At 34.4% G+C, this 57671-nt stretch carries 66 protein-coding genes (2 of these 66 only partly in view); 48 read left to right on the top strand and 18 right to left on the bottom strand.

Annotated features, from left to right (window positions below):
- From pyrH to CHHT_RS02775, 9 genes are all read left to right on the top strand, one after another.
- Positions 1-185, top strand: partial view of a UMP kinase gene (gene pyrH, locus CHHT_RS02735; RefSeq protein WP_034962608.1) — the final stretch only. It extends 532 nt beyond the left edge of the window; 185 of the gene's 717 nt are visible here — the last part of the coding sequence; its start codon lies beyond the left edge, outside the window; its stop codon occupies positions 183-185.
- A 12-nt stretch (positions 186-197) separates the two neighbouring features.
- A complete protein-coding gene (locus tag CHHT_RS02740) occupies positions 198-419 on the top strand; it encodes a DNA-directed RNA polymerase subunit omega (RefSeq protein WP_034962609.1) in 222 nt (73 codons plus the stop codon).
- Positions 403-2601 carry a RelA/SpoT family protein gene (locus CHHT_RS02745; protein WP_034962610.1) on the top strand — a complete coding sequence of 733 codons (2199 nt, stop codon included), beginning with the start codon at positions 403-405 and terminating at the stop codon, positions 2599-2601. The genes CHHT_RS02740 and CHHT_RS02745 overlap by 17 nt, the downstream gene beginning before the upstream one ends.
- 3 nt (positions 2602-2604) lie before the next feature.
- Positions 2605-3813 carry a tyrosine--tRNA ligase gene (gene tyrS / locus CHHT_RS02750; protein WP_064019678.1) on the top strand — a complete coding sequence of 403 codons (1209 nt, stop codon included), beginning with the start codon at positions 2605-2607 and terminating at the stop codon, positions 3811-3813.
- Positions 3813-4925 carry a nitronate monooxygenase gene (locus CHHT_RS02755; protein WP_034962611.1) on the top strand — a complete coding sequence of 371 codons (1113 nt, stop codon included), beginning with the start codon at positions 3813-3815 and terminating at the stop codon, positions 4923-4925. Before tyrS ends, CHHT_RS02755 begins: the two co-directional genes overlap by 1 nt.
- Positions 4909-6354 carry an N-acetylmuramoyl-L-alanine amidase gene (locus CHHT_RS02760; RefSeq protein ID WP_034962612.1) on the top strand — a complete coding sequence of 482 codons (1446 nt, stop codon included), beginning with the start codon at positions 4909-4911 and terminating at the stop codon, positions 6352-6354. The genes CHHT_RS02755 and CHHT_RS02760 overlap by 17 nt, the downstream gene beginning before the upstream one ends.
- Entirely contained in the window at positions 6351-8174 is a 1824-nt protein-coding gene (mnmC, locus tag CHHT_RS02765; RefSeq protein WP_034962613.1) for a bifunctional tRNA (5-methylaminomethyl-2-thiouridine)(34)-methyltransferase MnmC2/FAD-dependent 5-carboxymethylaminomethyl-2-thiouridine(34) oxidoreductase MnmC1, read from the top strand. Before CHHT_RS02760 ends, mnmC begins: the two co-directional genes overlap by 4 nt.
- A gap of 64 nt (positions 8175-8238) precedes the next feature.
- On the top strand, positions 8239-8772 hold the full coding sequence (locus CHHT_RS02770; protein ID WP_034962614.1) for a hypothetical protein: 534 nt from the start codon (positions 8239-8241) through the stop codon (positions 8770-8772).
- A gap of 38 nt (positions 8773-8810) precedes the next feature.
- Positions 8811-9266: a GNAT family N-acetyltransferase gene (locus CHHT_RS02775; RefSeq protein WP_034962615.1), complete on the top strand. Its 456-nt coding sequence runs from the start codon at positions 8811-8813 to the stop codon at positions 9264-9266.
- Between the two features lie 43 nt (positions 9267-9309).
- Here the strand turns inward: CHHT_RS02775 and ppa are convergent, their stop codons facing one another.
- Genes ppa through aspS form a run of 3 tightly spaced genes read right to left on the bottom strand, consistent with a single transcriptional unit; the run spans position 9310 to position 12159 of the window.
- On the bottom strand, positions 9310-9828 hold the full coding sequence (gene ppa, locus CHHT_RS02780; protein ID WP_034962616.1) for an inorganic diphosphatase: 519 nt from the start codon (positions 9826-9828) through the stop codon (positions 9310-9312).
- A gap of 4 nt (positions 9829-9832) precedes the next feature.
- Positions 9833-10408 carry an adenylate kinase gene (locus CHHT_RS02785; protein WP_034962617.1) on the bottom strand — a complete coding sequence of 192 codons (576 nt, stop codon included), beginning with the start codon at positions 10406-10408 and terminating at the stop codon, positions 9833-9835.
- Positions 10405-12159: an aspartate--tRNA ligase gene (aspS, locus tag CHHT_RS02790; protein ID WP_034962618.1), complete on the bottom strand. Its 1755-nt coding sequence runs from the start codon at positions 12157-12159 to the stop codon at positions 10405-10407. Before aspS ends, CHHT_RS02785 begins: the two co-directional genes overlap by 4 nt.
- 170 nt (positions 12160-12329) lie before the next feature.
- On the opposite strand from aspS, the gene CHHT_RS02795 reads away from it, so the two are divergent.
- The 14 genes from CHHT_RS02795 to mrdA are packed head-to-tail and all read left to right on the top strand — an operon-like array spanning position 12330 to position 24085.
- The gene (locus CHHT_RS02795) at positions 12330-13193 is read left to right on the top strand and encodes an NAD(+) kinase (RefSeq protein WP_034962619.1); all 864 of its coding nucleotides are present in this window, start codon (positions 12330-12332) and stop codon (positions 13191-13193) included.
- Entirely contained in the window at positions 13183-14706 is a 1524-nt protein-coding gene (locus tag CHHT_RS02800; RefSeq protein WP_034962620.1) for an AAA family ATPase, read from the top strand. Before CHHT_RS02795 ends, CHHT_RS02800 begins: the two co-directional genes overlap by 11 nt.
- Positions 14707-14738: 32 nt before the next feature.
- Positions 14739-15986 carry a GGDEF domain-containing response regulator gene (locus tag CHHT_RS02805; protein WP_034962621.1) on the top strand — a complete coding sequence of 416 codons (1248 nt, stop codon included), beginning with the start codon at positions 14739-14741 and terminating at the stop codon, positions 15984-15986.
- Entirely contained in the window at positions 15983-16747 is a 765-nt protein-coding gene (locus CHHT_RS02810; protein WP_034962622.1) for a TatD family hydrolase, read from the top strand. The genes CHHT_RS02805 and CHHT_RS02810 overlap by 4 nt, the downstream gene beginning before the upstream one ends.
- A gap of 8 nt (positions 16748-16755) precedes the next feature.
- Positions 16756-17964, top strand: coding sequence for a lytic transglycosylase domain-containing protein (locus CHHT_RS02815; RefSeq protein WP_034962623.1), 1209 nt, complete (start codon positions 16756-16758; stop codon positions 17962-17964).
- On the top strand, positions 17948-18724 hold the full coding sequence (locus CHHT_RS02820) for a septal ring lytic transglycosylase RlpA family protein (RefSeq protein ID WP_250209350.1): 777 nt from the start codon (positions 17948-17950) through the stop codon (positions 18722-18724). Before CHHT_RS02815 ends, CHHT_RS02820 begins: the two co-directional genes overlap by 17 nt.
- Before the next feature lie 3 nt (positions 18725-18727).
- Positions 18728-19300: an imidazoleglycerol-phosphate dehydratase HisB gene (hisB, locus tag CHHT_RS02825; protein ID WP_034962624.1), complete on the top strand. Its 573-nt coding sequence runs from the start codon at positions 18728-18730 to the stop codon at positions 19298-19300.
- Positions 19297-19785: a KdsC family phosphatase gene (locus CHHT_RS02830; protein WP_034962625.1), complete on the top strand. Its 489-nt coding sequence runs from the start codon at positions 19297-19299 to the stop codon at positions 19783-19785. Before hisB ends, CHHT_RS02830 begins: the two co-directional genes overlap by 4 nt.
- A 38-nt stretch (positions 19786-19823) precedes the next feature.
- Entirely contained in the window at positions 19824-20309 is a 486-nt protein-coding gene (locus tag CHHT_RS02835; RefSeq protein ID WP_034962839.1) for a hypothetical protein, read from the top strand.
- Entirely contained in the window at positions 20291-20764 is a 474-nt protein-coding gene (gene lptA / locus CHHT_RS02840) for a lipopolysaccharide transport periplasmic protein LptA (protein WP_034962626.1), read from the top strand. Before CHHT_RS02835 ends, lptA begins: the two co-directional genes overlap by 19 nt.
- 8 nt (positions 20765-20772) lie before the next feature.
- On the top strand, positions 20773-21369 hold the full coding sequence (gene yihA / locus CHHT_RS02845; RefSeq protein WP_034962627.1) for a ribosome biogenesis GTP-binding protein YihA/YsxC: 597 nt from the start codon (positions 20773-20775) through the stop codon (positions 21367-21369).
- Entirely contained in the window at positions 21370-21828 is a 459-nt protein-coding gene (locus CHHT_RS02850; RefSeq protein WP_034962628.1) for an N-acetyltransferase, read from the top strand.
- A gap of 5 nt (positions 21829-21833) precedes the next feature.
- Entirely contained in the window at positions 21834-22286 is a 453-nt protein-coding gene (locus CHHT_RS02855) for a hypothetical protein (RefSeq protein ID WP_232051101.1), read from the top strand.
- Entirely contained in the window at positions 22283-24085 is a 1803-nt protein-coding gene (mrdA, locus tag CHHT_RS02860; RefSeq protein ID WP_059434723.1) for a penicillin-binding protein 2, read from the top strand. The genes CHHT_RS02855 and mrdA overlap by 4 nt, the downstream gene beginning before the upstream one ends.
- A gap of 72 nt (positions 24086-24157) precedes the next feature.
- Here mrdA and CHHT_RS02865 read toward each other — a convergent pair whose 3' ends face one another.
- From CHHT_RS02865 to CHHT_RS02895, 7 genes are read right to left on the bottom strand one after another with little or no spacing between them, the layout of a single operon-like run.
- Entirely contained in the window at positions 24158-24418 is a 261-nt protein-coding gene (locus CHHT_RS02865; protein ID WP_034962629.1) for a FlhB-like flagellar biosynthesis protein, read from the bottom strand.
- 1 nt (position 24419) lies between these two features.
- A complete protein-coding gene (locus tag CHHT_RS02870; protein WP_034962630.1) occupies positions 24420-26132 on the bottom strand; it encodes a flagellar hook-length control protein FliK in 1713 nt (570 codons plus the stop codon).
- Entirely contained in the window at positions 26110-27282 is a 1173-nt protein-coding gene (locus tag CHHT_RS02875) for an MFS transporter (RefSeq protein WP_051663754.1), read from the bottom strand. Before CHHT_RS02875 ends, CHHT_RS02870 begins: the two co-directional genes overlap by 23 nt.
- Before the next feature lie 40 nt (positions 27283-27322).
- Positions 27323-27784 carry a hypothetical protein gene (locus tag CHHT_RS02880; protein ID WP_064019686.1) on the bottom strand — a complete coding sequence of 154 codons (462 nt, stop codon included), beginning with the start codon at positions 27782-27784 and terminating at the stop codon, positions 27323-27325.
- A complete protein-coding gene (locus CHHT_RS02885) occupies positions 27771-28070 on the bottom strand; it encodes an AtpZ/AtpI family protein (protein ID WP_034962633.1) in 300 nt (99 codons plus the stop codon). The genes CHHT_RS02880 and CHHT_RS02885 overlap by 14 nt, the downstream gene beginning before the upstream one ends.
- Positions 28067-29338, bottom strand: coding sequence for a glutamate-1-semialdehyde 2,1-aminomutase (gene hemL, locus CHHT_RS02890; RefSeq protein ID WP_034962634.1), 1272 nt, complete (start codon positions 29336-29338; stop codon positions 28067-28069). The genes CHHT_RS02885 and hemL overlap by 4 nt, the downstream gene beginning before the upstream one ends.
- Complete coding sequence (locus tag CHHT_RS02895; RefSeq protein WP_034962635.1) at positions 29338-29691, bottom strand: c-type cytochrome; 354 nt, start codon at positions 29689-29691, stop codon at positions 29338-29340. Before CHHT_RS02895 ends, hemL begins: the two co-directional genes overlap by 1 nt.
- A 77-nt stretch (positions 29692-29768) precedes the next feature.
- On the opposite strand from CHHT_RS02895, the gene folD reads away from it, so the two are divergent.
- The 16 genes from folD (at position 29769) to CHHT_RS02975 (ending at position 43933) form a co-directional block, all read left to right on the top strand.
- A complete protein-coding gene (gene folD / locus CHHT_RS02900; protein ID WP_034962636.1) occupies positions 29769-30620 on the top strand; it encodes a bifunctional methylenetetrahydrofolate dehydrogenase/methenyltetrahydrofolate cyclohydrolase FolD in 852 nt (283 codons plus the stop codon).
- Positions 30617-31480 carry a signal peptidase I gene (gene lepB, locus CHHT_RS02905; protein ID WP_034962637.1) on the top strand — a complete coding sequence of 288 codons (864 nt, stop codon included), beginning with the start codon at positions 30617-30619 and terminating at the stop codon, positions 31478-31480. Before folD ends, lepB begins: the two co-directional genes overlap by 4 nt.
- Entirely contained in the window at positions 31467-32111 is a 645-nt protein-coding gene (locus CHHT_RS02910) for a site-2 protease family protein (RefSeq protein WP_034962638.1), read from the top strand. The genes lepB and CHHT_RS02910 overlap by 14 nt, the downstream gene beginning before the upstream one ends.
- A 53-nt stretch (positions 32112-32164) precedes the next feature.
- Positions 32165-32614, top strand: a complete 450-nt coding sequence (rpiB, locus tag CHHT_RS02915) for a ribose 5-phosphate isomerase B (protein WP_034962639.1) — start codon at positions 32165-32167, stop codon at positions 32612-32614.
- Entirely contained in the window at positions 32608-32940 is a 333-nt protein-coding gene (locus CHHT_RS02920) for a membrane protein (protein ID WP_034962640.1), read from the top strand. Before rpiB ends, CHHT_RS02920 begins: the two co-directional genes overlap by 7 nt.
- Positions 32941-32950: 10 nt before the next feature.
- Positions 32951-33499 carry an adenine phosphoribosyltransferase gene (gene apt / locus CHHT_RS02925; RefSeq protein WP_034962641.1) on the top strand — a complete coding sequence of 183 codons (549 nt, stop codon included), beginning with the start codon at positions 32951-32953 and terminating at the stop codon, positions 33497-33499.
- A 1-nt stretch (position 33500) separates the two neighbouring features.
- Complete coding sequence (locus CHHT_RS02930) at positions 33501-34115, top strand: DedA family protein (RefSeq protein ID WP_034962642.1); 615 nt, start codon at positions 33501-33503, stop codon at positions 34113-34115.
- Positions 34096-35565: a leucyl aminopeptidase gene (locus tag CHHT_RS02935; protein ID WP_034962643.1), complete on the top strand. Its 1470-nt coding sequence runs from the start codon at positions 34096-34098 to the stop codon at positions 35563-35565. Before CHHT_RS02930 ends, CHHT_RS02935 begins: the two co-directional genes overlap by 20 nt.
- Positions 35565-36668: a redox-regulated ATPase YchF gene (gene ychF / locus CHHT_RS02940; RefSeq protein WP_034962644.1), complete on the top strand. Its 1104-nt coding sequence runs from the start codon at positions 35565-35567 to the stop codon at positions 36666-36668. Before CHHT_RS02935 ends, ychF begins: the two co-directional genes overlap by 1 nt.
- 725 nt (positions 36669-37393) lie before the next feature.
- Positions 37394-40174 carry a nitrate reductase catalytic subunit NapA gene (gene napA, locus CHHT_RS02945; protein ID WP_034962645.1) on the top strand — a complete coding sequence of 927 codons (2781 nt, stop codon included), beginning with the start codon at positions 37394-37396 and terminating at the stop codon, positions 40172-40174.
- Position 40175: 1 nt separating this feature from the next.
- Positions 40176-40931, top strand: coding sequence for a ferredoxin-type protein NapG (napG, locus tag CHHT_RS02950; protein ID WP_034962646.1), 756 nt, complete (start codon positions 40176-40178; stop codon positions 40929-40931).
- A complete protein-coding gene (gene napH / locus CHHT_RS02955) occupies positions 40928-41713 on the top strand; it encodes a quinol dehydrogenase ferredoxin subunit NapH (protein ID WP_034962647.1) in 786 nt (261 codons plus the stop codon). Before napG ends, napH begins: the two co-directional genes overlap by 4 nt.
- Positions 41710-42228, top strand: a complete 519-nt coding sequence (locus CHHT_RS02960; RefSeq protein WP_059425182.1) for a nitrate reductase cytochrome c-type subunit — start codon at positions 41710-41712, stop codon at positions 42226-42228. The genes napH and CHHT_RS02960 overlap by 4 nt, the downstream gene beginning before the upstream one ends.
- Positions 42229-42232: 4 nt before the next feature.
- Complete coding sequence (locus tag CHHT_RS02965; protein WP_034962648.1) at positions 42233-42688, top strand: 4Fe-4S dicluster domain-containing protein; 456 nt, start codon at positions 42233-42235, stop codon at positions 42686-42688.
- A 10-nt stretch (positions 42689-42698) separates the two neighbouring features.
- Positions 42699-43601, top strand: a complete 903-nt coding sequence (locus CHHT_RS02970; protein WP_034962649.1) for a WD40 repeat domain-containing protein — start codon at positions 42699-42701, stop codon at positions 43599-43601.
- Positions 43598-43933, top strand: coding sequence for a chaperone NapD (locus CHHT_RS02975; RefSeq protein WP_034962650.1), 336 nt, complete (start codon positions 43598-43600; stop codon positions 43931-43933). Before CHHT_RS02970 ends, CHHT_RS02975 begins: the two co-directional genes overlap by 4 nt.
- On the opposite strand, the gene CHHT_RS02980 is transcribed toward CHHT_RS02975, so the two are convergent.
- From CHHT_RS02980 to CHHT_RS03015, 8 genes are read right to left on the bottom strand one after another with little or no spacing between them, the layout of a single operon-like run.
- Entirely contained in the window at positions 43934-44722 is a 789-nt protein-coding gene (locus CHHT_RS02980) for a phosphatidylserine decarboxylase (protein WP_034962651.1), read from the bottom strand. It lies immediately after the preceding gene.
- A gap of 3 nt (positions 44723-44725) precedes the next feature.
- Positions 44726-45826, bottom strand: a complete 1101-nt coding sequence (locus CHHT_RS02985; RefSeq protein WP_034962652.1) for a metallophosphoesterase — start codon at positions 45824-45826, stop codon at positions 44726-44728.
- On the bottom strand, positions 45823-47124 hold the full coding sequence (gene brnQ / locus CHHT_RS02990) for a branched-chain amino acid transport system II carrier protein (RefSeq protein ID WP_034962653.1): 1302 nt from the start codon (positions 47122-47124) through the stop codon (positions 45823-45825). The genes CHHT_RS02985 and brnQ overlap by 4 nt, the downstream gene beginning before the upstream one ends.
- A gap of 8 nt (positions 47125-47132) precedes the next feature.
- A complete protein-coding gene (gene hisG, locus CHHT_RS02995) occupies positions 47133-47744 on the bottom strand; it encodes an ATP phosphoribosyltransferase (RefSeq protein ID WP_034962654.1) in 612 nt (203 codons plus the stop codon).
- The gene (locus tag CHHT_RS03000; RefSeq protein WP_034962655.1) at positions 47732-48364 is read right to left on the bottom strand and encodes a type III pantothenate kinase; all 633 of its coding nucleotides are present in this window, start codon (positions 48362-48364) and stop codon (positions 47732-47734) included. The genes hisG and CHHT_RS03000 overlap by 13 nt, the downstream gene beginning before the upstream one ends.
- The gene (locus CHHT_RS03005) at positions 48351-48677 is read right to left on the bottom strand and encodes a hypothetical protein (protein ID WP_034962656.1); all 327 of its coding nucleotides are present in this window, start codon (positions 48675-48677) and stop codon (positions 48351-48353) included. Before CHHT_RS03005 ends, CHHT_RS03000 begins: the two co-directional genes overlap by 14 nt.
- Before the next feature lies 1 nt (position 48678).
- A complete protein-coding gene (locus CHHT_RS03010) occupies positions 48679-49677 on the bottom strand; it encodes an L-seryl-tRNA selenium transferase (RefSeq protein WP_034962657.1) in 999 nt (332 codons plus the stop codon).
- Positions 49678-49681: 4 nt separating this feature from the next.
- On the bottom strand, positions 49682-50242 hold the full coding sequence (locus tag CHHT_RS03015) for a hypothetical protein (protein ID WP_034962658.1): 561 nt from the start codon (positions 50240-50242) through the stop codon (positions 49682-49684).
- Between the two features lie 207 nt (positions 50243-50449).
- Between CHHT_RS03015 and gatC the strand changes: the two genes are divergently transcribed.
- The 9 genes in view from gatC to CHHT_RS03060 are tightly spaced (at most 14 nt apart) and all read left to right on the top strand, a layout consistent with a single transcriptional unit that may run on beyond the window.
- Complete coding sequence (gene gatC, locus CHHT_RS03020; RefSeq protein WP_034962659.1) at positions 50450-50737, top strand: Asp-tRNA(Asn)/Glu-tRNA(Gln) amidotransferase subunit GatC; 288 nt, start codon at positions 50450-50452, stop codon at positions 50735-50737.
- 4 nt (positions 50738-50741) lie between these two features.
- A complete protein-coding gene (locus CHHT_RS03025; RefSeq protein ID WP_034962660.1) occupies positions 50742-51809 on the top strand; it encodes a type IV pilus twitching motility protein PilT in 1068 nt (355 codons plus the stop codon).
- Positions 51809-52378, top strand: a complete 570-nt coding sequence (locus CHHT_RS03030) for a CvpA family protein (RefSeq protein WP_230937449.1) — start codon at positions 51809-51811, stop codon at positions 52376-52378. Before CHHT_RS03025 ends, CHHT_RS03030 begins: the two co-directional genes overlap by 1 nt.
- 2 nt (positions 52379-52380) lie before the next feature.
- Positions 52381-52851: a Fur family transcriptional regulator gene (locus CHHT_RS03035; protein ID WP_034962843.1), complete on the top strand. Its 471-nt coding sequence runs from the start codon at positions 52381-52383 to the stop codon at positions 52849-52851.
- Positions 52852-52865: 14 nt separating this feature from the next.
- Positions 52866-54371 carry a lysine--tRNA ligase gene (gene lysS / locus CHHT_RS03040; RefSeq protein ID WP_234945122.1) on the top strand — a complete coding sequence of 502 codons (1506 nt, stop codon included), beginning with the start codon at positions 52866-52868 and terminating at the stop codon, positions 54369-54371.
- 1 nt (position 54372) lies between these two features.
- Entirely contained in the window at positions 54373-55617 is a 1245-nt protein-coding gene (locus CHHT_RS03045; protein ID WP_034962663.1) for a serine hydroxymethyltransferase, read from the top strand.
- Positions 55617-56159, top strand: a complete 543-nt coding sequence (locus CHHT_RS03050; RefSeq protein ID WP_034962664.1) for a DUF1882 domain-containing protein — start codon at positions 55617-55619, stop codon at positions 56157-56159. Before CHHT_RS03045 ends, CHHT_RS03050 begins: the two co-directional genes overlap by 1 nt.
- 10 nt (positions 56160-56169) lie before the next feature.
- Complete coding sequence (locus CHHT_RS03055; protein WP_034962665.1) at positions 56170-56925, top strand: SPOR domain-containing protein; 756 nt, start codon at positions 56170-56172, stop codon at positions 56923-56925.
- Position 56926: 1 nt separating this feature from the next.
- Positions 56927-57671, top strand: partial view of a shikimate dehydrogenase gene (locus tag CHHT_RS03060; protein WP_034962844.1) — the 5' portion only. The gene runs 41 nt beyond the window's last position; the window shows 745 of its 786 coding nt (coding positions 1-745); it begins with the start codon at positions 56927-56929; its stop codon lies beyond the right edge, outside the window.

Genomic DNA, 57671 nt, shown 5'->3' on the forward strand with positions numbered 1-57671 from the left:
TTTTACTAAATGAGATAAGTTATGAAAAAGCTATGGATGATAGTATAAAAGTTATGGATGATACAGCAATAGCGTTAGCAAAAGACAATAAACTTCCGATAGTAGTTTGTAATATGTTTGAAAAAGGGAATTTATTAAAAATTATTAACGGCGATTATTCTAACTGCTCAGTAGTTAAAAATTAATAAGGAGACTAAATGCAAAGAACAGAAGAAATAGCATCAAAAGCATTAAATGCGGTTGATAATGATAGGTATAAATTATCTTTACTTGTAGCAAAAAGAGCCGAAGCATTAGCCGAGGGCGATGCTCCGCTTGTAAAATTAGATAATGCAAAAATGAAATTTACGGATATCGCGCTGCGTGAGATAGCTGAGGGAAAAATCGCATTAGAGGGATTAGTTGAATCAAATAAATAGTGAGCAATTATTAGAACAACTCATAGAAGAGGTTGTCCTTTGTAAAAATATAGAGTCCGCTAAAGATGTTCTGTATTCGGTAGCCAAACCTACTGGTATGCTTCTTAAAGCAGTAGATTATTGCGTGCGTTTGCATGATGGACAGTTTAGAAAAAGCGGTGAGCCTTACGCCATACATCCTATACTTGTGTGCTCATTTGTAGCGCATATGGGCGCGGACGAAAGTATGCTCATAGCTTCGCTTTTGCACGACGTTGTCGAAGATACAGAGTGCAGTGAAGATGAGGTTAAATTTGAGTTTGGGCAAGAGGTTATGAATTTAGTAAGAGGACTTACAAAGATAGTAGCCATAAGAGAAAATGAGCTCGTAAGTTCTAATTCTAATGAAAAACTAGCTGCTTCTGCACTTACTTTTAGAAAAATGCTTTTAGTATCTATAGAAGATGTTAGAGTGCTTGTTATAAAGCTTTGTGATAGACTTCATAATATGCTTACTCTTGGCGCTTTAAGACCAGATAAACAAAAACGTATAGCAGAAGAAACTTTGGTAGTTTATGCCCCTATCGCTCATAGACTAGGTATCTCCTCTCTTAAAAATATACTAGAAGATCTCAGCTTTAAATATGTACTCCCAAATGAATACGCGGTTATTGATTCATATATAAATGAACATAAACAACAACTTCAGCTAAAGATAAACTCTTTTAGCCAAAAAGTTAGTGAAAAGCTGCTCACAAATGGTTTTACGGAAGATAGTTTTGAAATTCAAAAACGTATAAAACATTATTATTCTATCTACTTAAAAATGCAAAGAAAAGGTATTAGTATGGAAGAGGTCTTGGATCTCTTAGCTGTTCGTATTTTAGTACAAAATCCAAAAGATTGTTATTTGGCGCTTGGAATTTTACATATGAACTTCAATCCTTTGATATCTAGATTTAAAGATTACGTCGCTTTGCCAAAACAAAATGGCTATCAAACCATACACACTACTATTTTTGATAATAAAGCTATCATAGAAGCTCAGATCAGAACATTTGATATGCATAAAACCGCAGAGTACGGCGTAGCCGCTCACTGGAAATACAAAAACGGAGGCCTTATCTCTCCAAAACTCGACTGGCTAAGTGATATAAGCTCAGTTGAGAGTGAAGAAAGAAGCATAGAGGATCTTTATGAATATGCTAAAGATAGTTTGTACGTAGAAGATATCGCCGTGTATTCGCCAAAAGGTGGAATTTTCACACTTCCTAGAGGTGCGACGGCACTTGATTATGCTTACGAAATCCACTCAGAAGTCGGACTCCACGCAAAAGAAGCTTATGTAAATAGGGTAAGAGTACCTCTTTTGACTGAGTTAAAAAATGGAGATATAGTTCGCATCGTGACAGGCGATGAAGCTCATTATCGCTGTTCATGGCTTACTAGCGTTAAAACAGGAAAGGCAAGAGCTACGATCAGAAACTTTTGCAGGCAAAAGATCAGAGATATAAATTATCAAGTTGCTGTAGATATTTTAGTCGGTATATTTAATATGCAAGAATCCAAAATATTAGATTGGCTTGAAAAAGAAAATTTAAGTAAAAAAATATCGCGTGCCGCAACCGATTCGGTTTATCTTCAAGATGTTGTAAATGCTCTAAAAAAATATCCTAAAGAAGATAAGCTTTTTGGACTTGGTTTTGCAAATAAATATGAAGTTAAAAAACAAAAATTTGACAATATCGTAGTGTATTCAAATCATAAAATAAATGCTGTTGAGTTTGATTATTGCTGTAATCCAAAAAGAGGAGATGATATCATCGGCTTTAGATCTGGGCACAATGTAGTAGTTCATCATAAGCTTTGCGAAAGAGCGGCTAAATTTATGGAAAATAAAGACGAGATGATATTTGTCAAATGGACAAGAAATGCCCCACATCGCTACAAAGTAATCCTTAGCATAGAAAATAAAAGAGGAAGTTTGGCTGCATTTTTGACATATTTAGCTAAATTAAATGTCGATCTAGTAACGATCACTTTAAATGAAAGCGATGATTCTGTGGCTGGTGATTACTTTGATGTTACGATAGAATTAAATGAAAATTTAGATAGTAATGCTATAAGAGATAGACTAAAAGAGAGATATAAGATAGTTGAGTTTAAATCTCTATCTGATGCTTATCATAATCAAGGAGAGTAAAGTATGGCCGATATAAATGCTATAATGCAAGAGATCAAAAAAGGCGTTGCCGAGATAATAGACTTTGCGCGCATAGAAACTTTGATAAAAAATTATTATGAGAATGGTGCAAATTTTTATATAAAAGCAGGTTTTGATCCGACTGCTCCTGATCTACACTTAGGACATACAGTAGTTTTAAATAAAATGGCACTTTTGCAAAAACACGGCGGTATAGTTCAGTTTTTGATAGGTGATTTTACAGCTAAGATCGGAGATCCTACTGGTAAAAGTGTAACTAGAAAAATTTTAGATGACGAGACTATAGCTAAAAATGCAAAGACGTATAAAGAGCAAGTTTTTAAGATTTTAGATGAGAGCAAAACTGAGGTTATGTTTAACTCGACTTGGCTAAGCACGCTAGGCGCAGATGGACTGATAGCTCTTGCAAGCACCTTTAATGTAGCTAGAATGCTAGAGCGCGACGACTTTACGAAACGCTATAAAAACGAAACTCCTATAGCCATAAGCGAGTTTTTATATCCTCTCTTACAAGGTTATGATAGCGTAGCTATGAAATGCGATATAGAAATGGGCGGAACCGATCAAAAATTTAATCTTTTAATGGGTCGCACTCTTGGACGAACGTACAGTATAGGCAAAGAACAAGCTATTATTATGATGCCGTTACTAGTAGGGCTAGATGGCGTAAATAAAATGAGTAAAAGCCTTGGAAATTATATAGGTGTAACAGAAAATCCAAACGATATCTTTGCTAAAACTCTTAGTATAAGCGATGAACTTATGTGGGTTTGGTATGAGCTTTTAAGCTCAAAAAGTATTGATGAAATATCAAATTTAAAGCTATCTGTAGAAAGAGGCGAGGCTCATCCTAAAAAAGTAAAAGAAGACCTTGCTTTAGAGATAACTGCTAGATTTTACGATGAACAAACAGCAGCTAATGCTAAGAGTGAATTTGATAAAGTTCATGCCAAAAAAGAGCTTCCTAGTGATATGCCTGAGTTTGAAATGAATACAGACGAAGTCTGGATAGTAGAGGCGCTTAGTTATTGTGGGCTTAGTTCTAGTAACGCAGAAGCTCGTCGTCATATAAAAGCAAATGCAGTTAGCGTAGATCAACAAAAAATAGGAGATGAGCAGCTTAAGCTTACCAAAGGTGAGTATATTTTGCAAGTCGGCAAAAGAACGTATGCAAAATTAAAGGTAGTGTAATGGAACTAAAAAGCGTAAAAATAGGAAAATACGAAATAAAATACCCGATTATTCAAGGCGGTATGGGACTTGGTATCAGCTGGGATAAGCTCGCTGGAAACGTTAGCTTAAATGGCGGTCTTGGCGTTATCAGCTCAGTGGGCACCGGATACTACGAAAATAGAAGCCATATCAAAAAAGAGATAAATAATAAACCTTACGATAGCGAAAACTTCTACTCTAAAGAGGGATTTAAAGCTATTATAGATAATGCTAGAAAGATATGCGGTGATAAACCTTTGGCCGCAAATATAATGTGCGCTAGCAATGACTATGCTAGGATAGTAAAAGATGCTTGTGAACACGGTATCAATATCATCATTTCAGGCGCTGGACTTCCTACAAATTTACCAGAACTCACAAAGGGCTTCAAGGATGTTGCGTTAGTACCTATAGTAAGCTCTGCAAAAGCACTTAAAATAATATGCAAAAGATGGCATCTAAGATATGAAAAGCTTCCTGACGCAGTTGTGTTAGAAGGTCCTTTAAGTGGTGGACATCAAGGATTTACTTATGAGCAGTGTGTTGATCCAGAGTTTCAATTAGAAAAACTTATAGAGCCAGTCGTCAAAGAAGCTAGCGAATGGGAAAAGATAGGCGGAAAGCATATCCCTGTTATGGCTGCTGGTGGAATTTGGGATCACGAAGACATAGCAAAAGCTATAAGCTTAGGTGCAAGTGGTGTACAAATGGGGACTAGATTTATCGGAACTTTTGAGTGTGATGCTAGTGATAATTTTAAAAGCGTTCTAATAAATGCTAAAAAAGAAGATATAAAGCTTATAAAAAGTCCTGTCGGATATCCTGCTCGTGGCGTTAGAACAAATTTAATAGAGCTTGTAGAAAAAAGAACCGGACCGAAAATTCAGTGTATAAGCAACTGCGTGAGTCCTTGTTGTCGTGGTAAAGAAGCTAAAGAAGTAGGGTATTGTATAGCTGATCGTCTTTATGACGCTTACGCCGGCAATAAAGATACAGGGTTATTTTTCACCGGAGCAAATGGATATAGATTAAAAGAGATAATTAGCGTGAAAGATCTAATAAAAAAGTTGGTATATGGGGAAAATAGTTAAGCTTTTTTTATTATTTCTTAGTGCGATGTACCTATTTGGCGCTGATATTGATGCAAGCATTAAAGAATTTGACAGCAAATTTAATACTTCTAATAAAGAAGGCAAGCTAAATATTTATCAAAACCTTAGAGGTACATATATACAATCCATAATCAAAGATAATGAAAGCTTAAAACTAGAAACATTGGAGCGTTTAGTAAAAAGTGCAAAAGAGCTAGGTATTGATTATCAAAGCTATGAAAAGGAGCTAAATACTTATAAAAAAACAGTTTCTCAAACTAATACTAAAACAAACAAACCCCAAATAGCTAAAAAACAGCCTGTGGAAACAGAGCAAAAATCGGAAAAAAATAAAACTTTCAAAATAACACAAATTTCAAGCGATCAAAATAAAATTATTTTAAATTTAAACTCACAAATATCAACGAGCGATATCAAATCTTTTAATCTAAGCTCGCAAAATACACATAGAAGAGTTTATGATATACAAGCTATATTGACATCTAAATCAAAAACTATAAAAAATTCATTTTCAGACGAGATCAGAATAAGTCAGTTTGATAAAGATAGCGTAAGAATAGTATTTTCAAATGAAAAGAAACAAGATATCTCTTTTGACATAGAAGAAAATAAAATAATCTTTTTTTTAGACGGCGAAGTAGCCTTAGAAGATACAAACAAAAAAACGCTTAAGCCCAGCAAGAGCGTACAACAAAAGCAAACCGTTGCTCTAAAAAAGAGCTTTAGGCAGACAAAAACTATAGTTTTAGATCCAGGACACGGTGGAAAAGATGCTGGAGCGGTAGGCTCAAGAACATTATATGAAAAAAATATAGTCTTAAATGTGGCTTTAAAAACTGGAAAAATACTAAAAGATATGGGCTATAAGGTTCATTATACTAGAGATAAGGATAAATTTATAGGACTTAGAAATAGAACTAGCTTTGCAAATGAAAAATTAGCTGATCTATTTATATCTATACACGCAAATGCCGCTCCAAATGCAAAAAAAGCAGATAGTATGCAAGGAATAGAAACGTTTTTTCTAAGTCCTACTAGGAGTGAGCGAAGTATGAGAGCAGCGAATTTAGAAAATAAATCAGATACCGATGAGATGAATTATTTTACTAAGCTTAGTTTCTTAAATTTTTTGAATCGCGAGAAGATCATAGCTTCAAATAAACTAGCTATCGATATCCAAACAAATCTTTTAAAGTCCGTTAGGACAAAATACACCGTGAGTGACGGTGGAGTCAGAGAAGCCCCTTTTTGGGTTTTGGTCGGCGCGCTTATGCCGGCTGTTTTGGTAGAAACTGGATACATAACTCATCCAAAAGAAGGAAAACTTCTTGCAAATGACGCTTATGCCACAAAGCTTGCCGAGGGTATAGCTGGTGGGATCGATGATTATTTCTTGAAAAATCAATGATAGAATTTAAGCAAGACGGACTTTACTCAAAGCGCTTTGATGACGTATATTTTAATACTCAAAATCCACTTTTAGAATGTTTTCATACATATAGTAGCGTGGTAGATGCCTTAGAAGGGTCAAATATCACTATCGCCGAAGCCGGATTTGGCGCTGGGCTGAACTTTTTTAGTACGGTTTCAAGTCTTAATGGTAAAAATCTTCATTATATCGCAATTGAGAAATACCCTTTTAATAAAGATGAATTAAGGCAAATTTACCAAAGATTTGAATGTTTTAGCAGATATTTTGACGAATTTATAAAACAATATGAAGTGTTACAAAATGCTTTAATACGTATAAATTTAGGTAAAGATATCATTTTAGATATATATTTCGGTGATATTTTAGAAGGACTTAAAGAGCTAAATTTCAAAGCAGACGCTTGGTATCTTGATGGATTTACGCCTGCTAAGAATCCACAGATGTGGAGCGAAGAGTTATTTGGAGCTATAAAATATTTTTGTAAAAATGGAGCTATCATTAGGACTTTTAGCAGTGCTAGCATTGTAAGGCTTAGGCTTTTAGACGCTGGATTTAGCGTAAAAAAGCTAAAAGGATTTGGTAAAAAACGTGAAATGTTAGAAGCTATTTGTGTTAAAGAGTATCAAAAGCCGCAAAATTGGTACTCTCTTCCTGCTATAGATAAATTTACGAATGTACTTGTGATAGGTGGCGGAGTTGCAGGGCTAGTAAGCGCTACTAAATTTAAAAAAGCCGGCTTTAATGTTGTCGTAGCTGAGAAAATGAATGAGGTCGCGACAAATGGAAGCTCGAATTTAGCAGGTATTTTGATGCCTCTTATCACTTTGCCGACTACGGTGCTAGGGCTTATGCATATGAGTGCGTTTTTAATGGCGAGAAATTTTTATAAAAATAGTGAATTTAGTGATTTTTGTGGTGTGGATGATTACGGCGTAAGTGAACTTCAATTAAAAAGATTTGAAGAATGGGGACAAAATGGTATCTTTGAGCTGACAAAAAACTCGTCTTTGTATCCATCGGCTTTTATAAAAAGTGCGGCTCAGCTTATGCCAAAATCATTATGTAGTGATCTTGCAAAGAGCCTTGATGTAAAATTTGGATATGAATTTGCTGGTTTAAAGAAGAGTGGTGATGGGTATTTAGTAGAGTTTAAAAATCAAAAGCGGGTATCTGCGGATTTAGTTATATTTGCTATGGGGGATAAAAGTAATTATCTTTTTAACGAAGTATTTTATGATAAGTATATGCAGCTTAGCAGCGTAAGAGGGCAAGTTACGCATATCAAAAACGGTATAGATCTAGAGCGTCCATTTAGTGCGAAAGGTTATGCTTGCAAAAGTGTAAATGGGGTTCAAGTTATCGGCGCGACATATGATAGAAATGATTTTACGTCTTGTGCTAGAAGTAAGGATAATGAAAAAAATATAGCTGATATCAGTGAGTTTTTGATAGGTAAAAATGTAGATATCATAGGCTCAAACGTAGGATTTCGCGGATATAGTGGCGATAGATCTCCTTTGATAGGTGCGGTTCATGACGCTTTGAAATTTAAAGAAATATATAAGAGTCTTCTTTGGACAAAAAACCGTGAAAATCACGCTGGGGCTGTTCATCATCAAAACATACTTATAAGCTCAGCTCACGGTTCGCGTGGTCTTTGCACGGCTGTTTTTGGAGCAGAAATCTTACTAGATATGGCTCTTGGTCGTCAGATTTGCACTACAAAAAGTATATTAGATAGTCTAAACCCTGCTAGATTTTTAGTTCGTAAGCTTAAAAAAGGTCTTGTAAAATAAAGATATAAATTATCCTATATTTATTATTTTTTTATATAATCGCTCAAAAAAATAAAGGCTAAAAATGCATTGGTTGGATTGTGAGATAGTCGTAGTAGAGATAGATGGGAGATTTTTTGCGCTTAATGGCTGGGATGGCGAGTGTTACTCAAGATGCTGGGAATGCGGCGAAGAAAAAGACGGTAGGTTTCATAAAATCATCGGAGTAGATACATATAAGATCACACCGCGCTTTAAAGATAAATTTGTGTTAGAAAAAAATCCACTTATTGGAACAAGCGACGATTTAAAAGAACAGATGTTTAAAAGTTTGCTTCCTTATATGGGGCAGGCAAATACTATAAGCGGCGAGATACTTCGCGCAGTGCAGTTTATAGAACAAAGCTTAAGCAAAAAAGCAAATATAAGTGGCGCTCTTAAATTTCTATCTTTAAATTTAAAAGAAAGATCTTGTTTGGATATACTAGGCGAGATAAAAAACGGAGATTTTTCAAATTTTTTAGCATTGAAACAAATGGTTGAAGATATCGTTTTTAAGCAGTATGAGAACAATGATTTAGAGATGAACTCTGATGATTTTGAAGATATGAATGACTAGATTTTCAAATCATCAAAGCTGATAAAAGTAAAAAATAAATGAAAATAGTAGAAATAAAAGATAGAAATCCACTCTTGATAGAACGCCTTGTAAATGTTTGGGAAGATTCACTTAGAAAAACACATCTTTTTTTATCTGATTTAGAAATAGAAAATATAAAAAGATACGTTCCACAAGCACTGCTTGGTGTTTCAAATTTGATTGTTTTAGAAGATGAAAAAGAAGACATCGCAGCATTTATGGGGATAGAAAATCAAAAAATAGAGATGCTGTTCGTCGCATCAAAAAAGCAAAATAAAGGTCTTGGAAAGAAGCTTGTATGTTATGGTATAACCAAATACTCCATTAACGAACTTTGCGTAAATGAGCAAAATCCTCTAGCCAAAGGGTTTTATGAGCATATTGGTTTTCGTGTTTATAAAAGGTCTGATAGCGACGAGCAGGGCAATCCATATCCTATTTTATATATGAAACTAGCGCAAATAAGGGATTAAACTGTAAATTTAAAGGCGCTAAGTAGCGCCGTTTTAAATTTAGTTATTTGTAGTTTTTGATAGCTTTATCTAAAATCTCTTCAGCTGATTTAGCATCTTCAAAGCCTTTTACTTTTACCCATTTTCCAGGTTCTAGTAGTTTGTAAGTCTCAAAGAAGTTTTTTATGCGATTTAGCGTAGCTTCGCTAAGGTCGCTTATAGAGTGTATATCAGCGTATCTTGGATCTATCTTAGTAACAGGAACTGCTAAAAGTTTTTCATCCATTCCAGACTCATCTTCCATAACTAAAACGCCTATCAAACGGCAAGGTATCACGCTACCTGCTTGAAGTGGATATTCGTTTAGCACTAAAATATCTGCTGGATCGCCATCATCAGCCAAGGTATTTGGCACGAAACCGTAGTTTGCAGGATAGAACATAGCTGAGTATAAAACCCTATCTACGACTACGGCACCGCTATCTTTATCGATTTCGTATTTGATATTTGAGCCAAATGGGATTTCTATAACTGCATTTAGTTTGTCTGGGTTGCTTCCGAATTTGATTTTGCTTATATCCATTATTTTATCCTTTGATTAAGTTTTCGATTAAATTTTTCATATCCGCTACTATCGTTTCTATAGTACGTTCGCCATTTATCGTGTGAAGTAGTTTTTTGTCATTATAAAATGCACGTATTTCCTTTATAGGGTCAAGATATACTTTCATTCTATTATTAAATACTTCATTATTATCATCGGCTCCGCGAGCTCTACCTAAAACCCTGTTTCTTGCTACTTCTTCGCTTACATCTACTTCGATGACGCCATCAAGCATAACTTCGCTTTGGGAAGCTAAAACTCTATCAAGCTCTCTCATTTGCTCAAGACTTCTTGGATATCCGTCTATCAAAATATAGTTTTTATCACTTGATCTTATAGCTGAGATGATGGCGTTTACGACTACTTCTAAAGGAACTAAATTTCCTTTAGATATAAAGCTGTCGATAAGCTTTCCTAGTTCACTTCCACTCGCAACTTCGGCTCTTAAAAGATCTCCTGTTGAATAATGCGCAAATTTAGTGTCATTCGCTGCTATCATACTCGCATCAGTTGTTTTGCCACTTCCAGGCGCTCCGATGATTAAAAATAATTTTTTCATTTAGTTTCCTTCCCTTTAAGTCTAAGTCCTAGCTCTCTTAATTGCTCATTTGATACTTCGCTAGGAGCCTTTGTCATAGGGCAGCTTGCGCGCTGAGTTTTAGGAAATGCTATGACATCTCTTATACTGGCTGATTTGGTGACAAGCATGATAAGTCTATCAAGACCTATAGCAAATCCACCGTGTGGAGGCGCACCAAAACTAAGAGCGTCAAGTAAAAATCCAAATTTTTCTCTTTGCTCTGCTTCATCTATTTTTAGTAGTTTAAATACTTTTTGTTGGATATCGTTTTTATGAATTCTAATACTTCCGCCGCCAAGTTCTACGCCGTTTAGAACGACATCATAAGCTATACTTGTTATATCTTCAAGATCTTCTTCATCTGGATTATTTGGCATAGTAAATGGATGATGCATCGCAGAGTAGCTACCGTCGTCATTTTGTTCAAACATAGGGAAATTTACTACCCACAAAAACTCAAGTTTGTTCTCGTCTATGATGCCAAGCTCGTTTGCAAGGAAAACTCTAAATCTTCCCATATAATCAAGCACGGTTTTTTTATCTCCGATACCAAAAAATACGACGTCTCCAGTTTTGAGATCGCATCTTTTGATGAGCTCATCTACTTGCTCTTGTTCGAAGAATTTGGTTAGTGGTCCTTTTAGTCCGTCTTCTTTAACTTGTATAAAAGCTAGTCCTTTTGCTCCAAATTTACGTACGAATTCTTCAAAACGTTGCATTTGGCGTTTGCTAAAGATATTATCTCCGCCTGGGACTTTTATAGCTTTTGCGCGGTTTTTCTTTGGATTTTGTGCAGGAGTGCTGAAAATTTCGTTATTTGATTTTGCAAATATATCTATGACATCGACCATAGGTAGATCAAATCTCAAGTCTGGTTTATCGCTACCGTAAGTCTCCATAGCGTCTTTGTACTCCATTCTTTTAAACGGAGTTACGATGTTATGCCCACAAGCGGCAAATATATCTTTTAGAACCTCTTCGCCGACTTTTATCACTTCTTCTTGCGAGCAAAAGCTCATCTCGACGTCGATTTGTGTAAATTCTGGTTGGCGATCTGCTCTTAGATCTTCATCTCTAAAGCAACGTGCTATTTGAAAGTATTTATCAAATCCAGCACACATCAAAAGTTGTTTGAAAAGCTGCGGACTTTGCGGAAGTGCATAAAAACTTCCCGGATATACGCGGCTAGGTACTAGATAATCCCTTGCTCCCTCAGGAGTAGCGCGAGTCAAAATAGGAGTTTCTACTTCTAAAAATCCTAGTCTATCAAGAGCATTTCTACACGCTATAGAAGCTTTTGATCGTAGTTTAAATTTATCAAAACTTTCAGTGTTTCTAAGATCTAAAAAGCGGTATTTCAAGCGGATATCTTCGCCGACATTGTTATCGCCGATAACAAACGGAAGTGCGGCGCTCTCGTTTTCTATACATAGCTCATCTACTACGACTTCAATCTTGCCTGTTTTGAGCTTTGGATTTACTAGATCTGCTCCTCTTGCTCTTATGGTTCCTGTAGCTTTTAAAACATATTCATCTCTTACTTTTGATCCTATTTCGTGTGCTGATTTGCTATCTTTTGGATCGCATACGAGCTGGATTAATCCGGTTCTATCTCTTAAGTCTATAAAAACGACACCGCCGTGATCGCGGTATGAATTTACCCAGCCGCAAAGCTGGACTTTTTTGCCTATATCGTTGCTGCTAAGGTCGGTGCAATAATGACTCCGCATATTTTGTCCTTTCTTATTTGTAAAAGCTATAATTATAATACAAGTTTTATAAATTTTTTATCAAATAGAATCGTTTTGAGTTTTAATTTGACATATTTAAATTCAGATAATACCTTTTTTGGTGTCATTTTTAAGCATATTTTTTATAAAATATTGGATTAGGAAAAAAAATGACAGAAATTCATAAAAATTTAAAAACTATCGGTATATCTACTAGAAATGCTTTAGAGCAAAAACAAGCAATAGAAATAATAGAAAAAATATTGAATGATTATGGTATAGAAATAGCATTAGAATCCAGAGTCGCAAAAGAGCTCGGCTTAACAGGATATAGCTTTGAAGAATTAGTAAAAAAAGCTCCACTCATAATCTCTATAGGCGGAGATGGAAATTTTATAGGGACTTGTAGAAAATGTGCAAATGCTAGTACTTACGTTTTTGGAGTTCATACCGGACATTTGGGATTTTTGACTGACGTCACTTTGGAAGATTTTAAAGGATTCATAAGCGAGTTTTTAAAAGGAAACTACACGGTAGAGCGTCCTTGTATGCTTGAAGCTAAATTTAAAAAAGATGGCAAAATAACTAAAAAATTTGCTTTTAACGACGTTGTTTTGATGAGACGCAAGATAGACTCGACGTCGCATATAGAGGCGTTTTTAAACGATGAGCATTTTAACTCATACTACGGCGATGGCGTTATAGTAAGCTCTGCGATGGGATCTACGGCTTATAATATGAGCGCAGGAGGAGCCATCATCTATCCGCTTTGTGAGGTTTTTAGTCTTACTCCTGTTTGCTCTCACAGTCTTACTCAACGCCCCTTGATACTTCCAAAAGAGTTTAAAGTAGAGTTTAAAAGCGAAGATGACGTTGTGGTTTTGATAGATGGACAAGACAGAAGTGATCTAAAAAATTATTCGAGCGTTGAGATAGGAATAAGCGATGTTTGGGTAAATTTAGTCAGGCACAAAAGCAGGGATTACTTTGGAGTATTGAAACAAAAATTAAGATGGGGACATAATGATAAGTAGAATTTATATAAAAAACCATCTTAGCTTTAAAGAAGTAGAGCTAGAGTTTGGAAATGGTTTGAGTGTATTTACTGGAGTTAGTGGAGCTGGAAAGTCGATTTTGATGAACGCTATTTTAGCAGTATTTGGCTTTAAAGACAGTGAAGCAAAGCTCATAGAAGCAGATGCTATATATGAGTTTGATATGAGTGAGTTTGGTATAGAAAGTAGTGAAATAAACAGTTTTAAACTTCTAAAAGATAAAAGCACTAGGTATTTTATAAATAATCAATCAGTATCTAAAAAAAATCTTTCGCTTATAGCAAGTAGCCATTTAAAATACCTAAGCGCAAAAGATATAAGCGAGTTTGAAAATAGTCGTTTGCTCGCGGTTTTAGATCATTTAGCATCAAATTTAGATCCGAATTTTACTGAAATTTTAAAACAATATAATGATAAATTCAGTAAATTTAACGAGATCAAAAAAGAGTTAGAAAAGATAAAACTAGAAGAAAAAAAGATAGAAGAACTCAAAGAATTCGCAAGTTTTGAGATACAAAAAATATCAAATATAAACCCGACGATAGGTGAGTTTGAAGAGCTTATTACGGCAAAAAAAAGACTTAGCAAAAAAGATAAGATTGAAGTTGCTTGGCAAAAAGCAGATGCCGTATTTGCTTATGAAAAAGCTGTGCTTGATGCATTGAATTTAAGCGATATCGATAGTAGTTTTTTTAGTGAGGCTTTAAATGAGCTAAAAATCGCAAGAAGTAGCGTAAATTTCGAAGATTTAGAAGATATGGATATAGAGCGTGTTCTTGATAGGATAGAGGATCTAAACGGACTAGTAAAAAGGTATGGTAGTATAGAAGAAGCTATAAATACCTTAAACAATAGAAAGATTGAGCTAGAAAGATATGAGAGAATCGAGTTTGAAAAAAGCGAACTTGAAAATGAGTTTAAAAAGGTAAATGATGAGATCTTAGGTCTAGCTAGTAAGATATCAGATGCTAGAAAAAGTTGTTTGGCTAAATTTAATGACACGTTAAATGGCTATTTGAGCGAGCTTTATATGGATAGCGCGACTCTTGATATAAAGCAAAAAGAACTCGTCGCAAACGGTTTTGATGAAGTTGTTGTAAATTTAAACAGTACGAATTTGAAAAATCTAAGTAGTGGTGAGATAAATAGACTCAGGCTCGCATTTATCGCTAGCGAAGCAAATATCACAGAGTTTGGAAATGGAGTTTTGATCCTAGATGAGATAGATGCGAATTTAAGCGGAAAAGAAGCTATGAGTATAGCAAACGTACTTTTAGAGTTAGCTCGTTTTTATCAAATTTTTGCGATTTCACATTTACCACAACTAAGCTCAAAGGCTCATCATCACTTTTTAGTGGAAAAAAATGGTGATGAAAGCAAAGTAAGAGCGCTTGATAAAGATGGGCGCATACGTGAGCTTTCAAGAATGATAAGTGGTGAGCATATCAGTGATGAAGCGACTATGTTCGCTAAAAAATTATTAAATATTTAAGGAGTTTATTTGAATATTTTTGGATATTTGTTATGAAAGAAAGAATCTTAGTTGTCGATGACAACAAGGCCTTAGCGAAGTTGATAGCTAAAAAAATGGAACAAGATGTTGATATGGATGTTGTCGTTGCGCATAGCTTTAGCGAAGCAAGAGATATCATAGAAGATAACGATGATTTTTTTATAGCTCTTTTAGATCTAAATTTACCAGACGCGCCAAATGGCGAGATAGTTGATTATGTTTTATCGAAAAATATACTCGTGATCGTTCTTACTGGAAGTATGGATAACGCGACAAAAGATATATTTACAAATAAAAACATAGTTGATTACGTCGTCAAAAGCAATATGAATAATATAAATTATATTTTTGATACCATAAATAGGCTTAGTAAAAATAGAGATTATAAAGTAATGATAGTAGATGATAGCACTCCTATGAGAAATAAAATCAAGCAATTTTTACTTTCTCAACAATTTAAGGTCTTTGCCGCAGCGCATGGCGAAGAGGCTATGAGCTATTTAGCTGATAATCCAGATATCAAACTTGTTTTAACTGATTATAATATGCCAGTTATGGACGGTTTTGAGCTTATGGGACACATCAGAGAAAAATATTCCAAAAATGAAATAAGTGTTATAGCCATCACAGGAGACAACTCAGACGTCGATACTGGAGCAAAATTTCTAAAGAACGGTGCAAATGATTTTATCGTCAAGCCTTTTAGCAAAGAAGAGCTAATGTGCCGCGTAAATAATAGTATCGAGTCTATGGAAAATATCAAATTTATGGCAAAATTAGCTAATACGGATTTTTTGAGTGGTGCTTATAACAGAAGATATTTTTATATGAATATGGACGAGTATTACAAGACTTGTTTAGATCAAAGCTTTGCAGTGGCTATGTTTGACATAGATGATTTTAAAAGGATAAACAATAGTTTTGGACACGATATAGGAGATATAGTCATACAAAAACTCTCAAGCTTTTTGATAGGTGGTCTTGATGAAGACGACTTAGTAGCTCGTTTTGGTGGAGAGGAGTTTTGCGTAGTTTTAAAAAATATTAAATTTGATGATGCTGTAAAAAAAATAGTATCCATAAGAGCCAAAATCGCTGCTTGTTTAATAAATATAAAAGGTTTTGATATAAAACTTACAGTTTCTGTCGGCGTTACTAACGGAGACTTTTCTAAAGATATCGACTGGCTTATATCAAAATCCGATGAAGCACTTTATAATGCGAAAACAGCCGGAAAAAATAGGGTAGAAATATTATGATTATAGATACTCATTGTCATTTAGATGATGAAAGATACATTGACGATCTAGATGATTTGATAAAAAATTTACAAAATAATGGCATAAAACAGGTGATAATCCCCGGTGCTGATATCAATGATTTACCAAAAGCGTGTAAAATAGCAAATAGATATGATAATATCTTTTTTGCAGTCGGAGTTCATCCTTATGAGACAGAGGGCTATGACAGAGATACTTTGATCAAATTTGCTAAAGATAGAAAATGCGTAGCCGTAGGAGAGTGTGGACTGGACTATTTCAGGCTTCCGCAAACTGGTGTTTTAGAGTATAAAAATAGACAAAAAGATGTTTTTATAGATCAGATAAAGTTAGCTTCAAAGCTAAAAAAACCTCTTATCGTACATATAAGAGATGCAAACGAAGATAGCTTAAATATACTAAAAGAGTATAAAGATGAACTTGTAGGTGGAGTTTTGCATTGTTTTAATGCAAGTCCTATCTTGCTAGAACTTAGCAATAAGTTTTACTATGGTATCGGTGGAGTTTTGACGTTTAAAAATGCTAAAAAACTAGTCGAAATTCTACCACAAATTCCGCTTGATAAAGTGATAATAGAAACCGATGGTCCGTATCTGACGCCTGAGCCACACCGTGGTGAAAGAAATGAACCTAAATTTACTAATTTTGTAGCACAGAAGATAGCTGATATTTTAAATTTAACAAAAGACGAGGTGGAGGAGATCACGACTAAAAACGCGCAAAGATTATTTAATATTTAAGGAGCCTAATGAAATTTTTTACAACTATTTTACTATGTTTTTTAGCTGCTAGTTCGCTTTTTGGATATATACCTGCAAATAATGATTATAACTCACAACTAAGAGTTTTAAAAGAGCTTGATATAGATCCTAAATACATGAAAGATCCATACTTCTTAGCTATGAAATTTGATGATTCGAGTTCTAGAAAAAAAAGTTTCGTAAATACCATAAAAGAAGAATACAAACACATATCTATGTTAAAAGAGCTTATGGATAAGCACAATATGCCAAAATCATTTTTGTATCTTGCTATAGTTGAGAGCGGACTATCAAATAAAGCGATGTCAAATTCAAAAGCGGCCGGTATGTGGCAGTTTATGGAAGGTACAGCAAAACTTCACGGGTTAAAAGTAGATAAATATGTCGATGAAAGACGTGATCCTATCGCTTCGACTCTTGCAGCGGTAAAATATTTAAAAAATTTAAAAGCGCAATTTGGAAAATGGTATTTGGCTATTATGGCTTATAACTGTGGCGAGGGAAATTTGAAAAAAGCTATCGCAAAAGCTGGTTCTGACGATCTTAGCGTTTTAGTAGATCCAGATAAAAAATACCTTTCTTTAGAAACTAGAATGTTTATAAGAAAGATACTTTTAGTTGCAAATATGGCCGAAGATAGTGATTTTATCATTGCAAACGATTCTTCGATACTAAATAATGCAAATCAAATAAGTATAGCAAGAGTTTCAGTGCCAGGAGGAACCGCTTTGAGCGAAGTCGCAGAAGCCATAGGCCTTAGCACTAAAAAGATGAAAGAGTATAACTCTCATTTAAGATACGGCTTTACTCCGCCAAATTTAAAAGAGTATTATCTTTATATACCTCTTAATAAAAAAGATATTTTTGCAACGAATTTTAAACCTATGGATAGTAAATCATTTAAAATTTATGATGTTAAAAAAGGCGATACTATAGCTAAAATAGCGACTAAATGGAAAGTTAGTCCTAAAGAAATTCAAAAATACAATGACATAACAAAAGTAAAGCCAAACGATAAAATTATTATTTTAACATCAAAGAATAGCCAGGCATTAGCAAATTATATAGTTAAAAAAGGCGACACACTGCTTGGAATTTCTAAAAAATTTGATGTACAAGTAAAAGATATAGTAGAGTTAAATAATCTTAAAAGCTCAAGTTTGGGAATAGGGGATAGTATTGTCATACCTAAATAAAAATTTATATCTAGCTTGTTTCGTGCTTGTATTTACCGGCTGTTCTATAGTAAAAAATATACCGTATTATCCAAGTAAGGATTTTCAAACAAAGAGTATAAATAACTCATCTAGTATGCATAAAGCCACTATGAAACCATATACTATAAATGGCAAAACTTACTATCCTACGGTTGTTGAGGTCGGCGACACGGCTAGTGGAATCGCAAGCTGGTATGGTCCGAATTTTCACGGTAAAAAAACAAGTAACGGTGAAAACTATAATATGAACGCGATGACTGCTGCTCATAAAACTTTACCGATGAATACTATGGTTAAAGTACTCAATTTAAAAAATGGAAAAACTACACTCGTAAGGATAAATGATCGTGGTCCGTTTGTGGCGGGACGCATCATAGATCTATCTAAAGCCGCGGCAAACGAGATATCTATGATAGGTGCTGGAACTGCCCCTGTTAGACTAGAAGTTGTTGGATTTTACGGTAAAGTCGAGACTCCAAGCAATAAATCAGCCACTACTCACACTTATGCTGGTGGAAATTTTATGGTGCAAATCGGTGCATTTAGAAAGAAAACTGGAGCTGACTCGTATAAGAAAGAGTTTGATAAGACAAGTGGATACAGAGTGACTGTTAGAAACTATGTGCTAGATAGCGAGCCTATATATAGAGTGTTCTTAACTGGATTTAGAAGTGAAGATGAAGCTAGAGATTTTATAAGCTCGGGTAAATTTAAAGGCGCATTTATAGTAAGGGATTAAAAAATGATAAAAAAACATAGAGTTACAAAAGAAACAGATATTGAACTAGAACTTGAGATAAACGGTAGTGGAAAAAGCGAAATAAATACGGGTGTAGGGTTTTTTGATCATATGCTCATCTCTCTTGCTAAGCACTCATTGATGGACATAAAGCTTAGTTGTAAAGGTGATCTTTTTATAGATGATCATCATAGCGTAGAAGACTGCGGTATAGTGTTAGGATCTGCTATAAAAGAGAGTATATATCCACTTAAAGGCGTAGAGAGATATGCAAATAGCGTTGTTGTTATGGATGAAGCCGCTGTTGAGTGTGCTATGGATCTTTCAAACAGAGCATATCTTGTTTATGAGAGTAAGATGAATGAAAAAATAGGTACGTTTGATAGTGAACTTATCGAAGAATTTTTTAGGGCTTTGGCTATGAATGCTGGGATTACTTTACACATTATAAAGCTTAGAGGGACAAATTCCCATCATATCGCAGAAGCTAGTTTTAAAGCATTTGCGGTTGCTTTTAGAAGAGCGATGAGCAAAAATGAACGCATAGAAACACCTAGTACAAAGGGTGTTTTATGATAGAGATAATATTTCTCGATGTTGATGGATGTCTTAGCGATGGCGGTATTTATAAAACAAATAGTGGTGATGAGTTTAAACGTTTTGATGTAAAAGACGGTTTTGCTTTGCAGCAGTGGAATAAGCTAGGAAAAATTTCAGCTATCATAACTGGTAAAAAATCCCTTATCGTTGAAAACAGGGCAAAAGAGCTTGGTATAAAATACTGTTTTCAAGATGTAAAAGACAAGATGGCAAAGGCTAGTGAGATACTAAATTTAGAAGGTCTAAGTTTTGATAATGCAGCTGCTATCGGCGATGATCTAAATGATATGAGACTTTTATCTAGTGTTGCTCTTAGTTTTAGTCCAAATGACGCTCATGAATCAGTAAAAACGGATATCAAACTTAGTAAAAATGGTGGTTTTGGCGCTGTTAGAGAAATGATAGATATCATTATCGATAGATCAAATTTAAAAGATAAGTGGTTAAGCTCTTGGTTGTAAAAATATTTTATGTAATTATAGCCTTATTTAGTGTTAGTATGGTTTTTTTAATGACTCAAAGCCCGTATTCTTCACAAAATATAAAAGCCGAGATAAGCATAGCAAATATGCAAGCAAATAACGTAGTAGATTATGAGCTAAACTCTACTTTAGTTTATGGACGCTACGAAACCAAAAGTATCATTAGGTATAAAGAATATGATGAGTTAGATACGTTTAAAGGAACGCTTTTTAGGGGAGATTCGGTGCATTTTTTAGAATCAAAAGATGCCTTGATAAGACAAAATTTGATAACTCTTACAAATGATGCTATCTATAAAAATCAAGACGATTTCAAATACGAATCGCAAAAAATAGTATATGATATGCAAAAAAAAGAGCTCTTTAGCGACGTGCCGTTTAAGATCACGCAGTATAAGCAAAATACTAATGCTGATATCATAACTGGAAATAGCGTTTTATACAAGATAGACGATAAAAAAATATTTGCAAAAAAGGTTCAGGGATGGTTGGAAAGAAAATAAGTTTTATATTTGGGTTATTCTTGGCTATAAATTTAAATGCTGAGCGCATTGAAGTTACTAGCGAAGATTTTTTTGCAGATGAAAAAGCTCTAGTGAGCGATCTAAAAGGAAACGTAGTTATCAAAAAAGGTGATTATGATACATTAAATGCTGATTTCGTAAAGATATTTTTTGATAAAAATAAGCAGCCTATAAAATACGTAGCTACCGGAAATGCTAAATTTAAAGTCATTTTGAATGAAAAAAATTACGATGGGAGCGGAGAAGAACTCACTTACGAGCCATCAAAGCAGCTTTATACGTTAAAACAAAATGCGTATCTTCATGAAATGCAGACCGATAAAAAAATATATGGGGATATCATTACCGTAAATCAGCTTGAAGGTACTTACAAAGTCACTAGCAAAGATAAAAAACCAGTTAAATTTATCTTCCAGATCGAAGATAAAAAATAAGGTTTCAAATGATAAGAATAACAAGCGCGAAGTTTCTTGGCTCATCAACTAGTGTAGATGACGCTGCTGATTTTGGTATGAGCGAAGTCGCATTTTTAGGTCGTAGTAACGTAGGTAAAAGCTCACTCATAAACGCTCTTACAAATCATCAAGGTTTAGCAAAATCCAGCTCAACGCCGGGTAAAACTCAGCTTATTAACTTTTTTGAAGTTATATTTGACAACGAAAATGAGAAGATACCGCTTATTTTTGTTGATCTTCCCGGCTTTGGTTATGCTAAAGTAAGTAAAAGTTTGCAAAATGCTTGGCAAAAAAATCTAGACGAATTTTTAAGAAAAAGACTTAATATAAAAGTTTTTGTTCATCTCATAGACTCACGCCATACTGATTTATCCAAAGATGAAAATTTAGGATTTTATTTAGATGGATTTGTTAGAAACGACCAAAAAATCTTAAATTTATATACAAAGTGCGATAAGCTAAATCAGGCTGGGAGATCAAAAGTACTAAAAACAGATAAAGATGCTCTGCTTGTTTCTAGCTCAAAAAGAAGCGGTATAGATAAAGCGGTGCAAAGCATATATAACGGGGTTTTTGGAATTTAAATGATAATTTACAAAAAAGCAAGGCTCGCAGACATCTCCTCTATGCAATGTCTTGTTAGAAAAGAGGTTGAAAATGGAATCATACTTCCTAGAAGTGATGATGAAATAGCTACAAATATACGTTCATACACGCTTGCTTGTGATGAAAACGATATAGTTGGATATAGCGCTTTGCATATTCATGCATCAAATTTAGCTGAAGTTAGAAGTCTTATCATAAAAGACGGTTTAAGAGGCAAAGGGATCGGTGGCGGTCTTGTTAAAGCGTTGCTTGATGAAGCAAAAAGTCTTGGTATAAAACAAGTTTTTACGCTTACTTATAGGGCTAGTTTTTTTGAGAAGCTCGGTTTTGATCGTATCTCAAAAGAGAAACTTCCAGCTCAAAAAATTTGGGCTGATTGTATCAAATGTAAACATTTTCCAATATGCAACGAAATAGCGTTAATTTATTATCTATAAGATTTGTGATTTTTTGCGTAGGCTTGATAGCTTATGAGATTATGAGTGCTGCAAATCATTTTTTACCACCACTTATCGGGCTATTTTTTGCTTATTTAGTGGTGTTAAAAAACGAGAGCGAAAAGTATATAGGCGATATAGATAAAAGGTGGTATTTGTCTTTTATATTTATTATCTATGCTGAACAGATACATGGATTTGAGCTTTTTTCTACCATTTTGGCATTTATTTTATTTTATAACTTTATAAATGACCAGCTTAAAATCAATATGAAATGTCGTGGATGCTTGCTTGTGATATTTGTATTTAGCGGATATATCGGTACGTTTTTGCTTAGTGATCTTATTTTGTATATTTTAAATCAACCGCTTTTAGGATTTAATTATGAATATTATATGTATTATATCGTAGTAGAGTCTGCTATTTCGGTGATGCTCTTTAAGGAGCGTGTATTATGAGAATGAGGATCGCATACGCCGTACTGATTTTAGTTTGGACGATTTTGCTCGTTAGAATTTACTATCTTAGCATAAAATCTAATGAGTATTATGAAGATATAGCAGAGAAAAATGCTATCAAAACAGAACTTATCGCTCCTATAAGGGGTCAAATTTTAGATATAAAAGGAAGACCATTAGCGGTAAATAAACTCGGATTTTCTATACTTATCAAGCCTCATCTTAGAAATAATGAAAAAGTTTTAGACACCGAGATAAAAGCCATAAGCGATGTATTTACTGATCTAAATGCTACTAAGCTTAAAAGAACGTATTTAAAAGATGATTCTCCATATAATCAAGATTTTGTAGAAGTCGTTGAATTTATAGATTACGATAGTATGATACCGCATTTTGCAATGCTTAGTTTAAGAGACAATATAATTATAAAACCTGCTAGCAAAAGGCATTATCCTTATAGCAGTCTTGCTAGCCATGTTATAGGATATGTAGGGCGCGCAAATCAAAAAGACATTCAAAATGATGAACTTGCTAAGATAACCAACTACACAGGAAGAAGCGGCGTAGAAAACTTTTATAATGAAGTACTTCAAGGAAAAAGCGGCGAGAGAAAGACGAAGGTTACAGCACTAAATCAAGAAGTAGAAGAAGTATCATATACAAGAGCGACTAGCAAGGATATAACTTTAACTTTAGAGCTTGAACTTCAAAAATATATAACTGAGATTTTTGGCAATGACGCTGGAGCTGTTGTGGTTATGAGCCTAAAAGATGGAGCTATTTTAGCTGCTGGAAGCTTTCCTGAGTATGATCTAAATCCGTTTGTTACTGGAATCAGCCAAAAAGAGTGGGACGCTATCATAAATAACTTAGATCATCCATTTACGAATAAACTGGTAAATTCACTATATCCTCCAGGAAGCGTCGTAAAAATGGCTATGGGAATGGCGTTTTTTGATAGTGGTAGGATAACGCCTAGAACAAAGATAATGTGCGATCCTTATTTTGAGCTTGGAGGGCGTAAATTTAGAAATTGGAAGAATTACGGCGCTGAAAATATGACTATAGTAGAGGCTATAAAAGAGAGCTGCGATACGTATTTTTATAGAGGAGCTTATCAGATAGGTATAGATAATATAGCTCCGGTTTTAGAGCGTTTTGGTTTTGGCAAAAAGACCGGCATTGACTTGCCAAACGAATACATAGGCGTCGTCCCTTCTCGTGAATGGAAAAAAGCCAAAACAAATACGCCTTGGTATCACGGCGATACTCTAAATACGTCCATAGGGCAAGGAAATTTTCTTGTGACTCCGGTTCAAGTCGCGAAAGATACGGCGATCTTTGCTACTGGACTTGATATGACTCCTCATTTTTTGTATAGCATAGATGGAAAAAAAGTAGAATGGGAGGTACAAGACAACTTGACAAATAAAGAAAAAGCCGACATAGAGTATATAAGAAAGGGTATGCATGATACGGCAAATATTTTTGGAGGTACTGGTTTTAGAGCTCTTAGCGCAGCTTCTATAAAGCTTGCTGCTAAAACAGGAACGGCTCAAGTAGTCGGCATCTCTCAAACCGATAAAGAAAGAATAAAAGAAAACGATATGAAATACTATGAGCGATCACACGCTTGGATAACGACTTACGGACCTTATGAGGACCCACAGTTTGTAGTAACTGCTATGGTCGAGCACGGCGGGCACGGTGGAAGTGCTGCAGGTCCTATCGTGGCAAAAATTTACAATAAGCTTATAGAACTCGGTTATATAGATAAAAAATATCTAAAGAAAAAGTAAGATCGAATTTTGGCAAATTAAGAGATTATATATAAGATTGAAAAGTGCAAAAGATGCATAAAAAGTTTGAATTTATTTTATCTTAGTAGCTCTATACAAAAAGCTAAAGATCTCTGCGACTGCTTTATAGAGATTTGGCGGAATTTCTTGATTTATATCTACTTTGCTTAAGATCTCGACTAGATCACTATCTTCTTTGATAGGGATCTCGTATTTCCTAGCAGCTTCTATGATTTTTGAAGCAACCTCTCCTTTACCGCTAGCTAGTACTTTTGGAGCGTTATCTTTTTTCTTGTTATAGCCTAGAGCTACAGCCTTTTTTATCTTTGCCATTTTACGCTTTCACACTAAAACCAAGATCAAATGGCTTTTGCTCATTGTACGGCTCAAATTTAGCTTTATGAGTTAGTGAAAAACTACTTATGATGAGTCCTAAATTTGTTATAGCAGTTTTTAGCTCTTTACTGGAGTTTAAAATGATATCTTTAAAATCCTCTTTCCCAGTAGAGATCATAATATCTATAAATTTACCATCAAATAGTCCTAAGATCACGCTAACAGAACCGTATTTGATGAAATTTAGGTCAATTTTGGCGTAGAATTTACTTTTGCCTTGTTTAAATGCTACGCTGCTACTATCTAGCCCGTCCCAAACATAAGGCAGATATGTTTGGATAGAGTTTCCCGCGAAGCTCATTAGCTGGTGCATTTCTATTTGAGTTAGGAGGCGATTTACATTTTGATTTATGTTATTAAGATTAGCTCCATTTTGCGTAGCTTCTTTGAGATTTAAAAGCGTAGCTTTAACATCATTTGAAAGAGCTTTTAAACTCTCATCTATATTGTTCGGTGTGATGTTTGGTATATCAAGAGTAGCCTTCTTTGTGAGCTTACTGAGGTGGTTTATCTGTACTAAATTTTGCTTAGCTTCATTTGCGTTTTTATCAAAATAATTTATAATACTTGAGAGTTTTTTAGCTGCGAGACTTAGTTTTTCTTGTAAATTCGTGTTATTAGCGTCGGTACTTATAGCGTTCATAAGACGCTCTATCAAAGTACTGCTTTGCTCCAAGCTCATCAAATTTGAAAGAGTGTTTGCCTTTGTGATCCCCAAAGAGTCTTTTAGCGTATTTATTTGCTTGCTTATATCATTCGTTATATTTATAAGCTCATTCTTGATGGACTTTACATTTTTTAAATTTGGAAGTTCAAAGTTTATTTTTTCTACTTGAGACTGAGTTTTTTGGAGTAAATTCTGCACAAAGTCTAGTGCTTTTACCGTACTAGAAATTTTGGTTTGTATGTTTTGAGATGTATTTGTTTTGTTCAAGCTTTGCGTAGCTTGTTCATTTGAGAGAAGATTTGCTGACTTATCTAAGAATTTTATAGCATTTTCTATGCTTTTTCCTAGATTTAAGAGTGGTTTTAAATTTGAGTTGTTTATGACGTTTAAATTTTTGGTTTTGGCATTTTCTAAGATAAGCTTTAAATTATCAAAACTTTTTTGTATATCACTATTTTCATTTTTTGCAAGCTCTAAAAAGCTTTGCTTTAGTTCATTGCTTTGTACTTTTTTCATTAGGCTTAAAAGCTCTTTTATGCTAGTTGGCAAGCTTTCTTTTCTTAGAGCTTCGCTTACTTTAGCTTCTAACATAACGCCTGAATTTTTGATATTTGAGGCAAGATCTGCGTTTTTTATCTGCTCTATAGGTTTTAAAAATTCTTCTAATTTAGTTGCAAATTTACTTAAATTTGGATCTGATTTTATAGAGTTTATTAAGTCTACAACGTCTTTCGCAAAATTCGGTGCAACTTGAGCATTTTTGGCTTGATTTAAGACTTGCGGCTTAAAATTTCCGTCATTATTTGCTTTTAGTTGATCTAAAAGTTTATTTGTGAGCTGATTTAGTTTAACATCTATTTCGCTAAGCTCAGTAGGATGAGCGCTGTCTTTTTTAAATATGGTTTTGGGAGAGCTTAGGTCTTTTTTCTCGTCTTTTTGGTTTATTTGAGTATTTGGAGTGCTATTGTTGTTTGTTATTATCATCTAATACCTCGCTTAGCATCATACTATGCGAATTTCCTACGCTAAAAGCGTTGTTTGGTTTAGTAACGTTTTTTTGAAAAGATGCAAATATAAGTAAAAATAGCGAAGCGCAAATATAAAAATATAAAAATCCAAAATGCGTGAAATAATATATCAATAAACCTATGATAAGCGGAGCTAAAAGCGATCCTGCGATATAGCTAAATAGTATAGCGCTACTTACTTCTACATATCTGTTTTTATCGGTTACTACGTCATTTGCTCTAGCTACTGCTAGGGCGTAAAGTACAAAAATACCAGCACCCAAAAAGAACGTAAAAAAATACTGCATATAGATACTTGGCTTGATGATGATAAAAAACAAAGACGACGTAAAAGTGATGAACGAAGCTAAGATAATGGCGTATTTTCTACCAAATTTATCTGAAAATTTACCAAATAATGCGTGAGAGATAAATCCCCCTACCATAGCTACGACTATTAAATTTCCTGCTTCTTTAGCAGAATATCCTTGATCTAATACAAAAAGCGTAGCCATAGAAAAAAAGCCGTTCATACAAAGTCCAGAGATGATCCCCGTACAAAGCGCTAAAGGTGCGATACTAAAAATTTTTGGAAAACTTATCTTTATGGGTGCGGGGACTTGTGGTGCGTGAATTTTTAGTAAATTTAAAGGTATTGCTCCAAAGATTATAAATATTGTTCCTATTAAAAATATCTCATTTGCATCTAAATTTAGACTCATTATCATAGCGCCTATACCAAAAGATGCGTAAAATACTATTTCATAAAACGACAAGACGCGCGAGCGAGTTGCATTTTTACTCTTTGCATTTAACCAGCTTTCTATGACTATCGTGATACTATAATAACTAAATCCAAGCACAAATCTAAGAACAGCCCAAAAAATAAGGTTGTTGCTAATGCTATGTGAGAGCGCGGACAAGGCAAATATCGCGGTAAATATAGTATAAGCTCTGATATGTCCGACTTTTGAGATAAGCTTATGAGAAACTATGGTACAAACTAAAGCTCCTATGAAAAAAAACGATATTACTATACCTATTTGAAGTCTGTGTGCGCCCATCTGAGTTAGAAGCAAACTAGCCGAACTAACAACTAGTCCATTGGCTATAAATATAAATGACATTCCAAAAAATAGCGCACTTAGTGAAATTATGATCCGTCTGCTACCGCTCACGTGTAAACACTCCTGCTAAAAATACTCCTATTGGCATAACTGCAAGTCCTATCAAAAAAGAAAACGGCTCAAACAGATCTTTTCTAAGTAGCATAAAAAATGCCAAGATGAGAGTGATGTATCCGATCAGCCTATATGGCTTAAAAGCCCCTATGATATCTACTTTTCTAAATTTAGTTTGTTTAGATAAGTTTTTTGGATCATCTTCCATTTCGTCATCTTCTTTAATATCCTCAAATATAGCCTTTTCAGTTTCGCTTAATTCATAGTTTAGTGATCTGTTTTGCACTCTTGATTTATAACCCTGATAGCTTCCAAAAAGTATGATCATAGAAGCTATCATAGCTACTTGCGAATTTAAAAGTTGTATTTCTCCGAAACTAGCGGCTACAAAGATAAGCAAGACGTCTAAAAAAACATAAAAAATTATGAGTTTTTTAAATTTCATCATCGCCCGCTTTTAAATTTGATTGAGAATTTGAAGAGTCTTTTTTGAACTCGTCATAGCTTTTTACCTGAGATTTATAGGCTTTATAGACGTTATTTATAGCTGCTGCTACGCCTATGAAAATACCTACCCCAAGAAGAGCATTGCTTCCAGTCCAGCTTTTAAGCAGATATCCGATACCAAAACCCATAAGCACAGCTACAACTATAGAAATGCCAAGGCTTAGGTTGTCGGCTGCTTTTATGGTTGAGTTTATCTTCTTGCTTCTTTCGTTTTTTTGTTCGTTCATAGTGCTTTAAAACTTTCTTTCACGGCTGAGGCTGTTTTATCCAGGCTGTCCTTAGATAGCTTTGTGCAGACAAAACTGGTTTCAAACTGACTAGGGGCTAAATAGATACCGCGTTTAAGCATTTGGGCGTGAAATTTAGCGAACATTTTCGTGTCTGATTTTAATGCGTCAGCGTAGTTTTTTACCGGATTTTCGTTAAAAAAATACCCCCACATAGAGCCCCTCATATCTGTTTGAAGAGGAATTCCTGCTTCATTTGCACTGCTTTGTAACGTATCTATTATAAATTTACTTTTTTTACCAAGCTCATCGTATAAATTTGGTGTAGCATAAATTTTATTTAGAGAAGCAAGACCTGCTGCCATTGCAACTGGATTTCCGCTAAGAGTTCCTGCTTGATAAACTCCACCAAGAGGACTAATGAGATCCATTATCTCTTTTTTTCCTGCATAAGCAGCACAAGGCATTCCGCCACCTATAACCTTACCAAAAGTTATTATATCGGCTTTTATTTTATTAAATTCATAGCTTCCAGTTTCACTTGCTCTAAATCCGCTCATAACTTCGTCAAAGATAAGTACGGCGCCGAATTTATCACAAATTTTTCTAAGACCTTCTAAAAACTTTAAATTTCCTGGCACAAGTCCCATATTTCCGGCGATAGGCTCGACGATGATCACGCCGATATCTGCATTTTTAAAGCATTTTTCTACACTTTCAAGATCGTTGTAGGTAGCAAGGTGGGTGTTTTTGACTATATCTTCTGGCACTCCAAGGCTTGAAGAGTATCCAAAAGTAGTAGCTCCGCTTCCTGCTTTTACAAGCAAGCTATCGCTGTGTCCGTGGTAGCAGCCCTCAAATTTAACTATCCCGTCTTTACCGCTAAATCCGCGTCCTAAACGAATAGCACTCATAGTAGCTTCAGTTCCGCTACTTACGAAACGAATTTTATCTAGCCACTCAAATTTACTTAAAACTAGCTTTGCAAGCTCAGTTTCAAGAAGGCAAGGTGCGCCAAAACTTAAGCCTTTTTTTGCCGTATTTATAACCGCGTTCTCTATATCTTTCTCACAATGTCCAAATATGAGCGGCCCCCAGCTAAGCACGTAATCCACGTATTGCTTTCCTTCTATATCATACAAAAACTCATCTTTACCGTGATCTATGATAAGTGGATCTTCTCCAACGCTACCAAATGCGCGCACAGGAGAATCAACACCTCCTGGTATGTATTTTTTGGCTTCTAAAAAAGCTTGTTTGTTTGTCATTATTTATCCTTGTTAAATGTTTTTACGTATTCATACAGATTTTGAATTTCTAAGTCTGTTAAAAAATAGCTCGGCATAATACCGCGTGATTCTTTTAGTGCTGATCTGAATTTACCAAATTCAAGATTGTTTATGCGTGGCGCTCTTAACTCATTTTCTATATATTTTTTATTTTTTTTATCATAGCTTTTGTATTTTGATATTAGTCCACCCTCAGCCTTGTCACCGTGACATTTATTGCAACCAATACCGCGTGGATTTTGGTATAACATCTTGGCATATTCGAGCTTTGTGATAAAATCTTCTGCTAACAAAAAAGTAGAAGTTATTAAAAAAATATATAGAAATTTCATCTAAAATCACCCAAATTTAATTCAAATTTTGTTATCATACAATCTTTGTAATAAAAAAAGCATAAAAAGGATCAAATTTGCAGATAATAGACGGCAAAAGCGTAAGTGCAAAAGTAAAAGAAAATATCAAAAATGAGGTTTTAAATTTAAAAAGATCAGGCATAACTCCGACGTTAGCCGTTATCTTAGTCGGCGAAGATAAAGCTAGTCAGACATACGTTGCTAGCAAAGAAAAAGCTTGCCAAGCTTGTGAGATAGGCTCGGTGATGCATAGACTAAGCAAAGAAACTACGCAAAGTGAGCTTTTAGCTCTCATTGAGGTTTTAAATTTAGATGATAGTATAGATGGCATTTTAGTCCAGCTTCCACTCCCAAGCCATATAGATACAAACAAAGTCTTAGAGGCTATCGATCCTGCTAAAGACGTTGATGGATTTCACGCCGTAAACGTCGGAAAGCTCTCAAGCGGACTTGATGGATTCGTGCCTTGCACTCCGCTTGGTATTATGGAGCTCTTAAAAGAATATAACGTAAATTTACAAGGTATCTCAGCAGTCGTTATCGGCAGAAGTAATATAGTCGGAAAACCTATGGCAAATTTACTTTTAAATGCTGGAGCTACGATAACCGTGGCTCACTCTAAGACGCAGAATTTAGCTGAAGTGGTAAAACGTGCTAAACTCATAGTAGTCGCAGTAGGAAGACCGAATTTCTTAAAAGAAAATATGGTAAGTGATGGCGCTATAGTTATCGATGTAGGCATAAATCGCTTAGACAGTGGAAAGCTAGTAGGTGACGTGGATTTTGATGGTGTTGCTCCAAAATGTTCTCTCATCACTCCAGTTCCTGGTGGCGTGGGACCTATGACTATCGCTATGCTTTTAAGCAATACCTTAAAATCAGCCAAACAAAGAAAGCTTAGTAAATGAAAAAAGTTTTTTCTAGGCTTTATGACTTTTCAAGTAGCTGGACTGGAACTATCGTTATAGTACTTCTATTTATATTTTTTGTAGCTCAAGCCTTTGTGATCCCAAGTGGATCTATGAAAAATACACTTCTCATCGGAGATCATCTTTTTGTCAAAAAATTTGCTTATGGAATTCCTACGCCTCATATCCCATGGCTTGAGATCCCAGTATGGTTTGATAGCGACGGCGATGGACATCTCATAAACGGTGATAAACCAAAACGCGGTGATATCGTCGTATTTAGATATCCATCAGATCCGAAAATTTACTACGTAAAAAGAAATTTTGCTCTTAGTGGAGATGAAGTCGTATTTGCTCCAAAAACTATGTATTTAAGACCGTACGAAGGTGATGATTTTATAGATAAAAATTATCCAAAAGAAGATATAGTAAGTTTCGGCGGTAAAAAATTTGTCAAAGAGCCATATAAATTTAAAGGTATTCATTATGAAGATAAAGGCGAAAAAGACAACTTTGTAGGGCAAAGCGCAGATACATTTACTATAGCTCTTTACTATCTAAATCAAAATAAATTCGCTATGCAACCAGCTCAAGTAGAAGAGTTGCCATCTATAAACGGTTTGCCGTTTAACGCATTTTATTTTAAAGTGCCACAAAATGAGTATTTTATGGTTGGAGATAATAGAGAAAACAGCAACGATAGTAGATTTTGGGGAAGCGTACCTTATAAATACATAGTAGGAACGCCTTGGTTTGTATATTTTAGCTGGGATAAAGACTATAAGGTGCGTTGGGAGCGTATAGGAAGACTTGCAAATACTATAGAAAACGATGAGACTTTGATATATGAGCAACCTTGATATAAGTTCGCTCATTACTCTTGTTTTGGTACTCATCGTCTCTGTCGTCGGCCATGAGATAGCTCACGGTTTTGTAGCTTTTAAATTTGGAGACGATACTGCAAAGAGCCAAAATAGACTAAGCCTAAATCCGCTTAGGCATATAGATTTGCTAGGAACTATCATAGTTCCTTCTCTTATGTTTTATGCTGGCGGGATACTTTTTGGTTGGGCTAAACCAGTTCCGATAAATCCATATCTTATCACAAAAAATGGTGGATATTTCGGAATGATTTGCGTGAGTTTAGCCGGCATTGTTTTTAATGCTCTGCTTTGCATATTATCATTTATATCGTTATATGCAAATTTAGTTCCAAATGAGCTTGTACGTGCTATTTATATGCTTTTTAGTATAAATTTGATCTTAGCGATCTTTAATTTATATCCAGTCCCACCACTTGATGGCTCAAAGGCTTTAGCTTATATTTTGCGTATTTTTAAATTTGATAATATCGCAAATTTATACCAAAAGCTAAACAGATATGGTTTTATCATTTTGATCTTGATCATTATCACTCCTGCTAGTAAGGTGATATTTATGCCTATTTTTTCATTATTGGAGTTGGCAAATGAGATACTTAGCTCACGCTAATTTAAAGTTGAATATGATATAATGACACAAATTTAAGCATTCGGAACGATATAATGGAAGTAGGGAAAGTTTTTATAGCAAGTGATCACGCAGGATTCGAAGCTAAGGAATTTAGCAAAGAGTGTCTAAAAAAACTAGGTTTTGAAGTAGTGGATCTAGGCACGAACTCAAAAGATATGAGCGTTGATTATCCTGATTTTGCAAATATAATGGCTGAGAGTTTGAACACTAAAGAGCCTGATTTTGGTATCTTGGTTTGTGGAACAGGACTTGGTATATCTATGGCGGCAAATCGTCATAAAAATATCAGATGTGCGCTTTGTCACGACGTAAGCACTGCAAGACTTTCACGTGAGCATAATGATGCAAACGTACTTTGTTTTGGCGCTAGAGTTGTTGGAGCTGCTGTTATCGAAGATATGATAAATACGTTTTTTTCCACCGAGTTTGCCGGCGGCAGACATCAAAAAAGGGTGGATAAGTTAGGATTTTGTTCATGTTAGCCGATTGGATTTTTTATACTATTTTGATATGTCTTTGTTTGTATCTCACAGTTATGGTTTTTTACTATAAAACACTTCTTAAAAAAGAGCTTTCTATGAGAGATTTTATGAAAAATAATCTCGATGATACAGAAGTCGTTATCAGAAAGCTTCAAGTGCAGTTGCAGCGAAGTCTTGGCAATATAGATATCTTAACAGATGAATTAAACAAGATCAAAGCAGACGTGACGAGCCTAAGAACTAGAAACTCACAATACCGCATAGAAAACGACAAACTTCGTCAAAGAATCAAGGAATTAGAAGGCAAGATAGAAGCCTTATTATAAAAGGATAACAATGAAAAAACTATCAGTTGCGGATAAAGACTATCTTTTAAGTACGATAAGGGACGTGAAAGATTTTCCAAAGCCGGGAATTTTATTTAAAGATATCACTACGCTTTTGAATGATAAAAAGGCTTTTAAATTTTTAATGGATCACTTAGAAGATAGATATAAAGATGAAAATTTAGATTTTATAGTAGGCATAGAAAGTAGAGGATTTATACTTGGGGCGGCACTTGCATCTAAGCTTGATCTTCCTTTTGTTCCTGTTAGAAAACCACATAAGCTTCCATATATAACAATATCTCAAAAATACTCTTTAGAATACGGAGTAGATGAGATAGAGATGCATGTAGATGCATTTAGAGATCTGAAAGATCCTAGGGTTTTGTTAGTAGATGATCTTATAGCTACAGGCGGAACTGCTATAGCGGCTTGTGATCTTATAGCAAATGTCGGTGCCAATCTTGTAGAGGCGTGTTTTTTGATAGATCTTTTGGAACTTGGCGGAAGTAAAAATTTAAAAACCAGATATCCGATATATAGTATTTTAGAGGTTTGATATGGAAGAAACCTTAAAAAATATTATATTTGATTACAAAGAGTGGTCATATGTCGTCATTTTTCTTTGGTGTATCGCTGAGGGCGAGATCGCTCTTATACTTGCTGGTATATTAGCTCACGAAGGTCACGTAAATTTAGCTATGATAATTTTTGTAGCTGGAATAGGCGGATTTGTCGGAGATCAAATTTACTTTTATATAGGCAGGTATAACAAAAAATATATACAAAAAAAGCTCGTCACCCAAAGACGGAAATTCGCAGTTGCTCATCTATTGCTCAAAAAATACGGTTGGCCTATCATCTTTATACAACGTTATATGTATGGATTTCGTACGATCATACCTATGAGTATAGGCATAACAAGATATAGCGCAAAGAAATTTGCATTTATAAATTTGATCAGTGCATGGATGTGGGCAGGGATCACCATTATACTTGCTTGGTATTTTGGACAAACTATCTGGAATGCGTTGCACTGGGCTGAAAAACACTGGTACCTTGCCGTGCCTATAGTGGCTTTGTTCTTGATAAGCTTGCTATATGGCTTTAAAAGATTAGAAATTCATATATTAAATGAAAGGAAAAAAAGACATCATGAAATTTCAAATAATTGAAAAATCATTTGACGATATAAAAGCTGATTATGAGCTTATATTTATAGTTGGTAATAATTTAGAACATAAATTTATAAAAGATCTAGAGTGTTTTGAATTGTACAATTTCAAAGGCGATAGTGTATTAAATTTACCAAATTTAAGACGAATTTATGTGGGTATAAAAAATCTCGAGCCAGAGAGTTTGAGACAAGGTGTAGCAAAAGCATATAATGCTATAAAAGAGCTAAACATATCGAATTTAAAAATGCATAGTTATGTCGGTGGTTGCTTTAAGATGAGTTTTGCAGCGATCGTTGAGGGCTTTTTGCTTGTTAGCTATAAATTTGATAAGTATAAGAGTGAGAAAAAAGATACTAAACTAAAAGAGATATTTATCTGCAACGAAGAGTACGGCGATAAAACAGTACCTTTAGAGCAAGCAAATTTAGGTCTAATCCACGCAAAAGCCGTATGCGAAGCTACAAATTTTGCAAAAGATATAGTCAATGAAATACCAGAAATCTACACTCCTGATAAGATGGCCGAAGATGCTAAAAAACTATCTTTAGAATACGCAAATATCGAGTGTAAAATCCACGATGAAAACTATCTAAAATCCGAAAATATGAACGCTTTTTTAGCTGTAAATAGAGCTAGTATCAATCCTCCTCGCCTTATACATTTAAAATATACTCCTAAAAAGAGCATAAAAAAAGTTGTATTTGTAGGAAAGGGACTTACTTATGATAGCGGTGGTTTGAGCTTAAAACCAAGCGATTATATGCTAACTATGAAAAGCGATAAGAGCGGAGCGGCCGCTGCTATGGCTATCATAAAAGCGGCTAGCGTTTTAGAGTTACCATTTGAGATTCACGCTGTTTTAGGCGCTGCTGAAAATATGATAGGCGGTAATGCTTACAAACCTGATGATGTACTGATAACTAGAAGTGGAGTAAGTGTAGAAGTAAGAAATACTGACGCTGAAGGAAGGCTTGTTTTGGCAGATTGCTTAGACTGGGCACAAAGCGAGCTTGATCCTGATCTTCTTATAGATATGGCTACTCTCACAGGAGCTTGCGTAGTAGGTCTTGGCGAATACACGACAGGGATTATGGGAAACAACTATGAGCTTCAAAGCGAATTTAAGAATTACGCAGGTAAAAGCGGTGAGAATTTAACTATTTTGGAATTTAATGATCATTTAAGAGAGCTTATAAAATCAGATATCGCTGATATCAGCAACACTTCTTCAAGTCGTTATGGCGGCGCTATCACTGCTGGATTATTTTTAGATAAATTTATAAAAGAAGATTTTAAAGATAAATGGCTACATCTTGATATTGCAGGTCCTGCTTACGTAGCAAAGGCGTGGGGATATAATGGCGCAGGAGCTTCTGGAGCTGGAGTAAGAGCTAGTTTATACTACTTGCTTAAGCTTGCAAGAAATCATGAAAAGGAAAGTAAATAATGGGTTTAGCAGTAGGCATAGTAGGACTTCCAAACGTTGGAAAATCAACGACTTTTAATGCTCTAACAAAAGCTAGTAACGCAGAGGCCGCAAACTATCCGTTTTGTACTATAGAGCCAAATAAAGCTATAGTTCCTGTTCCTGATGCGCGTTTGAATGAGCTTGCAAAAATAGTAAATCCAAATAAAATTCAACATTCAACTATCGAATTTGTAGATATCGCAGGACTTGTAAAAGGCGCTAGTAAAGGTGAAGGACTTGGCAATAAGTTTCTCTCAAACATCAGGGAAACAGAAGTCATTTTGCATATAGTAAGATGCTTTGATGACTCAAACGTTACTCACGTTGAAAATAGTGTAGATCCGATCAGGGATATCGGTATAATCGAAACTGAGCTCATCTTAGCAGATATAGAGCAGCTTGGCAAAAAGATAGATAAACTCACAAAAGAAGTAAGAGCAAATACAAAAGGTGCAAAAGAGAGTTTGGAGTGTGCTACTTCACTTTTAGAGCACCTAAATGACGGAAATAGCGCTAGTAGTTTTAGCGAATTTAATAGCGAAGTTTTTCAAAATTTAAATAAAGAATTGCGTTTGCTTTCTGCTAAAGAAGTAATTTACGGAGCAAATGTTAGCGAAGATTTTATTGCAGAAGATAATGAGTATGTAAAGCAAGTAAGAGACTACGCAACACGTTCAAACCACGAAGTTATAAAACTTTGTGCAAAGATAGAAGAAGAACTTGTAGGATTAGACGATAATGAAGCAGCTGAAATGTTAGAGAGTCTAGGAGCTAAGCAAAGTGGGCTTGAGAGTATCATTAAAACAGCTTTTGCTAAGCTAAATTTAATCAGCTATTTTACCGCCGGAGTTGTCGAAGTTCGTGCTTGGACTATACATAAAGGCTGGAAGGCGCCAAAGGCCGCAAGCGTTATACATAATGATTTTGAGCGTGGATTTATCAGAGCCGAAGTGATAAGCTATGAAGATTTTGTAGCAAGTGGAGGCGAAGCTAAAGCAAAAGAAGCCGGAAAAATGAGGCTAGAGGGTAAAGATTATGTCGTGAATGATGGTGACGTGATGCATTTTAGATTTAATGTGTGATTTAAAAAGGAGATATCTCCTTTTTAAATTTATCCATACTTATGCTATTTTTTAATTATTTGTTACAAATAGTAACAAAATATACAAGTCTTACGCTTTATTTAAAATTTCAAAGGTTATTTTAGTGCGATATCAAGATAAATTTAAAAAAAATATAAATTGTAAAAATAACCTTTAACATTATAGATTTTATATGAGTTTATATTTAGTTTTTATTTAAATAATATAGAATATAAAATATAGCATTAGATATTTACAAATAATTTTGATAGAATATTGTTATTAAAATAGTATGGATAGTTTGTTTATCATATAAATAGGCTAAATTTGGCTAATACACGCAAGTCTGATAAATATGATATTCCTTAAATTATTACTATTTTAAAAGCTAAATTTATAAATTATAGTATAAAAATGATATATTTTGTTTGGTATATTATCTATATAAATTTTTAATTTTACTATTAAATTTTGATAGTAAATATTATTAAAAACTAAATATATAGTTAATATAAAGATTTTTAATCGTGTTGGTATAAATATGAACATTAAGTTGTTTCTATGATAAAAATATATCTTATTTTATGACTATATTGTATAGGTTAATACCTAAATTAGTTTATTATATAGATAGTTCGAATTTTAATTTATCAAGAATAAATCATAAAAATTTGCTAAAATTCGACTGTTACATTTTGCAACGTAATGCAAGAAAGGTGAAGAATATGGATAGACGAGAATTTATTAAAAGTTCAGCCGCGGCTGCTGCTTGCTCAGCTGCTGGTATAGCTGCTCCTAGTTCGCTAAGTGCTGCTGAGGGTGAAAATAGTTGGCGCTGGGATAAAGCTCCTTGTAGATTCTGTGGCACAGGCTGTGGTATCATGGTTGCTACAAAAAACGGTAAAATTGTTGCCGTAAAAGGCGATCCACTAGCTCCTGTAAATAGAGGACTTAACTGCATAAAGGGTTACTTTAATGCAAAAATTATGTACGGTGAAGATCGTATAACAAAACCTCTATTAAGAGTAAATGCTAAAGGCGAATTTGACAAAAAAGGTAAATTTCAAGAAGTTAGTTGGCAAAGAGCGTTTGATGAGATGGAAAAACAATTCCGTAAAACTTATACAGAGCTTGGACCTACAGGTATAGGCGTATTTGGCAGTGGTCAATATACTATTCAAGAAGGTTACGCTATCTCTAAGTTGATTAAGGGCGGTTTTAGAAGTCACAACATAGATCCAAATGCACGCCACTGTATGGCTAGTGCCGTTGTCGGTTTTATGCAAACATTTGGTATAGATGAGCCTGCTGGTTGCTATGATGATATCGAACTTACAGATACCATAGTAGCTTGGGGAGCAAATATGGCAGAAATGCACCCTATCCTTTGGTCTAGGGTTAGTGATAGAAAACTTCAAGATCCAGAGCGCGTAAAAGTAGTAAATTTATCTACTTACTCAACAAGAACTTCAAATATCGCTGATATTGAGATAATATTTACACCACATACTGATCTTGCTATATGGAACTATATAGCTAGAGAGATTGTTTATAATCATCCTGATGCCATCAATAAAGAGTTTGTAAAAGCAAACTGCGTATTTACAACAGGACCAGTGGATATCGGTTATGGTATGCGTGGCAATATCAACCATCCAAAATATCTTCCAAGCGAGCTTGATACTGCTGCAAAACAAAAGTCAAAAATAGTAAGTGGAAATGAAGGTGTAACTCTTGCATATCTTGGAATGAAAACAGGTGATACACTAGAAAATAAAAATGCTGGTGGAAAAGCTGGAAATCACTGGATAATACAATATGAAGAGTTTAAAAAAGCTCTAGCTCCTTATACTTTAGATTTCGTAGCCAAACTTGCAAAAGGCGATCCAAACGAAGATTTAGAGGAATTTAAGAAAAAACTAAAAGCATTAGCTGATCTATATATAGAAAAAAATCGTAAGGTAGTGAGTTTCTGGACAATGGGTATGAACCAACACACAAGAGGCGTTTGGGTAAATGAACAAAGCTATATGGTTCACTTCTTGCTCGGCAAACAAGCAAAACCAGGTAGTGGAGCATTTTCACTAACAGGACAACCAAGTGCTTGTGGTACTGCTAGAGAAGTAGGAACATTCTCTCACAGACTTCCTGCTGATATGGTTGTAGCAAATCCAAAACATAGAGAAATCACTGAAAAAATTTGGCAAATTCCAGCTGGAACTATAAATCCAAAACCGGGTGCTCCATATATGAAAATAATGAGAGATCTTGAAGATGGAAAAATCAAATTTATATGGGTGCATGTAAATAACCCATGGCAAAACTCTGCAAATGCAAACCACTGGATAAAAGCGGCACGCGAGATGGACAACTTTATAGTAGTAAGCGAACCATATCCTGGAATCTCAGCTAAAGTTGCAGACCTTATTTTACCAACTGCAATGATATATGAAAAATGGGGAGCTTATGGTAACGCAGAAAGAAGAACCCAACACTGGAGACAACAAGTTTTACCAGTAGGCGATGCGATGAGTGATACTTGGCAATATATGGAATTTTCAAAACGTTTTAAACTTAAAGATTTCTGGGGAGAAGTAAAAGTAGATGATAAGCTTACTTTACCAAACGTACTAGATAAAGTAACTGCTATGGGCTACTCACCTGAAGATACTCTTTATGATGTTTTATTTGCAAATAAAAAAGCTAAGAAATTCTCTGCTGATGATAAAATTATGGCTGGTTATGACAATACAGAAGTATTTGGCGATAGTAGAAATGTCGTAGGATCAGACGGTAAAGTATTTAAAGGATATGGTTTCTTTATACAAAAATATTTATGGGAAGAATACCGTGAGTTTGGTCTAGGACATGGACACGATCTAGCAGATTTTGATACTTATCATAAAGTTAGAGGTCTTAGATGGCCAGTAGTTGATGGTAAAGAGACTCTTTGGAGATTCAATACAAAATATGACGTATATGCTAAAAAAGATAATCCAAATGGAGAATTCTCATTCTATGGAAATAAAAACGGTGCTTTATTAACAGGAGATCTATTAAAAGCTACTTCAAAAGAAAAAGAAGCGCTTAAGAGCAGAGCTAAGATATTCTTCCGTCCTTACATGGATCCACCAGAGATGCCAAGTAAAGAGTACCCTCTATGGCTATGTACAGGTCGTGTTCTAGAACACTGGCATAGTGGTACTATGACTATGCGTGTTCCTGAGCTTTACCGCGCTGTCCCTGAAGCACTTTGCTTTATGAACGAAATAGACGGAAATAAATTAGGCATAGCTCAAAACGATATCGTATGGGTTGAGAGTCGTCGTGGCAAAGTAAAAGCTAGGGTAGATTTCCGTGGTAGAAATAAACCTGCTGAGGGCTTAATATATGTTCCATGGTTTGATGAGAATGTATTTATAAACAAGGTCTGTTTGGATGCAACAGATCCTATTTCTAACCAAACTGACTTCAAAAAATGTGCAGTTAAGGTTTATAAGGCTTAATATGCAAAGAAGAGAAGCAATAAAACAAGGTTTTAGCTTAGTAGGTCTTTTAGCCGCAGGTGGATTCGCTTATGGCGAATTCGCTAACGCAGAACCTACGCTTAAACTCCGTCCGCCAGCAGCAAGAGACGAAAATGACTTTTTAGCTCTTTGCATTCGCTGTGGGCTCTGTGTTGATGCGTGTCCGTTTGATACGCTGAAATTAGCACAGTTTAGAGACGGTGGAATTGGAATCGGAACTCCGTTTTTCAAACCTCGTGAAATTCCTTGCTATATGTGTACTCATATCCCATGTGCGATCAAGTGTCCGACTGGAGCGTTGGATGTTAAAGCTGTTAGTGATGATGATGGAAAACTTGATATCAACAAAGCTAGAATGGGTATGGCAGTTGTAGATGATAAAGCTTGTATAGCTTATTTTGGTCTTAGATGTGATGCTTGTTATAGGAATTGTCCGCTTATAGATAAAGCTCTTAAACTTGAGTATAAGCACAATGAAAGAACTGGCAAACACGCACTGCTACTTCCTATAGTAGATACTGATGTGTGTACTGGATGTGGTAAATGCGAGCAGTCTTGTATAACCAAGAAGTCTTCTATCACAGTTGTCCCTAGAGAAATTCTAAAAGGCGAAATGAACGATAACTACGTAAAAGGCTGGGAACAAGGTGATGAGGATAGGATCAAAGATAATGATACTAAAATCAAGCTAGATAGCAAGAAAAGTCTAAAATATCTAAATGGAGATGAACTATGAAATTTACTATTTTAAGAAGATTAGTTCAACTTAGCATTATCTTGCTTTTTATTGCCGGCAATGTCTTTGGAATTAAGATTTTACAGGGAAATTTAAGTAGTTCTTTACTGTTTGATACTATAAATTTAAGCGATCCTTTTGCTATATTGCAAATAGCTTTAGCTAGTTTTAGTGTATCTTCAGTAGCAATTACTGGAGCTGTGATCGTTTTTGTATTTTATGCGCTCATTGCTCCTCGTGCATTTTGTGGCTGGGTCTGTCCTGTAAATATCCTTACTGATTTTGGGGCTTTTTTAAGAACAAAATTAAAAATAGGTAAAAATATCTTAAATGTAAGTCAAAATTTGAGATATTATTTACTAGCTTTAAGTCTTATATTTAGTTTGATCTTTGGTATAGCTACGTTTGAGAGTATAAGCTTTGTAAATGCGTTTAATAGAAATCTGTTTTACTTAAGCTATAGCGCTATTAGCGTAGCTGTTGTTATTGTTATGATTGAGACTTTTGTAGGTAAAAGACTTATTTGTTCTCATATTTGTCCGCTTGGAGCGTTTTATGCGATTGTCAGTAAATTTAGTCTGATTCGTGTTAAATATGACTTAAATAAATGTAGCAAATGCTATAGATGTAAAGCGGTTTGCCCTGAAGAGAGAGTTTTGGATCTAGTTGGTATTAAAGATGGTATCATTAGCAGCGAATGTATAAGCTGCGGTAAATGTATAGAGGCTTGTAATGATGATGCTATCAACTTTAGTATATTAAAATTTGGAGATAATAAATGAAAACTATTATGCTTTGTTTAGCTGCGGCATTATGTATAAGTGCTTGCAGCTTAGCTAATAAAAAACCTGTTGCAGATACTGAAATAGGTCTTAGAACAGTTGATTTGAACGATGAGACTAACGTTACAAATCCTGAGATAAAATGGGTGGGTGATGCACCTGGCGTAAATAAAAGATTTGATAGAAGCTTTGAAAATGCGCCTCCTCTTATCCCGCATAGCCTAGATGGATTAGTGCCTATAACTAAGGATTTAAATAGCTGCCTTACTTGTCATACTCCAGAAGTGGCAAAAGATGCCGGAACTATTCCAGCTCCTAAAAGTCACCTTGTAGACCTAAGAACAGGAAAAGATCTAAAAGGACAAGTTAGCGATGAGAGATTTAACTGTACTCAATGTCACGTACCTCAAGCAGACGTTAAGCCTCTTAAACAAAATAACTTTAAAGCTGACTTTAGATATAAAGATAGCAATGAGAGTTCAAATTTACTTGATATCTTAAATCAAGGAATATAATCAAATGCCTGATCTTTCAAAAAGAAGGGTATTTGGTAAGATTTTAGGGAAACAAAAACCTAAGATAATAACGCCACCGTATTTTGGTGGCGTTTTTGATTGTTTAGAGTGTAGTGGACTTTGCGCCCAAGTTTGTCATAGAGATCTGCTCTCATTAGAAGATGGAGTCGTTAAATTTGACGCAAAAAAATTTGGCTGTGACTTTTGTGAAGAGTGTGCTAAGATTTGTCCGAATGGTGTTTTAAGCCCCTTAAATCAGGCAATTATAGATGCAAAAACTACTATAAATGTAAATGCGTGTCTTGCGTGGAATGATGTTATTTGTTATAACTGTTTTGATATTTGTAAGTTTAAAGCTATTGATTATCTCGGAGTTTTTCGCCCTATGATCAATGAAAAATGTGTGAATTGCGCAGAGTGCGTTTCTGCTTGTTTTAAAAATGCTATTTGTATAGAATGAAAGGATAGATATGAAATTTTTTGTAGTTTTATTTAGTTTTTTTATGGTTTTATTTGCAGATTCTAAGCTGGACTTAGATGCAAATGTCGTAGGTGTAAAACTAGATCAAAACACGCTTTTTATAGGACTTGATAGTGGAGAACTATATGATTATGACCTTAAAAATAAAAGCCTAACAAAGATACTAGAACTACCAAAAATTTCAACAACTACACAAGAAAATATCGGTTCTAGGATCAGCGGTATAGATGTTTTTAAAGATAAAATAGCTTTTATATATGAAACCGATAATAAACTTAAAAAAGTAGGCGTTTTTGATGGAAAGCTCACTTCATTTGATGTAGAAGAGGGTATAAAAGGAATATTTTTTCTAAATGAAAATTTGATCTTACTTGTTAGTTTGGGTAGTGAAGTATACTATCTAGATCTAAACTCTAAAAAGATTACTTTAGAAGCAAAACTTAGCTATTCTTCTTGGATAAGTGAAAGTGTTTATCTAGCTAGCAGTTCTTATTTAGTTGCTGTTAGCGAGGGTGGAGTCGTATATTATTTTGATGTTAAAACTAAAAAAGTAGTTAAAGAGCTACCTATACAAAAAGATATATTATATAGCGTAGGTGCTGTGGGAGATAAATTTTTAGCTGGTTCGGCTGAAAATTTAGCTTATTATTTTGATGGAGAAAAACCACATATCTTTAAAACAAACAACAAACATGTTTTTAGAGTCGGTTTGAGTGAGAATTTCGGAGCGTATTATACTGAGGACGGCATAGATATATTTAGCACAAATAACGCTGAGCCGTTTAAACATATCAATTATGATAAAGAGCAAGTAAGCTATCTTTTATTTTGGAATGATACCTTGATAAGTGTTAGCTACGACAATACAATCTATTTTTGGAGTATAAGATGAATATTTCAAGCGTTGTGATAAATGTTGCGGATTTAAATTTGATGAGCGAGATCGCGAACCTAGTCTCAGATATAGACGGTTGTGAAGTTGTTGCACAAAATGAAAATAAGATAGTGGCCCTCATCGAATCGCAAAGCTTTGATGATGAGATAAAATCATATAAAAGCATAGAAAGACTTCCTGGCATAGCCACGGTATCTATGATATATAGCTATCAAAACCTAGATGAAGATATAGAAAAATCAAACAATAACAATATAGGTGATATACTCAGAAAGATAGACGAATCAAGCATAGATGATATAGAGTATCACGGAAATCCTACTGTTTAGTTAGGCCTTGCCTATAGAGCATCCAAATTTTAGCTTATCTCCTGCTTTTATATCGTAGGAGATCACGCCTTTTTTACTTATTATTACTATGGTTGAGCCAAGTTCGAAATTTCCTATATGCTCTCCCTTTTTTAAATTTAGATTATCGTATGTATAAAATGCTCGCTTACCATTTGCATTTGTATTGATACGAGGTTCAAAGTCAAATTTCATTTTACCGACGTTTAGAGCTCCTACAAAAACTATCCATATAAAACACCCATTATCAAGCTTAGCTTTTATCACGACTCTTTCATTTTTAGAGTAAAGATTATCTACTTTTTGTAGCCATTTTGGAGCTACACTAAAAAGCTTACCAGGAATATATAGTAAATTTAATATTTGCAAGTTTTGTGGTGCGTGATAATGATGATAATCTTTAGGTGATAAATATATATTTAGATAATCAAACTCACCTTGCAACTCTTCTTTACAAAAGCTTTGTTCTAAAAGTTCGTCTATCTTGTACGAGAAGTTTTTTATGCTATAAGCGGTATTTAAGTTGCCGGTTTTACATTCTAAGCAAACGCCATCACTAGGAGAGATAAATCCATCTTCTAGCTCTCTTTGTTTTTTTAACGTTCTGGTAAATAGGGCGTTTAAGCTATCAAATTTATCCACGCTGTCAAATTCGCTCATATCTATTTTAAATTTTTTAACATACCATTTATTTATCAAATTTTGCACTGGTTTTGGAAATTTATGATGCGCTATGAGACCAAAGTAGTTTGAAAATTTATTATAATCCATATTTTAGCCTTCCTTATTTAAGCTTAGATATACTATTTCGCTTTTACTTAGTATCCTCATAGGAGGACCCCAGAAACCAACCCCACTACTTACTAGAAGTTGCATTTTTTTACTGAGTTTATATAGCCCATATACGTATTTTTGATCTAGCCAAACAAGAAGTGAAAATGGAAAGATCTGTCCTGCGTGAGTATGCCCACATACTGCAAGATCCACTTCGCCATTTAAATACGATAAGGATTTTGGTTGATGAGTTAGCAGCACAGTGGGTAATGCTCTGTCTAAATTCGCTAATGCTTTAGAAAAATCCGGTTTATGTGTATTCATTTTTAAACCGGCTATATCATAGACTCCGGCTAAATTTATTCCACCGAAACTTACGCTTTCATTTTCTAAAACCTTTAAATTTAGGCTTTTAAATTTAACCAAAAGTTCTTTTATCCCGTGATAATACTCGTGATTTCCTACTACTAAAAACGTACCGAATTTGGATCTTAAGTCGTTTAGTGGATCTAGTATATCTCCAAGTTTATCGGCGCTAAGATCGACTATATCGCCTACTAAAAATACAGCATCTACGTTTAAACTATTTACTTGATCCACAAGCCCTTGTAAAAAATCTTTTCGTAAAAACTCTCCTATGTGTATATCGCTTAGGATTGCTATATTTAGTGATTGTTTTAAGTTTTCAAGCGTTACTTTTCTAAATGTAATCACGGTATTGTAGCTGGCATTATAAACGCCTTTAAATAGATATGAAAAAAATCCTATGAGTACAGTTATATCTAGTAAAAACTTTAGCGCCTTTCTTCTACTTTTATTGAATTTAGAAGTTCCAAAAAGCAGTCCATCATAAAGAATAAGTACGCAAAATAGCATAAAACTGATACCGATAGAAAATATAGATATTTTATAGATTATTCCGTGTAGTTCGCCATTTTTTAGGCTTATGAAAAATAATAACTCAAATATAAATAATAAAATAAAAATTACGGCTAATGATTTTTTAAATTTCATAAGAACATAATTTTTGCTTAGCGATCTGTAAGAATAAAAATTTATAAATATAAACAGTAAGCTAGCCGTGATAGCAAAATAACTCAATAATTTCCCTTTTTTTGTAATATAAAAATTATATATGTTACACAAAAACACGCAAGAGCCGGTATTATCCAGCCAAGTCCAATATCATAAAATGGAATAAATCTAAATAAATTTGATAAAGATTCTATATTTGCTCCTGTATTTTCTAGTGAATATACTATGCTTACCATAAGTGTGACATACACGCATACTCTATAAATGAGTTTTGATGATTCGATATAGTTGTTCATAAGAGCCAAAATGATAAGCATAATGGATACTGGATAAAACGAGCTTAATATAGGAATGCTATAGGTTAGTATGCCATCAAGTCCTAGATTTGTCATAAATAGACTTAGAAAACACCATAAAAATACCCAAAATTTGTATTTGAGCTTAGGAAGCAGTGAGCTAAAATAATCACTAGCAGAGCTTACTAGTCCGACTGTCGTAGTAAAACAAGCCAGTAAAAATATAGCCCCCAATATAAATTTACCATAATATCCAAAGAGATATGTCGTTACAGAAGACAAAATAGACGCACCGTTTTTTGTATCTGGAAAAAGAGTAGCGCTACTAGCTCCAAGATATGAAAGCGCCATATATATACTCATTAGTATTATACCAGCTAGTATGCCTGATTTTATCGTAGCACTTACTAAATGTTTTTCATTTTTTATACCGATGTTTTTCATCGCATTTATGACTACTATCCCAAAAACTAGCGACGCCATAGCATCCATAGTCTGATATCCGTCTAAAAATCCACTAGACATAGGATTTGAGGCGTATCTTTGAGATGATATACCAAACTCGCCCATAGGATTTATGAGAGATGCTACAAAAAGTACAAATATAAGTATAAGCATGATAGGCGCCATCCATTTTCCTATGGCGTCTATCATTGTCGTTTTGTTTATACATACTAGGTAGTTTGCTATAAAGTATATAACGCTATAAATAAATAATAAATTATCTCCTACTATAGGCGCTAAACTAACCTCATAAGGCATACTCGCCGCTCGTGGTATGGCTAAAAGCGGACCTATGGTTATATAAACTAGCACCGTAAAGGTTAAGGCAAATACCTTATCTACTCTATTTACTAGATTATCTAAGCTTTTACTTCTTGCTACTGCTGCTATGCCGAGTACTGGAAGCGCTACTGCGGTCATACAAAAAAATAGTATGGCTTGGTATAGATTATCCCCAGCTTCTTTTCCTACCATAGGCGGAAAGATAAAATTTCCTGCACCAAAAAACATAGAAAATAGCATCAAAGATATGATAAGAAAATCGCTTTTAAGTAGTGTTTTCAAATTTAAGCCTAGTTGATGACTGCGTTTATCTTATGATACAAAGACAATATCTCTTCTCTTTTTACGATAAAACTATTTTTATTTGATATGAGATGAGCCGAGCTATCCATTATGGCTTCTGCGACTTTTAGACCGTTTTGTTTCATAGTGGTTCCAGTCTCTACGATATCGACTATAGCGTCACTTAGTCCAACTATCGGAGCTAATTCTATGGAGCCATATAGTTTTATAATCTTCACTGCTGTTGCTTTTTTTGCAAAATAGTTTCTAGTGATATTTGGCATTTTTGTTGCTATTTTTATCTCTGGTTTGCTGTAGTCTAGCGTATCGTTATTTTTTATACCTATGCAAACCTTACAAACTCCTAGTTTTAGATCTAAAAGACGAAGTACGTCTACTTGATGTTCTTCTAAAACGTCAAGTCCTACTACTCCGATATCTGCTGCGCCGTTAGTAACGTACGTTGGAATATCTTGATTTCTAACCATTAAAAACTCAAAATTTCCTTTTTTCATCGTGAGTTTTCTATCTTCAAATTCAAAGTTATCATCAAAGATCTTGCTAAAGATCTCCAAAGTTTCATCGGCAATCCTGCCTTTTGGTAAAGCTACTGTAAGCAAAAAATCTCCTTATTTTCATCTATGGCTTTTTGTATACCGCGAAAGACTAAAGCTCTATCGTATATGGCATTTTTAAAAAATCTTGATAAAAACTCGCCGTCTCCACCAGTAAAATATATAGGTTTGTCATTTGAAAGCTCTTCAATGAGTAGTATGATCGGTTTTATAGTTCCATAGCTTATAGCGTCAGTCGTTTTTTGAGGCAAGCAGTCTAGATCTATGGCTGAGTTTAATGGTTTATCAAGTCTATTAGATATAGTTTTTAAGGCTTTTAACGTAGTTGAAATTCCTGGAAGTATCAATCCTCCAAGATGTACGCCATTTGACATCACATCCATAGTTATAGCACTTCCAGCGTCTACTACAAGACCAGTATTTATACTATAACAAGCCGCCGCTCGGTCTATACCAAGCCCTATGTAAGTCGTATTAAATTTAATAAATTCGCTCATATCTATAAACATAGGATCGTTTAATTTATCTGTGATCTTGTCATTGACGTTTATAAAATGCACTTTTTCATCAGGCTGCCAGACCCTAAATTTATCTATCTCTAAATTCCATATCTTTCTATCTTTATAGAAGGTGGCAGTGGTATTTCCTATATCACATAAAAGCATGAAATTTCCAGTCTTTTGTTTGAGTTATGATCTTAGAACAAATTTGAGAGTTATAAAACAAAATATGCTTTTTTATATTTGTATCAAATTTAGTCTCTATAAGTTTACAGATATCAAAAAGTTCTTCAAATTCTTTTTTTAGCAACTTACTTTTAGCATTTCTAAAAAAAACAAGCGTATAAAAGTTGTTTTTATCTATGCCAAAAAACAGCTGATAACTGCGCCTTTTGCTAAAATCGCTAAAATTTAAAGTCTTTAAATTTTTAAGTAGGATTTTATTTGCATTAAAAATTTCGCAAATTTGATTATCCATATTATCTGATTTCTAAAATCTTATCATCATAATAAAATGCACGTTTTCCAGCAAAACTCTTATCTTTTATCTCTGAGTTTAGCTCTATAACTTCGCTATTTTTTAGATCTAGATCTGTTTTGATAAGATAGCCGGTTTTTTCAAATACATATAAATTGTCGCCACTTGGTATGATATTTGAAAAAATAGCAAACTTAAACTCTTTTTTCGCTAAAGAATTTAGCTCCAAGTCAGTAACTTCGATATTTCCGTCTTTTAGTAAAATAAATATTTTATTTTGATATAGCAAAACGTCTTTTATCTGTCCGTCATAATATTTTGTATTATTTGGGCTGATCATCATAACCTTAGTAGCAGTTGCCGCAAACATTTTATCTTGGATAATGTCTAAGAAAATGATATTGTTAAAAAACGGTTCGCTACTTACTACGGCGTCTCTTATTATCGCTCCTTTTGCTTTGTCTACTATCATGATTTTTCCATCTAATGTAGGATATATGATGATAGAATTTAAAAATACTGGCGCGGCCGCTCTGGAGTCTTGAGCGTATGTGTCGCCGATGGTGTATTGTAAGCTTACACTATCATTGTTTATATCTATAAGATATATAGTGTTATTTGAGCTAAGCGCCGCAAGCATCTGTCCTTCTATGGACGCTGAAATGATTGCGTTATTGAATTTTCTTTCATATATGGTTTGAGTATTATCTATGACTTTAAGCGTTCCGTCTAAATTTGAGATGATAAATTTACCTTCGAATTCGCCGATAAAGCTGTCATTTTTAGCCAATTTTATATTTTTAGATAGACCGTTTTTTGTGATTATTTCACCGTCTTCAAGCGTAGCACCGTTTCTTGCTGTATATTTTATGCTAGAAGGAAGATCATTTGTATAGCTCATCTCTTTTGAAACTTCAGTCGGCTCGAAATATTGTCTTTTTGTAGTACAACCGGTTAATATTAGCAAAGCACAAGCTGTAAAGATCAGTGATTTTTTCATTGTTTTATTTTCCTTGATAATGTTCTAGGTTCTTATATATAGGAGTTAGTGGAGAGTTATTTGGGATCTTTGCAAACTCTATTTTGGCTTGATTTATCTTATTTTGTTTTAGCAGATCAAAACCTTTTAAGAGTGCGTCATAACTTGATAAAATTCCATCAGTACTCTGATTTTTACTGTTCTCTATGATATTTTTTAAAAGTGGATCTATGTCTAAGCTTAAAGCCTCATCTAAAAGATTTGTGCTATTTGTATCTGCTGCGTTTTTTATCGCGTAAAGTGCAAATAAAGATGGCGCTTTATTTTTTAAAGTATTCATAGCAGCAACATCATTTGGTGATATTAAAAGTTTATTATAAGCTTCATTTGCACTGCTTAAATTTGACTCTTTTACGTAGCTATTTATAGCATAACCGATCAATAAAATAACCAAAATCGCCACGATAACGACAATGATTTTTTTGTTTTTCCTTAAAAACCTCTCGCTTCTTATAGCGTTTTCTAAAAAATGTTCCTCTGAGCTTAGTTCATTCTTAATGTAACCGATATCATCTTTTATAGGCAAAGTCGTTTCCTTAAAATATAAATTTTTGGCAATTCTATCATATTTTATCTTGCATAATCCTTTATGAATTTCGTAATTTTATAGTCTAGTATTATTTGAATTTGCATTTTTCAAAATATAGATAATTTTGATAATTTATTTGTGATTCCCCAACAAATTCAAGCTAAAATGTGTTATAATTGTTCAAAAACGTTAGTTGGAGAGATTATGCAAATTGATGATAAAATGCTTGAAAAGCTTGAAAAACTGAGTGCTTTTACGATACCTGAACAAAATCGCAATGAATTTAAAGAGCAATTAGGAAAAATCGTGGATTTTGTCGAAGTGCTAAATGAGTTAAATTTGGACGACATAGAAGCTACGATAAGTACTATTAGCGGTGGAACTCCTTTTAGGGAAGATATCCCAAATGAATCTGGCGTTATCGATACTATACTTAAATTTGCTCCAAAAAAAGAAGATAGATATTTTGAAGTTCCAAAAATCATAGAGTAATTTAATGAGTATAAATATAGAAAAGCTTCTAAAAACTTTGGTTTATAACAAAGGTAGTGATCTACATCTAGTCGCTAGAAGCGAACCTCAGATCCGTGTAAGTGGAGTTTTGAGACCTTTACAGTGCGGAATTTTAGATGGAGATGATGTAGAAAATTTATGTTATACGGTGCTTACAGACGCACAAAAAAGCGATCTAGAGGAAAATAAAGAATTAGACTTTTCTATAGAGTTACCTGGCATAGGTCGTTTTAGGGGAAATTGCTATTATACTATGAACGGTAGTTTAGCCGCGGCTTTTCGTATGATTCCTTTAGAAATCCCAAGCTTAGATGATCTAAAAGCTCCTGAGATATTTAAGGATATAGTGAGACGAGAAAAAGGGCTTGTTTTGGTCACAGGACCTACTGGTAGTGGCAAATCAACTACTTTAGCAGCTATGCTAAATGAGATAAACTTAACTGAGAGAAAGCATATCATTACTATAGAAGATCCTATAGAATTTGTTCATAAAAATAAAAAATCTCTCTTTTCTCATAGAAATATAGGAACCGATACAAAGACATTTGCTAGTGCTTTAAAGTACGCTCTTAGGGAAGATCCAGATATTATATTAGTAGGAGATCTGCGCGATATAGAAGCTATATCTATCGCGATATCTGCAGCAGAAACAGGGCATTTGGTATTTGGCACTTTGCATACAAACTCAGCCATACAGACTGTAAATAGGATAGTAGATAGTTTTGATGAGAGCGAGCAAGCTCAGATAAGAAATATGCTTAGTATATCTTTGCATGCTGTCATATCTCAAGTGCTAGTTCCATTAACTAGCGGCGGTAGGATCGCCATACATGAGATACTCATCAATAATCCTGCTATATCAAATTTAATAAGAGAGAATAAAATACATCAAATTTATTCTCAGTTGCAGCTAAATCAGCAAAATACCGGTATGCAAACGCAAACTCAAGATATGGAAAGAGCATTTAAATCAGGGCTTATAACAAAAGATAATGCTCTTAGATACTCGACAAATAAACAAGAATTAATAGGAAAGATAGGGCATTTATAATGATGAATTTAGTGACTTGGTTTGACATCATCGTCATAGCTTTAGTTGTGATCCTTGGCATAAAAGGGTTGATAAACGGTTTTGTCAAAGAAATTTTTGGTCTTATAGGTCTTATAGGTGGTGTTGTAGTAGCAAGTAGAAATGCTACTTTAGTAGGCGGTTTGATCAGCGATCATATTTATAAATTAAACGAATCTTCTTCTTTCTTTTTTGGCTTTTTAGCAACGCTCGTTATCTTTTGGGTGGTATGCTTGGTAGCTGGAAATTTAGTCTCAAAAATGCTTACGTTTAGCGGTTTGGGATTTTTAGATAGGATACTTGGATTTTTTATAGGTAGTGCAAAAATATTTTTGGTATTTGCTATATTTGCGGCGATTATTTCAAATATAAATATTCTTAGCCAAAAAATAGAGCCGTATTTCGATGGCAGTAAAGTTTATCCGCTACTTTTATCTAGCGGTAAATTTATAATGAATGTCGATATAAATCAAACCAAACAAGAGATATTAGATATGACTGGTACTGACAATAACGTATCTGATACTAACGAAAGCATAAAGGAGAAATAGTGATCGGCGTAGAAAATATAGAATACGATACGCTTTTAGAACGTTTCAAGAAAGTTCTAAGAGACAATGCTCTAAAATACACTAAACAAAGAGAAGTTTTACTAAAAACTTTATATAATAATAGCGATCATTTTACTCCTGAGCAGCTTTATTTATATATTAAAGATGGGCATCCGGAGTTAAATTTAGGAATAGCCACTGTATATAGAACCCTAAATTTATTAGAAGAATCAGGAATGGTGACTTCTATAAGTTTTGGGGCTCAAGGTAAAAAATTCGAACTAGCCACAAAGCCTCATCATGACCATATGATATGTAGGAGTTGTGGTCGTATAATAGAATTTGAAGACCCTACTATAGAAAAAAGACAGATGATAATAGCAAAAGAAAACGGTTTCAGACTTACTGGGCATATGATGCAGCTTTATGGCGTCTGTTCGGCTTGCGAAGATAAAAAACAAAAAAGGAAATAAAGGTATATTAAGTGATTTTTGAGAATGAATTAGAAATAACAAGGTTAGCTAAGGCTGATGAATTAAGAAAACAAGGCATCAATCCATACCCACATTTTTTGAAAAAAGATATGAGTATCGGCGAGTTTAAAAATAAATTCGCATACATAAAAGATTTGGATACGGAAGAAAAAAAAGCAGACGAAGAAGTAACTATTTCAGGGCGTTTGAAACTCAAAAGAGTAGCTGGAAAATCAACATTTGCAAATATGGAAGACGAAGATGATAATATCCAAATTTATTACTCTTTAGGAAGTATTGGCGAAGAAGATTATACTAAATTTAAAAAAAATCTTGAAGTTGGAGACGTCGTTTTAGTCACAGGTTATGCTTTTGTGACAAAAACAGGCGAGTTTAGTATCCACGCTAGTAAGATAGTATTAGCTAGTAAAGCCATTAGCCCACTTCCAGAGAAATTTCATGGACTTACTGATATCGAGATGAGATATCGCCAAAGATATCTTGATATGATAATGAATAAAGACGTTAGAAGCGACTTTTGTAAGCGTTCGCTCATTGTTAGCACCATAAGAAGATTTTTTGAAGATAGAGGATTTTTAGAGGTCGAAACACCTATGATGCATCCAATTGCAGGCGGCGCAAATGCTAAGCCATTTATCACTCATCATAATGCTCTTGATGTTGATAGATATCTTAAGATCGCACCAGAGCTTTATCTAAAAAGGCTTGTTGTAGGCGGTATGGAAGCGGTGTTTGAGATGAATCGTTGCTTTAGAAACGAAGGTATGGATCTTACTCATAATCCGGAATTTACAAGCATTGAGTTTTACTGGGCGTGGCATAATTATTTTGAAGTTATGGATCTAACAGAAGAGCTTTTTGCTACTTTATTAGATAAACTAAATTTACCTAAAATAATAGAATTTGATGGTAAGATGATAGATTTTTCTAAGCCGTTTGCTAGAGTAAATTATATAGATGCTATAGTAGAAATAGGCGGTGTAAGCAGAGATATCGTAACAAATAAAGAAAAAATTCTAGCCAAACTAAGAGAAGATAAATTTGAAGCAAACGACAAGCTAGATCTTGGACATTTACAAGCCGAGTTGTTTGATAACTATGTAGAAGACAAGCTGATAAATCCAACTTTTATAGTGGATTTTCCTATCTCTATAAGTCCGCTTTCAAGAAGAAGTGATAAAGATAGTAGTGTAGCTGAGAGATTTGAGCTGTTTATTGCTGGACGTGAGCTTGCAAATGCGTTTAATGAGCTAAATGATCCGATAGATCAATATGGAAGATTTAAAGCGCAGATCGAAGCAAAAAATGCAGGCGATGACGAAGCTCACGAGATGGATGAAGACTATTGTCAAGCACTTGGATATGCTATGCCTCCGACTGTAGGTTGGGGACTTGGGGTAGATAGATTGGTTATGCTGTTATTGAACAAAAAATCAATCAGAGATGTTATACTTTTTCCGGCTATGAAACCATTAAAAACAGAAAATCAAGGAGAATAATATGAATTTAGAAACTTTTGACAAAGATATTTACTCTTTAGTAAATAAAGAGCTTACTAGACAATGCGACCATCTTGAGATGATAGCTAGCGAAAACTTCACATATCCAGAAGTTATGGAAGTTATGGGCTCGATCCTTACAAATAAATATGCTGAGGGCTACCCTGGTAAAAGATATTATGGCGGTTGTGAGTTTGTAGATGAGATAGAACAAATAGCTATAGATAGATGTAAAAAACTTTTTGGTTGCGAGTTTGCAAATGTTCAGCCAAATAGCGGTAGTCAAGCAAATCAAGGTGTTTATGGAGCATTTTTAAAACCGGGCGATAAAATCTTAGGTATGGATCTAAGTCATGGCGGACACCTTACTCACGGATCAAAAGTCTCAAGCTCAGGTAAAACTTATGAGAGCTTTTTTTACGGTGTAGAGCTTGATGGACGTATAAATTACGATAAAGTAGAAGAAATAGCAAATATCACAAAACCGAAAATGATAGTTTGTGGTGCTAGCGCTTATGCTAGAGAGATTGACTTTAAAAGATTTAGAGAGATAGCTGATAGCGTTGGAGCATATCTTTTTGCTGATGTTGCCCATATAGCAGGTCTTGTAGTAGCAGGTGAGCACAATAGTCCTTTCCCTCATTGCCATGTTGTCAGCTCTACTACCCACAAAACACTAAGAGGCCCAAGAGGCGGTATCATCATGACAAATGATGAAGAATTTGCTAAAAAAATAAATAGTTCTATATTCCCAGGAATTCAAGGTGGACCGCTTATGCATGTGATCGCAGGTAAAGCAGTCGGATTTAAACACAACTTAAGTGATGAATGGAAAGTTTATGCTAAACAAGTAAAAGCAAACGCTAAAAAACTAGGTGAAATACTTATAAAAAGAGGATATGATCTAGTAAGTGGCGGAACAGACAATCACCTTGTTCTAGTAAGCTTTTTAAATAAAGAATTTAGTGGAAAAGACGCTGATATCGCTCTTGGTAATGCTGGAATAACAGTAAATAAAAATACGGTTCCAGGAGAAACTAGAAGCCCATTTGTAACAAGTGGTATAAGAGTAGGTAGTCCAGCGCTTACTGCAAGAGGTATGAAAGAGGGCGAGTTTGAGCTTATCGCAAACCGTATAGCAGATGTTTTAGATGATATAAATAACACTTCAAAACAAGAAAAAATAAAAGCCGAATTAAAAGATTTAGCTCATCAATTTATCATTTATGATAAGGCAATGTTTTAATGCAAAGTATAGATCTTACTTTAATTAAAATGATAACAGATCATTATTTTATAAAACGTGATACAATTTTACAAAAGATAGAGTATAAGGGTCGTTATTTTTTTGATAAATTTGAAAGGATAAATGAACCTCTTAGTTACGGTGTGCAAAAAGATCATGAAGAGGGTAAGATCATAGCTGCCCATTCTTTGATCAGCAAAGACAATAAAGTCGAAAATATAGTTTTTGATTATAACGGCAGAACTCCTGAAAGGTTTTGGCATAAAGCGCAGCTATTACTTAGAGAAGAGGGCTTTATAAATTTTACTGCCTATCAGAGTAAAACTCCTGGGCATTTGCATCTTTATGTGCATAAAGGTCATACTACTTTGAGTGAGGGTTACCAGATAGCAAATAAGTTATCTATAATGCTAGCACAAAAACTGCCTAAAGAGTGGAGAATGTTTCCTACTCTTGATATGCCTATAGAGTTCAATATATTAGCGTTGCCTTATGAGCTATATCAAAAAGAGCGTGGGGCTAGTTGGTCTAAACATATGTAAGGGAGATAAGATGGAAGAAAACAACGGTCTACAAGACATCTTACTAGACAAAAACGATGATGAGAAATCTGGAAAGATAAGAAAGATACTTATAGGTATAGCTGCTTTAGTTATCTTATTTGTAGTTATACTTATAATAATGAAGCTGCTAAATGGATCTTCAAACAATACGAGTGAGGTTACAAATGATCCAAATTTAGTATTGCCTTCTGAACCGCAGCTAAAAGTTGAGTCGCAAACTACAACTAACAATGAGATATTTGAGCAAGTTCCTATAGCTTCTGATACTTCTAAAGAGAACTTTGAGTCTATAGTAAATGATTATAAAAATAATCAGCTTGGAAATAACAATGAAACGGCTCCGATAGAAACAAAGCTTCCAGAACCGCAAGTAAAAGAGACTCCAAAAACAGATAGTATTTCAAAGCCTAAAGCAGAACAAGCTAAAAAAACAGAAACTAAGAAAGCTACACCAAAACAAGAAGCTACTAAAAATGTCTCTAAAGAGAAAAAAAGCGTTAGCAAATCTGTCCCAGCAGGTAAATACATTCAAGTCGCTTCTATCTCTAAATTTAGTCCGAATAATCCTCTTATAAAAAAGATTGAAAGTAATGGGCTAAATTATCACATCTATGAAACGACTGTAAATGGTAAAAATACCATAAAAGTTCTGATAGGTCCTTTTAACGATAATGATATTTCATCAAATATGGATAAGATCAAACAAAATATTTCAAGTAACGCATTTATATACAGAGTTAAATAAATTGAGATATTTTGCAGTATTTGGTGATCCTATAAACCATTCTATTTCTCCAAGACTTCATAACCTTGCTTTGCAAGGTTTGGGTCTTAATGGATTTTATGGAAGAATTCATTTAAAAGATGGCTCAAAATTAATAGAAGTTTTTAATAAATTTAAACTCAGCGGAGCAAATATAACAATACCACATAAAGAAACTGCTTTTCGTCTTTGCGATGAAGCAGATGATTTTGCAAATAGTGTTGGCTCGGTAAATACGCTGGTTAAAAGAAATAGTAAGATTTATGGGTTTAATACCGATGCTCCTGGGTTTATGATGGCCATAAGCGAATTTAAAGCTATCAAGTCAGCTCTTGTTATAGGTGCTGGAGGAACATCAAAAGCCATTAGTTATGCTATGAAAAAAAGTGGTATAGATATCGATATATTAAATAGAAGCGATAAGTCTTCCATGTTTAAAGAGTATAATTTTTACACAAAAGAAAATTATCGTTTAAAAGCTTATGATTTGGTAGTAAATACAACACCGGCCGGACTATTAAATAATGATTTTGGGATAGATGAGAAAATGCTAAGCCAAATTTTTGATAATTCTAAATTTGCATTTGATGTTATTTATAATAAAAATACGCCTTTTTTAAATTTAGCAACTAAAAAAGGACTGCTATGCAAAGACGGAAAAGATATGCTTTTATATCAAGCAGTGCTTACTTTTAATCTATTCTACAAAAATAAATTTGATCCTAAAA

Source organism: Campylobacter hyointestinalis subsp. hyointestinalis (assembly GCF_013372145.1).
GTDB lineage: Bacteria > Campylobacterota > Campylobacteria > Campylobacterales > Campylobacteraceae > Campylobacter > Campylobacter hyointestinalis.

Excerpts from the sequence above, each read along its gene's own strand:
- mnmC (WP_034962613.1), top strand. The coding sequence starts at position 6,351 with ATGATAGAATTTAAGCAAGACGGACTTTACTCAAAGCGCTTTGATGAC.
- CHHT_RS02835 (WP_034962839.1), top strand. The coding sequence starts at position 19,824 with ATGGTTTTTTTAATGACTCAAAGCCCGTATTCTTCACAAAATATAAAA.
- CHHT_RS02935 (WP_034962643.1), top strand. The coding sequence starts at position 34,096 with ATGAAATTTCAAATAATTGAAAAATCATTTGACGATATAAAAGCTGAT.
- napG (WP_034962646.1), top strand. The coding sequence starts at position 40,176 with ATGCAAAGAAGAGAAGCAATAAAACAAGGTTTTAGCTTAGTAGGTCTT.
- lptA (WP_034962626.1), top strand. The coding sequence starts at position 20,291 with ATGGTTGGAAAGAAAATAAGTTTTATATTTGGGTTATTCTTGGCTATA.
- CHHT_RS02850 (WP_034962628.1), top strand. The coding sequence starts at position 21,370 with ATGATAATTTACAAAAAAGCAAGGCTCGCAGACATCTCCTCTATGCAA.
- CHHT_RS02895 (WP_034962635.1), bottom strand. The coding sequence starts at position 29,691 with ATGAAATTTCTATATATTTTTTTAATAACTTCTACTTTTTTGTTAGCA.
- hemL (WP_034962634.1), bottom strand. The coding sequence starts at position 29,338 with ATGACAAACAAACAAGCTTTTTTAGAAGCCAAAAAATACATACCAGGA.
- CHHT_RS02970 (WP_034962649.1), top strand. The coding sequence starts at position 42,699 with ATGAAATTTTTTGTAGTTTTATTTAGTTTTTTTATGGTTTTATTTGCA.
- gatC (WP_034962659.1), top strand. The coding sequence starts at position 50,450 with ATGCAAATTGATGATAAAATGCTTGAAAAGCTTGAAAAACTGAGTGCT.
- CHHT_RS02965 (WP_034962648.1), top strand. The coding sequence starts at position 42,233 with ATGCCTGATCTTTCAAAAAGAAGGGTATTTGGTAAGATTTTAGGGAAA.
- CHHT_RS02910 (WP_034962638.1), top strand. The coding sequence starts at position 31,467 with ATGAGCAACCTTGATATAAGTTCGCTCATTACTCTTGTTTTGGTACTC.
- CHHT_RS02980 (WP_034962651.1), bottom strand. The coding sequence starts at position 44,722 with ATGGATTATAATAAATTTTCAAACTACTTTGGTCTCATAGCGCATCAT.
- ppa (WP_034962616.1), bottom strand. The coding sequence starts at position 9,828 with ATGGATATAAGCAAAATCAAATTCGGAAGCAACCCAGACAAACTAAAT.
- CHHT_RS03045 (WP_034962663.1), top strand. The coding sequence starts at position 54,373 with ATGAATTTAGAAACTTTTGACAAAGATATTTACTCTTTAGTAAATAAA.
- mrdA (WP_059434723.1), top strand. The coding sequence starts at position 22,283 with ATGAGAATGAGGATCGCATACGCCGTACTGATTTTAGTTTGGACGATT.
- CHHT_RS03010 (WP_034962657.1), bottom strand. The coding sequence starts at position 49,677 with ATGAAAAAATCACTGATCTTTACAGCTTGTGCTTTGCTAATATTAACC.
- CHHT_RS02830 (WP_034962625.1), top strand. The coding sequence starts at position 19,297 with ATGATAGAGATAATATTTCTCGATGTTGATGGATGTCTTAGCGATGGC.
- CHHT_RS02815 (WP_034962623.1), top strand. The coding sequence starts at position 16,756 with ATGAAATTTTTTACAACTATTTTACTATGTTTTTTAGCTGCTAGTTCG.
- hisB (WP_034962624.1), top strand. The coding sequence starts at position 18,728 with ATGATAAAAAAACATAGAGTTACAAAAGAAACAGATATTGAACTAGAA.
- CHHT_RS02800 (WP_034962620.1), top strand. The coding sequence starts at position 13,183 with ATGATAAGTAGAATTTATATAAAAAACCATCTTAGCTTTAAAGAAGTA.
- CHHT_RS03030 (WP_230937449.1), top strand. The coding sequence starts at position 51,809 with ATGATGAATTTAGTGACTTGGTTTGACATCATCGTCATAGCTTTAGTT.
- CHHT_RS02795 (WP_034962619.1), top strand. The coding sequence starts at position 12,330 with ATGACAGAAATTCATAAAAATTTAAAAACTATCGGTATATCTACTAGA.
- CHHT_RS02885 (WP_034962633.1), bottom strand. The coding sequence starts at position 28,070 with ATGAACGAACAAAAAAACGAAAGAAGCAAGAAGATAAACTCAACCATA.
- CHHT_RS02930 (WP_034962642.1), top strand. The coding sequence starts at position 33,501 with ATGGAAGAAACCTTAAAAAATATTATATTTGATTACAAAGAGTGGTCA.
- napA (WP_034962645.1), top strand. The coding sequence starts at position 37,394 with ATGGATAGACGAGAATTTATTAAAAGTTCAGCCGCGGCTGCTGCTTGC.
- apt (WP_034962641.1), top strand. The coding sequence starts at position 32,951 with ATGAAAAAACTATCAGTTGCGGATAAAGACTATCTTTTAAGTACGATA.
- CHHT_RS02810 (WP_034962622.1), top strand. The coding sequence starts at position 15,983 with ATGATTATAGATACTCATTGTCATTTAGATGATGAAAGATACATTGAC.
- CHHT_RS03050 (WP_034962664.1), top strand. The coding sequence starts at position 55,617 with ATGCAAAGTATAGATCTTACTTTAATTAAAATGATAACAGATCATTAT.
- CHHT_RS03025 (WP_034962660.1), top strand. The coding sequence starts at position 50,742 with ATGAGTATAAATATAGAAAAGCTTCTAAAAACTTTGGTTTATAACAAA.
- tyrS (WP_064019678.1), top strand. The coding sequence starts at position 2,605 with ATGGCCGATATAAATGCTATAATGCAAGAGATCAAAAAAGGCGTTGCC.
- CHHT_RS02755 (WP_034962611.1), top strand. The coding sequence starts at position 3,813 with ATGGAACTAAAAAGCGTAAAAATAGGAAAATACGAAATAAAATACCCG.
- CHHT_RS02920 (WP_034962640.1), top strand. The coding sequence starts at position 32,608 with ATGTTAGCCGATTGGATTTTTTATACTATTTTGATATGTCTTTGTTTG.
- lepB (WP_034962637.1), top strand. The coding sequence starts at position 30,617 with ATGAAAAAAGTTTTTTCTAGGCTTTATGACTTTTCAAGTAGCTGGACT.
- CHHT_RS03005 (WP_034962656.1), bottom strand. The coding sequence starts at position 48,677 with ATGGATAATCAAATTTGCGAAATTTTTAATGCAAATAAAATCCTACTT.
- CHHT_RS02785 (WP_034962617.1), bottom strand. The coding sequence starts at position 10,408 with ATGAAAAAATTATTTTTAATCATCGGAGCGCCTGGAAGTGGCAAAACA.
- CHHT_RS02775 (WP_034962615.1), top strand. The coding sequence starts at position 8,811 with ATGAAAATAGTAGAAATAAAAGATAGAAATCCACTCTTGATAGAACGC.
- CHHT_RS02870 (WP_034962630.1), bottom strand. The coding sequence starts at position 26,132 with ATGATAATAACAAACAACAATAGCACTCCAAATACTCAAATAAACCAA.
- CHHT_RS02740 (WP_034962609.1), top strand. The coding sequence starts at position 198 with ATGCAAAGAACAGAAGAAATAGCATCAAAAGCATTAAATGCGGTTGAT.
- CHHT_RS03000 (WP_034962655.1), bottom strand. The coding sequence starts at position 48,364 with ATGCTTTTATGTGATATAGGAAATACCACTGCCACCTTCTATAAAGAT.
- napH (WP_034962647.1), top strand. The coding sequence starts at position 40,928 with ATGAAATTTACTATTTTAAGAAGATTAGTTCAACTTAGCATTATCTTG.
- rpiB (WP_034962639.1), top strand. The coding sequence starts at position 32,165 with ATGGAAGTAGGGAAAGTTTTTATAGCAAGTGATCACGCAGGATTCGAA.
- CHHT_RS02760 (WP_034962612.1), top strand. The coding sequence starts at position 4,909 with ATGGGGAAAATAGTTAAGCTTTTTTTATTATTTCTTAGTGCGATGTAC.
- CHHT_RS02865 (WP_034962629.1), bottom strand. The coding sequence starts at position 24,418 with ATGGCAAAGATAAAAAAGGCTGTAGCTCTAGGCTATAACAAGAAAAAA.
- aspS (WP_034962618.1), bottom strand. The coding sequence starts at position 12,159 with ATGCGGAGTCATTATTGCACCGACCTTAGCAGCAACGATATAGGCAAA.
- CHHT_RS02875 (WP_051663754.1), bottom strand. The coding sequence starts at position 27,282 with ATGTCATTTATATTTATAGCCAATGGACTAGTTGTTAGTTCGGCTAGT.
- CHHT_RS03055 (WP_034962665.1), top strand. The coding sequence starts at position 56,170 with ATGGAAGAAAACAACGGTCTACAAGACATCTTACTAGACAAAAACGAT.
- CHHT_RS02770 (WP_034962614.1), top strand. The coding sequence starts at position 8,239 with ATGCATTGGTTGGATTGTGAGATAGTCGTAGTAGAGATAGATGGGAGA.
- ychF (WP_034962644.1), top strand. The coding sequence starts at position 35,565 with ATGGGTTTAGCAGTAGGCATAGTAGGACTTCCAAACGTTGGAAAATCA.
- yihA (WP_034962627.1), top strand. The coding sequence starts at position 20,773 with ATGATAAGAATAACAAGCGCGAAGTTTCTTGGCTCATCAACTAGTGTA.
- CHHT_RS02960 (WP_059425182.1), top strand. The coding sequence starts at position 41,710 with ATGAAAACTATTATGCTTTGTTTAGCTGCGGCATTATGTATAAGTGCT.
- CHHT_RS02975 (WP_034962650.1), top strand. The coding sequence starts at position 43,598 with ATGAATATTTCAAGCGTTGTGATAAATGTTGCGGATTTAAATTTGATG.
- CHHT_RS02805 (WP_034962621.1), top strand. The coding sequence starts at position 14,739 with ATGAAAGAAAGAATCTTAGTTGTCGATGACAACAAGGCCTTAGCGAAG.
- CHHT_RS02880 (WP_064019686.1), bottom strand. The coding sequence starts at position 27,784 with ATGATGAAATTTAAAAAACTCATAATTTTTTATGTTTTTTTAGACGTC.